The organism is Janthinobacterium sp. HH104, assembly GCF_001758715.1.
In the GTDB taxonomy this organism is placed as follows: Bacteria; Pseudomonadota; Gammaproteobacteria; order Burkholderiales; family Burkholderiaceae_D; genus Janthinobacterium; species Janthinobacterium aestuarii.
Genome location: NZ_LRIB01000048.1, coordinates 57,115 through 112,884, shown reverse-complemented (window position 1 = coordinate 112,884; position 55,770 = coordinate 57,115). Strand labels below are relative to the sequence as shown.

At 63.5% G+C, this 55,770-nt stretch carries 54 protein-coding genes and 1 tRNA gene (2 of these 55 cut by a window edge); 25 read left to right on the top strand and 30 right to left on the bottom strand.

Annotation, left to right across the window (positions count from 1 at the left end; translation table 11 throughout):
- Together JAB6_RS22890 and JAB6_RS22885 are read left to right on the top strand one after the other, a co-directional pair.
- Positions 1–430 carry the 3' portion of an MBL fold metallo-hydrolase gene (locus JAB6_RS22890; RefSeq protein ID WP_070304837.1) on the top strand. 428 nt of this gene lie to the left of the window's left edge, so 430 of the gene's 858 nt are visible here — the last part of the coding sequence; the start codon falls outside the window, past its left edge; it ends in the stop codon at positions 428–430.
- A gap of 121 nt (positions 431–551) precedes the next feature.
- Complete coding sequence (locus JAB6_RS22885) at positions 552–1,982, top strand: MFS transporter (RefSeq protein ID WP_070304751.1); 1,431 nt, start codon at positions 552–554, stop codon at positions 1,980–1,982.
- Between the two features lie 14 nt (positions 1,983–1,996).
- On the opposite strand, the gene JAB6_RS22880 is transcribed toward JAB6_RS22885, so the two are convergent.
- Positions 1,997–2,902, bottom strand: a complete 906-nt coding sequence (locus tag JAB6_RS22880; RefSeq protein WP_070304749.1) for a LysR family transcriptional regulator — start codon at positions 2,900–2,902, stop codon at positions 1,997–1,999.
- A 6-nt stretch (positions 2,903–2,908) separates the two neighbouring features.
- The gene (locus JAB6_RS22875; RefSeq protein WP_070304747.1) at positions 2,909–4,357 is read right to left on the bottom strand and encodes a M20/M25/M40 family metallo-hydrolase; all 1,449 of its coding nucleotides are present in this window, start codon (positions 4,355–4,357) and stop codon (positions 2,909–2,911) included.
- Positions 4,358–4,532: 175 nt separating this feature from the next.
- On the opposite strand from JAB6_RS22875, the gene JAB6_RS22870 reads away from it, so the two are divergent.
- From JAB6_RS22870 to JAB6_RS22860, 3 genes are all read left to right on the top strand, one after another.
- Positions 4,533–5,063 (top strand): GNAT family N-acetyltransferase, encoded by a 531-nt coding sequence (locus JAB6_RS22870; RefSeq protein WP_070304745.1) that lies wholly within the window; start codon positions 4,533–4,535, stop codon positions 5,061–5,063.
- Positions 5,064–5,183: 120 nt separating this feature from the next.
- The gene (locus JAB6_RS22865; RefSeq protein ID WP_046684114.1) at positions 5,184–5,636 is read left to right on the top strand and encodes a glycine zipper domain-containing protein; all 453 of its coding nucleotides are present in this window, start codon (positions 5,184–5,186) and stop codon (positions 5,634–5,636) included.
- 148 nt (positions 5,637–5,784) lie between these two features.
- The gene (locus tag JAB6_RS22860; RefSeq protein ID WP_070304743.1) at positions 5,785–6,735 is read left to right on the top strand and encodes a PP2C family serine/threonine-protein phosphatase; all 951 of its coding nucleotides are present in this window, start codon (positions 5,785–5,787) and stop codon (positions 6,733–6,735) included.
- Here JAB6_RS22860 and JAB6_RS22855 read toward each other — a convergent pair.
- Positions 6,716–7,135, bottom strand: a complete 420-nt coding sequence (locus tag JAB6_RS22855; protein ID WP_034751983.1) for a DUF2177 family protein — start codon at positions 7,133–7,135, stop codon at positions 6,716–6,718. The two genes, JAB6_RS22860 and JAB6_RS22855, sit on opposite strands and share 20 nt — an antisense overlap.
- Before the next feature lie 148 nt (positions 7,136–7,283).
- Here JAB6_RS22855 and JAB6_RS22850 point away from each other — a divergent pair, with 148 nt between their 5' ends.
- The 6 genes from JAB6_RS22850 to JAB6_RS22825 all read left to right on the top strand — a co-directional run bounded on the left by JAB6_RS22850 (position 7,284) and on the right by JAB6_RS22825 (position 15,141).
- Positions 7,284–8,132 carry a class I SAM-dependent methyltransferase gene (locus JAB6_RS22850; protein ID WP_070304742.1) on the top strand — a complete coding sequence of 283 codons (849 nt, stop codon included), beginning with the start codon at positions 7,284–7,286 and terminating at the stop codon, positions 8,130–8,132.
- Positions 8,133–8,349: 217 nt separating this feature from the next.
- Positions 8,350–9,951, top strand: a complete 1,602-nt coding sequence (locus JAB6_RS22845; protein WP_254671750.1) for an FHA domain-containing protein — start codon at positions 8,350–8,352, stop codon at positions 9,949–9,951.
- A gap of 389 nt (positions 9,952–10,340) precedes the next feature.
- A complete protein-coding gene (locus tag JAB6_RS22840) occupies positions 10,341–10,934 on the top strand; it encodes a metal-dependent hydrolase (protein WP_070304740.1) in 594 nt (197 codons plus the stop codon).
- Between the two features lie 115 nt (positions 10,935–11,049).
- A complete protein-coding gene (locus JAB6_RS22835; protein WP_070304738.1) occupies positions 11,050–11,568 on the top strand; it encodes a sigma-70 family RNA polymerase sigma factor in 519 nt (172 codons plus the stop codon).
- Positions 11,568–12,530, top strand: coding sequence for a FecR domain-containing protein (locus JAB6_RS22830; protein ID WP_070304736.1), 963 nt, complete (start codon positions 11,568–11,570; stop codon positions 12,528–12,530). The genes JAB6_RS22835 and JAB6_RS22830 overlap by 1 nt, the downstream gene beginning before the upstream one ends.
- 139 nt (positions 12,531–12,669) lie before the next feature.
- On the top strand, positions 12,670–15,141 hold the full coding sequence (locus JAB6_RS22825) for a TonB-dependent receptor (RefSeq protein WP_070304734.1): 2,472 nt from the start codon (positions 12,670–12,672) through the stop codon (positions 15,139–15,141).
- A gap of 9 nt (positions 15,142–15,150) precedes the next feature.
- Here the strand turns inward: JAB6_RS22825 and JAB6_RS22820 are convergent, their stop codons facing one another.
- The 5 genes from JAB6_RS22820 to JAB6_RS29435 form a co-directional block, all read right to left on the bottom strand.
- On the bottom strand, positions 15,151–16,038 hold the full coding sequence (locus JAB6_RS22820) for a pirin family protein (protein ID WP_070304732.1): 888 nt from the start codon (positions 16,036–16,038) through the stop codon (positions 15,151–15,153).
- Complete coding sequence (locus tag JAB6_RS22815; protein ID WP_046684109.1) at positions 16,035–16,433, bottom strand: OsmC family protein; 399 nt, start codon at positions 16,431–16,433, stop codon at positions 16,035–16,037. The genes JAB6_RS22820 and JAB6_RS22815 overlap by 4 nt, the downstream gene beginning before the upstream one ends.
- A 78-nt stretch (positions 16,434–16,511) precedes the next feature.
- Positions 16,512–17,258 (bottom strand): SIMPL domain-containing protein, encoded by a 747-nt coding sequence (locus tag JAB6_RS22810; RefSeq protein ID WP_070304730.1) that lies wholly within the window; start codon positions 17,256–17,258, stop codon positions 16,512–16,514.
- 35 nt (positions 17,259–17,293) lie between these two features.
- Positions 17,294–19,606, bottom strand: coding sequence for an SUMF1/EgtB/PvdO family nonheme iron enzyme (locus JAB6_RS22805; protein ID WP_070304728.1), 2,313 nt, complete (start codon positions 19,604–19,606; stop codon positions 17,294–17,296).
- A 19-nt stretch (positions 19,607–19,625) separates the two neighbouring features.
- Positions 19,626–21,944 (bottom strand): hypothetical protein, encoded by a 2,319-nt coding sequence (locus JAB6_RS29435; RefSeq protein WP_070304726.1) that lies wholly within the window; start codon positions 21,942–21,944, stop codon positions 19,626–19,628.
- A 332-nt stretch (positions 21,945–22,276) separates the two neighbouring features.
- On the opposite strand from JAB6_RS29435, the gene JAB6_RS22795 reads away from it, so the two are divergent.
- The 3 genes from JAB6_RS22795 (at position 22,277) to JAB6_RS22785 (ending at position 24,536) form a co-directional block, all read left to right on the top strand.
- A complete protein-coding gene (locus JAB6_RS22795; protein WP_034751908.1) occupies positions 22,277–22,513 on the top strand; it encodes a hypothetical protein in 237 nt (78 codons plus the stop codon).
- A 189-nt stretch (positions 22,514–22,702) separates the two neighbouring features.
- On the top strand, positions 22,703–23,398 hold the full coding sequence (locus tag JAB6_RS29955; RefSeq protein WP_083292923.1) for a YXWGXW repeat-containing protein: 696 nt from the start codon (positions 22,703–22,705) through the stop codon (positions 23,396–23,398).
- 109 nt (positions 23,399–23,507) lie between these two features.
- A complete protein-coding gene (locus JAB6_RS22785; protein WP_175444600.1) occupies positions 23,508–24,536 on the top strand; it encodes a transporter in 1,029 nt (342 codons plus the stop codon).
- A 51-nt stretch (positions 24,537–24,587) separates the two neighbouring features.
- Here the strand turns inward: JAB6_RS22785 and rnk are convergent, their stop codons facing one another.
- Positions 24,588–24,995 carry a nucleoside diphosphate kinase regulator gene (gene rnk / locus JAB6_RS22780; RefSeq protein ID WP_175444599.1) on the bottom strand — a complete coding sequence of 136 codons (408 nt, stop codon included), beginning with the start codon at positions 24,993–24,995 and terminating at the stop codon, positions 24,588–24,590.
- Between the two features lie 586 nt (positions 24,996–25,581).
- On the opposite strand from rnk, the gene JAB6_RS22775 reads away from it, so the two are divergent.
- Entirely contained in the window at positions 25,582–27,474 is a 1,893-nt protein-coding gene (locus JAB6_RS22775; protein WP_070304722.1) for a bifunctional diguanylate cyclase/phosphodiesterase, read from the top strand.
- 124 nt (positions 27,475–27,598) lie between these two features.
- On the opposite strand, the gene JAB6_RS22770 is transcribed toward JAB6_RS22775, so the two are convergent.
- Positions 27,599–29,275 carry a peptide chain release factor 3 gene (locus JAB6_RS22770; RefSeq protein WP_070304828.1) on the bottom strand — a complete coding sequence of 559 codons (1,677 nt, stop codon included), beginning with the start codon at positions 29,273–29,275 and terminating at the stop codon, positions 27,599–27,601.
- Between the two features lie 186 nt (positions 29,276–29,461).
- On the opposite strand from JAB6_RS22770, the gene JAB6_RS22765 reads away from it, so the two are divergent.
- Together JAB6_RS22765 and JAB6_RS22760 are read left to right on the top strand one after the other, a co-directional pair.
- Complete coding sequence (locus JAB6_RS22765) at positions 29,462–31,519, top strand: methyl-accepting chemotaxis protein (RefSeq protein ID WP_070304720.1); 2,058 nt, start codon at positions 29,462–29,464, stop codon at positions 31,517–31,519.
- A 282-nt stretch (positions 31,520–31,801) separates the two neighbouring features.
- The gene (locus tag JAB6_RS22760; protein WP_162995832.1) at positions 31,802–32,554 is read left to right on the top strand and encodes a Crp/Fnr family transcriptional regulator; all 753 of its coding nucleotides are present in this window, start codon (positions 31,802–31,804) and stop codon (positions 32,552–32,554) included.
- 65 nt (positions 32,555–32,619) lie between these two features.
- Here the strand turns inward: JAB6_RS22760 and JAB6_RS22755 are convergent, their stop codons facing one another.
- From JAB6_RS22755 to JAB6_RS22710, 11 genes are all read right to left on the bottom strand, one after another.
- On the bottom strand, positions 32,620–34,035 hold the full coding sequence (locus tag JAB6_RS22755) for a CHASE3 domain-containing protein (RefSeq protein ID WP_034751914.1): 1,416 nt from the start codon (positions 34,033–34,035) through the stop codon (positions 32,620–32,622).
- Positions 34,036–34,179: 144 nt separating this feature from the next.
- A complete protein-coding gene (locus JAB6_RS22750) occupies positions 34,180–34,812 on the bottom strand; it encodes a response regulator transcription factor (RefSeq protein WP_010399201.1) in 633 nt (210 codons plus the stop codon).
- A gap of 210 nt (positions 34,813–35,022) precedes the next feature.
- Positions 35,023–35,427 (bottom strand): MerR family transcriptional regulator, encoded by a 405-nt coding sequence (locus JAB6_RS22745; RefSeq protein ID WP_034751915.1) that lies wholly within the window; start codon positions 35,425–35,427, stop codon positions 35,023–35,025.
- 10 nt (positions 35,428–35,437) lie between these two features.
- Complete coding sequence (locus JAB6_RS22740; protein WP_010399205.1) at positions 35,438–35,785, bottom strand: integration host factor subunit alpha; 348 nt, start codon at positions 35,783–35,785, stop codon at positions 35,438–35,440.
- Positions 35,786–35,955: 170 nt separating this feature from the next.
- The gene (pheT, locus tag JAB6_RS22735; protein ID WP_070304718.1) at positions 35,956–38,382 is read right to left on the bottom strand and encodes a phenylalanine--tRNA ligase subunit beta; all 2,427 of its coding nucleotides are present in this window, start codon (positions 38,380–38,382) and stop codon (positions 35,956–35,958) included.
- Between the two features lie 78 nt (positions 38,383–38,460).
- Positions 38,461–39,477, bottom strand: a complete 1,017-nt coding sequence (pheS, locus tag JAB6_RS22730) for a phenylalanine--tRNA ligase subunit alpha (protein WP_034751917.1) — start codon at positions 39,475–39,477, stop codon at positions 38,461–38,463.
- 145 nt (positions 39,478–39,622) lie between these two features.
- Complete coding sequence (gene rplT, locus JAB6_RS22725; protein ID WP_010399214.1) at positions 39,623–39,982, bottom strand: 50S ribosomal protein L20; 360 nt, start codon at positions 39,980–39,982, stop codon at positions 39,623–39,625.
- Between the two features lie 26 nt (positions 39,983–40,008).
- Positions 40,009–40,206 carry a 50S ribosomal protein L35 gene (gene rpmI, locus JAB6_RS28595; protein ID WP_038493025.1) on the bottom strand — a complete coding sequence of 66 codons (198 nt, stop codon included), beginning with the start codon at positions 40,204–40,206 and terminating at the stop codon, positions 40,009–40,011.
- A gap of 227 nt (positions 40,207–40,433) precedes the next feature.
- Positions 40,434–40,955: a translation initiation factor IF-3 gene (gene infC / locus JAB6_RS22720; RefSeq protein WP_071650129.1), complete on the bottom strand. Its 522-nt coding sequence runs from the start codon at positions 40,953–40,955 to the stop codon at positions 40,434–40,436.
- A 51-nt stretch (positions 40,956–41,006) separates the two neighbouring features.
- Positions 41,007–42,914: a threonine--tRNA ligase gene (gene thrS / locus JAB6_RS22715; RefSeq protein ID WP_070304825.1), complete on the bottom strand. Its 1,908-nt coding sequence runs from the start codon at positions 42,912–42,914 to the stop codon at positions 41,007–41,009.
- 213 nt (positions 42,915–43,127) lie between these two features.
- Positions 43,128–43,204: transfer RNA gene (locus JAB6_RS22710), tRNA-Val, on the bottom strand.
- 136 nt (positions 43,205–43,340) lie between these two features.
- On the opposite strand from JAB6_RS22710, the gene JAB6_RS22705 reads away from it, so the two are divergent.
- Positions 43,341–43,805: a hypothetical protein gene (locus JAB6_RS22705; protein ID WP_070304716.1), complete on the top strand. Its 465-nt coding sequence runs from the start codon at positions 43,341–43,343 to the stop codon at positions 43,803–43,805.
- A gap of 1 nt (position 43,806) precedes the next feature.
- Here the strand turns inward: JAB6_RS22705 and JAB6_RS22700 are convergent, their stop codons facing one another.
- Positions 43,807–44,919, bottom strand: a complete 1,113-nt coding sequence (locus JAB6_RS22700; protein WP_070304714.1) for an acyltransferase — start codon at positions 44,917–44,919, stop codon at positions 43,807–43,809.
- 148 nt (positions 44,920–45,067) lie between these two features.
- On the opposite strand from JAB6_RS22700, the gene JAB6_RS22695 reads away from it, so the two are divergent.
- Positions 45,068–46,021: a succinylglutamate desuccinylase/aspartoacylase family protein gene (locus JAB6_RS22695; protein WP_070304713.1), complete on the top strand. Its 954-nt coding sequence runs from the start codon at positions 45,068–45,070 to the stop codon at positions 46,019–46,021.
- A gap of 161 nt (positions 46,022–46,182) precedes the next feature.
- Here the strand turns inward: JAB6_RS22695 and JAB6_RS22690 are convergent, their stop codons facing one another.
- The gene (locus JAB6_RS22690) at positions 46,183–46,512 is read right to left on the bottom strand and encodes an SMR family transporter (RefSeq protein ID WP_070217979.1); all 330 of its coding nucleotides are present in this window, start codon (positions 46,510–46,512) and stop codon (positions 46,183–46,185) included.
- Positions 46,513–46,534: 22 nt separating this feature from the next.
- Positions 46,535–46,855 (bottom strand): quaternary ammonium compound efflux SMR transporter SugE, encoded by a 321-nt coding sequence (gene sugE / locus JAB6_RS22685; protein ID WP_046684095.1) that lies wholly within the window; start codon positions 46,853–46,855, stop codon positions 46,535–46,537.
- 213 nt (positions 46,856–47,068) lie between these two features.
- On the opposite strand from sugE, the gene JAB6_RS22680 reads away from it, so the two are divergent.
- The 5 genes from JAB6_RS22680 to JAB6_RS22660 all read left to right on the top strand — a co-directional run bounded on the left by JAB6_RS22680 (position 47,069) and on the right by JAB6_RS22660 (position 50,976).
- Positions 47,069–47,428, top strand: a complete 360-nt coding sequence (locus JAB6_RS22680; RefSeq protein WP_034751924.1) for a DUF1304 domain-containing protein — start codon at positions 47,069–47,071, stop codon at positions 47,426–47,428.
- 164 nt (positions 47,429–47,592) lie between these two features.
- Positions 47,593–48,174, top strand: coding sequence for a hypothetical protein (locus tag JAB6_RS22675; RefSeq protein ID WP_139143482.1), 582 nt, complete (start codon positions 47,593–47,595; stop codon positions 48,172–48,174).
- Between the two features lie 72 nt (positions 48,175–48,246).
- Positions 48,247–49,419, top strand: coding sequence for a helix-turn-helix transcriptional regulator (locus JAB6_RS22670; protein WP_070304709.1), 1,173 nt, complete (start codon positions 48,247–48,249; stop codon positions 49,417–49,419).
- 139 nt (positions 49,420–49,558) lie between these two features.
- Positions 49,559–49,855, top strand: a complete 297-nt coding sequence (locus JAB6_RS22665) for a helix-turn-helix transcriptional regulator (RefSeq protein ID WP_034751927.1) — start codon at positions 49,559–49,561, stop codon at positions 49,853–49,855.
- A gap of 56 nt (positions 49,856–49,911) precedes the next feature.
- Positions 49,912–50,976 (top strand): alkene reductase, encoded by a 1,065-nt coding sequence (locus JAB6_RS22660; protein ID WP_070304702.1) that lies wholly within the window; start codon positions 49,912–49,914, stop codon positions 50,974–50,976.
- Positions 50,977–51,081: 105 nt separating this feature from the next.
- On the opposite strand, the gene JAB6_RS29430 is transcribed toward JAB6_RS22660, so the two are convergent.
- Complete coding sequence (locus JAB6_RS29430; RefSeq protein ID WP_166446719.1) at positions 51,082–51,249, bottom strand: hypothetical protein; 168 nt, start codon at positions 51,247–51,249, stop codon at positions 51,082–51,084.
- Positions 51,250–51,553: 304 nt separating this feature from the next.
- Here JAB6_RS29430 and JAB6_RS22650 point away from each other — a divergent pair, with 304 nt between their 5' ends.
- Positions 51,554–52,165 carry a 1-acyl-sn-glycerol-3-phosphate acyltransferase gene (locus JAB6_RS22650; RefSeq protein ID WP_070304693.1) on the top strand — a complete coding sequence of 204 codons (612 nt, stop codon included), beginning with the start codon at positions 51,554–51,556 and terminating at the stop codon, positions 52,163–52,165.
- Here the strand turns inward: JAB6_RS22650 and JAB6_RS22645 are convergent.
- The 5 genes in view from JAB6_RS22645 to ureC are tightly spaced (at most 23 nt apart) and all read right to left on the bottom strand, a layout consistent with a single transcriptional unit that may run on beyond the window.
- Positions 52,162–52,722 (bottom strand): HupE/UreJ family protein, encoded by a 561-nt coding sequence (locus tag JAB6_RS22645; RefSeq protein WP_254671748.1) that lies wholly within the window; start codon positions 52,720–52,722, stop codon positions 52,162–52,164. The genes JAB6_RS22650 and JAB6_RS22645 overlap by 4 nt on opposite strands.
- On the bottom strand, positions 52,719–53,357 hold the full coding sequence (gene ureG, locus JAB6_RS22640; RefSeq protein WP_070304690.1) for an urease accessory protein UreG: 639 nt from the start codon (positions 53,355–53,357) through the stop codon (positions 52,719–52,721). Before ureG ends, JAB6_RS22645 begins: the two co-directional genes overlap by 4 nt.
- A 23-nt stretch (positions 53,358–53,380) precedes the next feature.
- Entirely contained in the window at positions 53,381–54,061 is a 681-nt protein-coding gene (locus JAB6_RS22635; protein WP_070304689.1) for an urease accessory protein UreF, read from the bottom strand.
- A complete protein-coding gene (gene ureE, locus JAB6_RS22630; protein WP_070304679.1) occupies positions 54,061–54,585 on the bottom strand; it encodes an urease accessory protein UreE in 525 nt (174 codons plus the stop codon). The genes JAB6_RS22635 and ureE overlap by 1 nt, the downstream gene beginning before the upstream one ends.
- Before the next feature lie 13 nt (positions 54,586–54,598).
- Positions 54,599–55,770 carry the 3' portion of an urease subunit alpha gene (gene ureC, locus JAB6_RS22625; RefSeq protein WP_034751934.1) on the bottom strand. The gene runs 529 nt beyond the window's last position, so 1,172 of the gene's 1,701 nt are visible here — the last part of the coding sequence; its start codon lies off the right edge, out of view; its stop codon occupies positions 54,599–54,601.

Sequence of the window (55,770 nt, the reverse complement as noted above, 5' to 3'; positions counted from 1 at the left end):
CCACACGCCGGCCGACCTGGCCTACCAGATCGGCGACGCCGTGTTTGTCGGCGACACCCTGTTCATGCCGGACGTGGGCTCGGCCCGCTGCGATTTTCCCGGCGGCTCCGCTTCCCTGCTGTACCGCTCCGCGCAGCGCTTGCTGGCGCTGCCGCCGCAAACGCGGCTGTTCATGTGCCACGACTACCCGCCCAACGGCCGCGAGGCGCGCTGGGAAGTGACGGTGGCCGAACAGCGCGCCAGCAATATCCACTTGCGCGACGGCATCACGGAAGAACAGTTCGTGGCCATGCGCACCAGCCGCGACGCCACCCTCGACATGCCGACCCTGATCCTGCCCGCCATCCAGGTCAACATCAACGCGGGCAAGCTGCCCGAACCGGAAGACAACGGCGTGCGCTACCTGAAGATACCGCTCAATGCGATCTAGCCTGGTGATGTAGTTCCCTCACATGGCGTCAGACGCAACAACACAATGCACATGCTGCGTCTTCCGCCATGCCAGATCCCTCAGTACCATGTGGTGACCCTATCCGAGGATCCGCCACGCCATGCATACACCGTCAAAATCCGCACCACCCGAGCAGCAGGCCATCACGCTACCCGTGCGCGGCGCGCTTGCCAGCCTGTCGCTGGCCATGCTGCTGCCCGCGCTGGGCACCAGCATCGCCAACGTGGGCTTGCCCGACATGGCCACGGCCCTGCATGCGCCGTTCCAGGATGTGCAATGGATCGTGCTGTCCTACCTGCTGGCCATCACGGCCCTGATCGTCAGCGTGGGCCGCCTGGGCGACATGGTCGGCAGGCGCCGCCTGCTGCTGGCCGGCATCGCCCTGTTTGCCGCCGCCTCCATCCTGTGCGCGCTGGCACCCACCTTGTGGCTGCTGGTCGCCGCGCGCGCCCTGCAGGGACTGGGCGCCTCCGTCATGATGGCACTGACCATGACCTTTGTCGGCAGCACCGTGCCGAAGGCCAAAACGGGCAGCGCCATGGGCCTGCTCGGCACCATGTCGGCCGTCGGCACCACGCTTGGCCCCGCGCTGGGCGGGCTGCTGATCGCCCGCTTCGGCTGGCAAGCCATTTTCCTCGTCAACGTGCCGCTGGCCGGCGTGGCGCTATTGCTGGCCTGGCGCTACCTGCCGGCCGACCAGCGCGGCGCCAACGCCAAACGTCCCGTGTTCGACCACCGCGGCACCATGCTGCTGGCGCTGACCCTGGCCGCCTATGCGCTGGCGATGACCCTGGGGCGCGGCCATTTCGGCATGCGCAACGTGGCGCTGCTGCTGGCCGCCTGCGTGGGCGCCATCGTGTTCGTCCGCGTTGAACTGAAAGCGCCGGCGCCGCTGATACGCCTGGCCATGCTGCGCGCGCCCGTGCTCAGCGCCGGCCTGGCGACCAGCATGCTGGTGTCGACGGTCATGATGTCCACCCTGGTGGTCGGGCCCTTCTACCTGGCGCGCGGCCTGGGCCTGGATGCGGCCGTCACCGGCATGGTGCTGGCGGCCGGACCGCTGGTGGCGGCGTTCTGCGGCGTGCCGTCCGGCTGGCTGGTGGACCGCTACGGCGCACAGCGCATGGGCGGCGCGGGCCTGTGCGGCGCGGCCGGCGCCTGCCTGGCGCTGGCCTTCTTGCCCGCCAGCCTGGGCATTCCCGGCTACGTCGCACCGATCATGCTGCTGACGGCCAGCTACGCGCTGTTCCAGGCAGCCAACAATACGGCCGTGATGGTCGATATCGCTCCCGAGCAGCGCGGCGTCATTTCCGGCATGCTCAACCTGTCGCGCAACCTGGGGCTTGTCACGGGCGCCTCCGTGATGGGCGCCGTTTTCGCTGCCGGCGCCAGCGATATCGCCAGCGCCAGGCCGGCCGCCATGATAGCCGGCATGCACGCCACCTTTGGCGTGGCCAGCGCGCTCATTCTGGCGGCGCTGGCGATTTTCGTGCTCGGCCGCGCCATGAGCAAGGCTGGAAAGCCCGCATGATGCGCGCGGCGGCATCAGCCCGCGTTGATCCGGGCCGCGCAGGCGTCGACCACGCAGCCGCGCAGCCAGCGGTGGGCCGGGTCCGCATCCATGCGCGGATGCCACATCAATGACACGGTCAGCTCCGGCATGCGCAGCGGCAGCGCAAAGGTAAACATGCCGGCGCGCAGATTGCCCGTATGCCGCTCCGGCACGGTGGCGATCAGGTCGGAGCCGGCCGCCAGCGCCAGCGCCGCCGTAAAGCCGCCGACGATGCTGGCGATCGTGCGCTGCAATCCCAGGGCGGCCAGCGCGTCGTCCATCGGTCCCGTATCCTGGTCGCGCCGCGCCACCAGCACGTGCTGGCCGGCCGCATAGCGTTCGGCGCTGATCTCGCCCTGCGCCAGCGGATGGCCGCTGCGCACCACCCCCACGAAACGGTCGCCGAACAGCCTGCGCGTGCGCACTTCCGGGCTGGTGAGACTGCCGATCACGCCCGTTTCCAGGTCGATGCTGCCCTCGCGCAGCTGCGCGCTTTCGCGGTCGAGCTTTTGCACGAAGCGCAGGCGCACGCCAGGCGCCTGCGCGCCGATATGCGCGAGCAGCGCCGGGCCGAAATTTTCCACGAAACCGTCGCTCGAACGCAGCGTGAATGTTTGCGCCAGCTGGCGTGGGTCCAGCTGCTCCGCCGGTCCCAGCACGGCCAGCACCTCGCCCAATAAGGGGCGCACTCTTTCGCGCAGCTCCAGCGCGCGCGGCGTGGGCACCAGTTCACGGCCGGCGCGCACCAGCAGCGGATCGCCCGTCGTCTCGCGCAGGCGCGCCAGGGCGCGGCTCATGGCCGATGGACTCAGGCGCAAGCGCCGCGCCGCGCGCGTGACACTACCCTCGGCCAGCAGGACATCGAGGGTAATCAACAGGTTCAGGTCGGGTAGCGACATTGGCGCTTACTCGCCCTGCTCCGGCGCGCGGCCCATCTCGCCGTCGATATTGGCCAGGAACCAGGCCAGCGACGACATCAGCGCCACGTTGCGCTTGAGGTTATCCGGGTCGACCTTGTCCAGGGTGTCGGCCGGCGTGTGGTGGTAATGGAAGTAGCTGTGGCTGTCGACCAGCGGCTCGAAACTGGGCACGCCGCCCGTTTCCAGGCGGTGCAGGTCGCCCGTGCCCAGCGCGTCGCGGCGCGTGAACGCGTGCGCGCCCATCGGCTGCAGGGCCGCCAGCAAAGGCGTAAACAGTTTTTCCGCTTTCGGTCCCACGCTGGCCTTGATGCCGAACGGGCGGCCGGCCCCGCTGTCCATCTCGATGGCCGCATATTGTTTGCCGAGCGCCTGCTTGTGGGCCTCGAAGTAGGCCTGGCCGCCGCGCCCGCCGTTCTCCTCGTTCATCCAGGCGATCACGCGGATGGTGCGGCGCGGGCGGTAGTCGAGCTTTTTCAGGGTTTCCACCACGCCCATGGCCGCCACGACGCCGGCGCCGTCGTCATGCGCGCCCGTCGCCAGGTCCCAGGAATCGAGGTGGCCCGAGACCACCACCACTTCGTCGGCCTTGTCCGTGCCCGGCCAGTCGGCGATGACGTTGTAGCTGTCCGCTTCCGGCAGGTTTTGCGGCGTCAGGGTCAGGTGCATTTTCATGGGACCGCGCGCGGCCAGGCGGCCGATCAGCAAGGCGTCTTCCACGGTGACGGCGGCGGCCGGGATGCGCTTGTTGCCGTCCAGTCCCGTGGCGCCCGCGTGCGGGATGCGGAAGTTCGCGCCGCCGACCGAGCGCACGAGCGCAGCCGCCGCGCCCAGGTCGGCCGCCGCCTTCGGTCCGAGGAAGCGCGAGCGCGAACCCTGGCCATAGGTGACGCCGGCCAGGCCCCGCTCGGCCATCTCCTGGTCGAACGGCGTGTCGATCAGCACGATGGCGCCCTTCACTTCCGGCGCGCGTGCCTTGAGTTCTTCCAGGCTCTTGACGATGATGAGGGGAGCCGTCAGGCCGGCGGCCGGCGTCGCGCCCGAGCCGCCCAGGGCCGTGAGCACCACACGCTGCGACACGCCCTGCGGACGGCCCGCATAGTCGACGATTTCCGCCGTTTCCACGCCGCGCACCCAGTGCGGCACTTTCACGGGCTGCAGGGTGACGGTGGCACCCAGCTGGCGCATGGTGTTCGCCACTTGCTGCACGGCGGCGGCCGCGCCGGCGGAACCGGACAGGCGCGGGCCGATCAGATCCGTCATGTCGGCCAGGCGGGCATACGCCCAGTCGCTTTGCAGCGCCGTGTCGCGCACTTGCGCCAGCGCTTGCGGCGTATTGCCTGGCGCTGCGGCAATGGCCCCGGCGCTGACGATGCAGCCAAGGGCGATGGATAAAACGGAACGGCGCAGTGGCGCGCCAGTCAGGATGGTAGGCATGTGATGTCAGTTCCAGTCAACGAGGTCGAAGCGGGTACGCCTTGGTCATGGGCAAGGCACGGCTTTCTACGATAGCGTATTTGTTCTGTCATTGCAGCAACTTTTACGGGATCGATTGCCTGTTTCCCCCAGAGTCGATTACCATCAGGATTCGTGATCGCTACCGGAAACCGACATGCTCAAGGGAACCCTCTGCACCATCCGGCATTTGCAGGCCGCCGACCTGAATACCTATATTTCCCTCGTCAACGACCTGCCCTCGCGCGGCGAGTTTTTCTCCATGCAATTCAAGTCGCCCGAGGCCATGCGGCGCGACTTCCTGCAATCGGGCTTTGTCACCGAGGACAGCGAATTGTTCCTCATCGAAGATCACTCACAGCACATCATCGGCACGATCACGCACTTCAAGAGCCGGACACCGTCATCGCGCGAGATCGGCTACCGCCTGTTCGACCGGCAGCGCGACGGACAAGGCTACATGAGCGAAGCGACGCGCCTGGTGGTCGATTACCTGTTCAGCGCCTATCCGTATCACCGGCTGGAGCTGCTGATGGACCCGCTGAACATCGGCTCCGAGCGCATCGCGCAAAAGAACGGCTTTACCCAGGAAGGCTTGCTACGCCAGGCCTTCTTTATCAATGGCGTGATGCGCGATGTCAAAATGTACAGCCTGCTGCGTCCCGAATGGCAGGCGCGCCGGCGCTGACTTGTTACGGCCGTGGCAGGATTGTAATAAGTTGTATTAGACGTGGAACAAGCTTGCGGCAGCAGATATAGTCCACTTCATGCAGATCATTGTGATCTCGCCGGAATGGAAGGAAATGCCATGTTGAACAAGAAACTCCTGGGTGCGGTAATGGTAGCGGCAGTGGCTGTGTCTTCGGCCGCAGTCGCCGGTGACCGCGACTTCAATACCGTTGCAGGCGCCGTTGTCGGAGCGGCCATTGGCAACAGCACCGGCGGGCGCAATGGCGCGATCGTCGGTGGCGTGCTGGGCGCCGCCGTCGGCAACAGCATCAGCACGAATGACCGCTATTACGACCGTGGCGGCTATCGCGGCGGCTACCGCGAAACCTATTACGCGCCTGCGCCGCAACCGGTGTACTACGCCCCGGCGCCGCAGCCCGTGTACTACGCGCCGCCACCGCGCTACTACGGCCCGCCAGCTGTCGTCTACGTGCAACCGGGCCGCGGCTACTACCGTGATTATGACCGCCGCGACTACTATGACCGTGGCCACGGTCACGGCCACGGTCACGGCTGGGGCCATCGCCGTTAAGCACCGCCCTGCACTGCACCATGAAAAACCTGCGCCAGCCTGCTGCCGCAGGTTTTTTTGCGAAATAGGCAAGGTATCGCTCCCGCATGATTTCGGCTAAGCTGTGTCCTATGATCAACATTGCTGGCCGCGTGGACCGCAACAACCGATGCATTTAATCAAAGACGGGCTCGACTTCGGCCCCTGGCTCGACGCCGCCGCCGGCACCAGCGTGGGCGCCGGCCCCATGCCGCGCCGCGAGAACCAGGACAATTTCCTGCTGATCGATGCCAGCGGCCACGCCGTCTGCCTGTCGCAGCAGGCGCCATTCCACTGCCAGGTGCCGGGCTGGCCGCGCGGCCATGTGCGCGCCGCCGTGCTCGATGGCATGGGCGGCCATGGCCATGGGCGCGAAGCGGCGGAAGCGGCCGTGCAAGGCTTGCTGGCCATGCCCGCCTGCCTCGACACGGCCAGTCTGGCGGCCTGGCTCGACCAGCTGCACACGCGCTTGCAAGACACCTTCGCCAGGACCGAGCCAGCCCAGGCGCGTCCGCCCGGCACCACCCTGACCTTGCTGGAAGTGCCGCCCGGCGAAGCGCCGCTGCTGTATCACGTGGGCGATTCGCGCCTGTATGAAATTGCCGACGGGGTTGCCAGCATCCTCACCGTCGACCACGTGCCGGCCACCGTGTACGCCATGCGCGGCGCGCTCGACGAGACGCGCTGGCGGGCCGCCGTGCATGGCGAGCACCATCCGCAAATCTCGCAGGCCTTTATTTTAGGCAACGCCATCAGCGACAGCTTGCAGCTCGACAAGCCTTTAATGGGCCTCGACGCGGCCACCTTGCCGCCCTTCCTCGCGCACCTGGGCGACCGCCGCGTGCTGCGCGTGCGCCCCGGCGCCCACTATCTGCTGGCCAGCGACGGTTTCTGGGCCTGCGAGGATCCGCTCGCCCTCACGGCACGCTGGCCCGCCCTGTGCGCCGGCAAGACTGCGGCGCAGGCGGTCAGCGCCGTGTTCGACGACTTCCTCTTGCATCCGCCAAAAGGCTTGCATAGCGACAACATTACCATGCTGGCGCTGCGCTTCGAGGCGGAGTTCACCGTCCCGATCGGCTAGCTGCAAGGTAACCGGCCGTTGCCGATACGGCCGACAGCACACTGCCCCACACCATATCGATCGCCGTCAAGGCCAGCGGCCAATCGCGCAAGGTCGCATAGTTGCTCAAATCATAGGTGCCATAGGCAAGCAGCCCGAGCAGCGCACCCAGCGCCGCCGCCGTGCGTCCGCGGCGCGCCCGCAAGCCGGGCAAGATGGCAAACACCACCAGCCCCGCCACATACAGCAGGTAAAACAGCACGGCCGGCGCCCAGCGCGGCGTGTCCGCCAGCAGCGGCCCCAGCGCCGCTGCGTACACGGGCTTCATCAGCACCGCCAGCCACAGGGCGTCGATGGCGAGAAATACGCACAGGGTGGCGCCATAGGCAATGGCAAGCTGGAGCGGGCGTTGGGCAGGCATGGTCATCTCTCGGCGTCAGGCAGCGTGGGGGAATGGTTGCGCCAGCATAATGCAAAACGCCGCTACGCTCACGACCGCCTGTATGAATTGAACCATGCCCATGGCGCGCGGTCTGAAGGATAGACCTCTCCAACGTCAGGAGCACGCCATGAGCAACACTATCCCGACACCGCAGGCCGCCGCAGGCGCGCCCGACTACGCCGCCATCAAGCAGCGCCAGCAAGCGAGCTGGGCCAGCGGCGACTTCGCCATCATCGGCGTGACCCTGCAGCCGGTTGGCGAATTGCTGGCCGAGGCCGCCGATATCCGCGCCCACGAAGACGTCATCGACATCGCCGCCGGCAATGGCAACGCCACCCTGGCGGCCGCGCGCCGCTTTGCCCGTGTCGTGTCCACCGATTATGTGCCGGCGCTGCTGGACAAGGGCCGCGCACGCGCCGAGGCGGAAGGGCTGGCCGTGACTTTCCGCGTGGCCGACGCCGAAGCCCTACCCTTCGCCGATGCCAGTTTCGACGCGGCCCTGTCGACTTTTGGCGTGATGTTCGCGCCCGACCACCAGCGCGCGGCCAGCGAAATGCTGCGCGTGCTGCGGCCCGGCGGACGCATCGGCATGGCCAACTGGACGCCGGATGGCTTTGTCGGGCAACTGTTCAAAACCATAGGCAAATATGTGCCGCCCCCGGCAGGCATGGTGTCGCCGGCCCGCTGGGGCGAAGAGGCGTATGTGCGCGCCCTGTTCGGCCAGGGGGCGGAGCAGGTGCACGGCCAAAGCAAGGTCTTCAATTTCCGCTACGCTTCCGCCCAACACTGGCTGCAAATCTTCCGCGACTATTACGGCCCCGTCCACAAGGCGTTTGCCGCGCTCGACGCGACTGGCGCCGGAGCGCTGGAACAGGAACTGCTCGCCATGCTTGAACGCCTGAATACGGCCGGCGCCCACTCGCTGGTGGTGCCGGGCGAGTATCTGGAAGTCATCGTCAGCAAACGGCGCGGCTAAGACACTGTTGGCAAAATAACATATCCAGAAAGATATAAAATGTGTTTTTAGGCAATAGTTTCCATGACATGTATGGCAAGGTGTGACCAGGGGCATGAATTTGGGCAAAAAGAGCGCATTCCGGTGTCGCGAAAGTTGCCAAGCAGGCGCAAAAGCGCGTAAGCTCTCATGTATAACAGAGGGCAGAATGTCCCAGCTCGATTCGAGTCAGAATGTCATGAAAAAATGCAGCAACCCGGAGCACCCGCACTGTACGTTCTGGGTCTTGCCTGGGGAAACAGTCTGCGCGGGCAACCACCCGCAAGCAACGACTGCCTCCAGCAGCTACGACCTGTTGACCGCACTGCGCAGCGCCCGTTCCGAGCCATCGGCAACGGCGCTTCCGCACGCCCCTGCACATGATTCTGTTATTCGCGATGCCGTTATCCGCGATGCCGCCATTCAAACGGTGGCCCGCTCCGTGGAGGCCTCTGCCGCCACCCCGACGTTCACGCCAGCGCCCGTTGCGCCATCAACGGTCCCTCCAGCTTACCAGCCAGTGCAAGCCCACCTGCACATCAGCGGCTTCGATCCGCGCGCGGCAGGCGGACGGCAAACATTAAAAATGGAATTGCGCGGCATGAGCGCCGCCTGCGCGCCGCAGCTGACCTTGCGCCTGCGCTCGGACCTGATCCCACGCGGCCACGTGCAGCATGATTTCGTGCGCACCACGCGCGGCGACTGGCGTCCCGTGTTTGTCGAGTTTTCCTCACGCAACAAGGAACACGGGCAATACCAGATCGAAGTGGAAGTCCACAGCCATGTCGATGGCGCCGTGGCGCAAAAATGGGTGTGTACGTTTGTCATCCTCGTGCCGCGCCGCGACGCCACCCTGACGGAAATCCACCAGATCTTCCTCAGCACGCACAAGAACGTGCGCGTGATGGCCGACGACGCCTCGATCGCCCGCGTGACGGGCGGCGACGGCTGCAATCTCGACGTGACGGCGCGCAATGCCGGCATCGCCCACGTGGATCTGTCCGCGCCGCAAGGCAAGATCGACATGGGCTTTACCACGATTGCCTGGGACGAGGAGTTAATCGAAGTTGACCTGCCCGCCGCCAGCCACTGCCATCCGCACCCGAGCCAGGCCGCTTGCCTCGTCAATGCGGCGCCGGAAGCGGGCGAACAGCGCCAGATCCGCCTGTTCGCGCTGGAAGAATGCATGCTGGGGCGTTTCGAGCTGGTGGACCCGGAAGCCGATGTACTTCTCAGCCATTTCAGCCCCGACGGCCAGGACAATAATGGCTTGACGCGCCGCCTGTCGGGCCGCCACGCCATCATCCGGCGCAGCCAGCAAGGCTTTGAAATCGAGGACGTGTCGCGCTACGGCCTGCTGCTCGACGGTGTGTGGCCCGGCAAGCACAAGCCCGTGCCCCTGCGCCTGGGCATGCGCATCGAATTGTCTGCCAGCATCAAGGGCATCGTCGTGCTCAGCGTCACAGCCCTGCTCGCGCACGGCGTGATCCTGCACCGCATCGACCACGGCGCCCGCGCCGAGTGTTTTTACCTGCTGCTGCCCGACACCCAGCCCACGCCGGCAAGCCACCTTGCCACGCCGCAAGCAAGCTGCCTTCCCGTGCTCTTCCACCGCAACGGCGGTTTCTGGCACCTGGACACGGCCAGTGGCAAGGAAACGGCGCTGGCCCCCGCCACCGCGCTCGACAAGCTCAGCGGCTTCGCGCGCCACAACCGCTTCGCCAGCGAACCGTATCCGGAATGCTGGATCATCCGCACCGAAGGCGCGGCGCTGTGCGACAGCACCATGCAAACGGCCTGATACACCACCTCCTGACACCTGACCGCTAGCGCGGTACCAGCACCAGGAAAATCAGCGACAAGCCAATAATGAACACCGCTTCCAGCGAAAACACGAGGACGGGAATCTGCAATTCGCGCGGGATTTTCATGGCGACACCTCTTCAAAACGTCAAACTGCTTTCAGCATAGCGCGCCCTGCGCCAATTACATTATCAGCCGCACAACACAATTAACCGGACGGCATGCGTTGCAGAGTCCGCTGGCCCGCCCTCCCGACACAAAATTTAACAAATTATCAGCAGATATTCTGCAAATAGCGCCCCTCCACGCCCTTGCATACTGTATATTCATCCAGTTAATATCCCCCTGCATTTCACACAACGCCTCGCATGGCGTTTTACATTTTCTATGGCTTCCAACAAAGCGCATCATGCGACCGGTTGGGCTGCTGGCGTGATCGCCGCGGCCCTGGTCGCGCACGCTGGCGCCGGTGGTCCCTATCAAGTGCTGAGCGTGCTCGCCTTTGTCATGGGAGCGCTGGGCGGCACGGCGCCGGACTGGCTGGAAGTGGCCTGGTGGGCGCGCACGCACAAGCTGTGGATCACGCACCGCACATGGACGCACTGGGGCCTGGCCTGGATCGCCCTGCTTGTCTACACGTATCTGCAATTGCCGCACCACCTGTGGGCGCCGCCCCTGTTCGGCTTTGCCGCCGGCGGCATCATGCATCTGCTGGCGGACTGGCCCAATCCGCTGGGCGTGCCGTGGATTTTCCGCCGCCACTCGCTGCGCTGGTGGAAAAGCGGGCGCCACGACATTATCGTCATCATCGCCGCCTGGCTGGCCGCCACCATCGTGGCCGACCACGTGTTTTTTGACGGCATCCACTGGCAGCGCAGCGTGCTGGCGCTGGACAGCCTGCTGCACTGGTCCGGCGCTGCCCTGCAGCAAGCCTGGGCGGATCTGCAACAGTGGCAGGAGCGCTGGCGTCTCGGTGGCTGACGCCGATTGACGGGGGCCGCATGGCAATGTGATAATGAGTATCATTCTCAAACAGCCCAGCCAGCCGGCACCCCGCGTTCCGTCAGCCCAGCTCTTCCCTTGCCTGGAGAACGCAGTGAGCACCGTCAGTCCCATCCACGCCAATCACCTGAACACCCTGTACAGCGAGCATCACGGCTGGCTGTATGGCTGGCTGCGCGGCAAGCTGGGCAACCGCGCCGAGGCGGCTGACCTGGCGCAGGACACTTTCGTGCGCCTGCTGGGCAAGCGCGAGGTGACACCGCTGGCGCCCCTGCGCGAGCCGCGCGGCTACCTGGCCACCATCGCGCGCGGCTTGCTGATCGACCGCTACCGGCGCCAGGCGCTGGAACACGCCTACCTGGAAGCGCTGGCGCAGCAAACCGAGCCGATATCGATCAGCGCCGAAACGCATGCCATCATCATCGAAACCCTGCTCGCCATCGACCGCCTGCTCGAGCGCCTGGGTGCGCGCACGCGGGACATCTTCCTGCTGGCGCAAATCGAGGAGCTCAGCTATGTCGACATCAGCCGGCGGCTCGGCGTGTCCCTGCCCACCGTGAAAAAGCACCTGGTGCGCGCCTACACGGAATGCCTGATGCTGGCGGCTAACTGATGTTCGGCGCATCCTCGTCCACTCCCATCGCCCGCAAGGTGCTGGCCGCCGCCGCCCACTGGCATGTGGAACTCCAGTGCGGCGGCGCCGACCCGGCCGCGCTGCAGGCATGGCGCGATGCCAGCGCCGAGCATGAACGGGCCTGGGAACTGCTGCAGCGCATGGACGGCCAGCTGGGCGCAATACCGGCAGCGCTGGCGATGCCTGCCCTGCAGGCGGCGCAGCAGCGCCGGCGCACCGCCGCGAAAGTGCTGGCCATGCTGGTGGCGGCCGGCGGCGGCATCGCGCTGGGCCAGGCGGGCCTGCAGTCGGCCCCATGGCAAGCGTGGACGGCGTCCTTGCGCACGGCGCCGGGCCAGCGCCGCCACGTGACCCTGGCCGATGGCGGGCGCATGGAAATGAATACGGATAGCGCGCTCGATATCGCTTACGGCGCCACGCACCGCCGCATCCGCCTGCATCATGGCGAAATCATGATCACGACGGCATCCGATGCCCGCCCCTTCCTCGTCGACACGCCGCACGGCGTGATCCGCGCGCTCGGTACGCGCTTTGGCGTGCGCTGCGATGCCGACGACAGCACGGTCAGCGTCTACGAACACGCAGTGGAAGTGCGCTGCGCGGCGCGCCCGGACGCCGTGCGCCGCCTCGAAGCGGGACAGCAGCTGCGCTTCAGCGCAAGCGGCTCGGAGCACGTACAGGCCATGTCCGCGCACCAGGACAGCTGGCTGCGCGGCATGCTGGTGGCCGCCGACTGGCCCCTGCAGCAACTGGTGCAGGAGCTGGCGCGCTACCGGCGCGGGCGCCTCGCGTGCGACGCGTCCGTGGCGCGGCGCCCCGTCACGGGCACTTACCGGCTCGACGATATCGACGCCGTGCTGGAAAGCCTGTGCGCCTCGCACGGGCTGCAAGTGACGTACTTCACGCGCTACTGGGCCACGGTGGCGGCCCGGCCGGTGTAATTATTTTCAGTTTTTTTGCGCCAGGGGTTGGTGTTTCGCTGCGCTGCTTCGGCTTCCTAGTTAAGTAGCCAATTAGGTAGCCAATTCACGTAGCCGATTCACACGCCAATTCTTATCCCTTAGAGCAGAAAGACCGAGCATGCAGCTGACCACCCCCGTCCTCCATCCCGCCGCGCACGCCATCCGCCTGGCCGTCCTCGCCATGGCTTGCGCCGCCCCCGCCGCCTTTATCGCCGCGCCCGCGCTGGCGCAAGGCCAGGCCGCCACCGCCCAAGCGTTTGCCGTACCAGCCGGCCCGCTGGCCACCGCCTTGAATGACTTTGCCGTGGCCGCCGGCGTCAGCCTGTCGACCGACCCGGCGCAGACGCGCGGCCTGCGCTCGCCCGGCGTACGCGGCAGCTTTGGCGTAGCCCAGGGCTTTGCCCAGGTGCTGGCCGGCAGCGGCCTGGAAGCCGTGCAGCTGCCGAACGGCGCCTACGTGCTGCGCCAGGCGGCGCCATCGTCCGCAGCGGCGGCCGGCGTGGAAAAGACCATGGCGCCCGTGACGGTCAGCGCCAGCATGGAGCGCGACCCCGTCAGTGAGCACAGCAACTCGTATGCGGCGCGCGCCGTCACCGTCGGCAAGGGCGTGCAAACACTGCGCGAAATTCCGCAATCCGTCAGCGTCGTCACGCGCCAGAAAATGGACGACCAGAACCTCAACACCATCGACGCCGTGCTGGCGAACACCACCGGCATCACCATGTACGACAGCCCCATGGGCGGGCGCTATGTGTATTCGCGCGGTTTCATGGTCGACACTTACCAGTTCGACGGCGTCAACCGCGCCATGTACTATCCGCAGGCGAACAGCTTTACCAGCAACACGGCCGTGCTGGACCGGGTGGAAATCGTGCGCGGTGCCACCGGCCTGCTGCAGGGCACGGGCTCGCCGGGCGCCGCCATCAACATGGTGCGCAAGCGCCCGCTGGCGGAAAAGCAGGTGCAGCTGGCGCTGAGCGCAGGCCGCTGGAACGACGTGCGCGGCGAAGTCGACGTCACCGGTCCGCTGAACGCATCGGGCAGCATCCGCGGCCGCGCCGTGGCCGCGCACGACCAGCGCGATTATTTCTATGACGTGGCCGACAGCCGCACCGACGTACTGTACGGCGTGCTGGAATTCGACCTGGCGCCGGGCAGCAAGCTGACGACGGGCGCCAGCTACGAAAAACTGCATTCGACGCCGTTCTTTTCCGGCATGGCCCGCTACCGCGATGGCAGCGACCCGAAACTGCCGCGCGAAACCTTCCTCGGCGCCGACTGGAACCGCTGGGCGAGCCGCCAGACGGCCGTCTTCGCCGAATTCGAGCACCGCTTCGACGCCGACTGGTCGCTCAAGGCCAGCGCCAACTACACGCGCGAGCGGCATGACGTGAAATACATGTTCAGCCAGGGCGCGCTCGATCCCGCCACCATGGCTGGCATGATGATGTATGGCGGCGTGTTCGACTACGGCAGCACCAACAAGGGACTCGACCTGTCGCTCGACGGCAAATTCAACGCTTTCGGCCGCCGCCACGGCTTCAGCGCCGGCATCAACACGAACCGCCTGGAAAGCGACAGCGATTTCAGCCTGGCCTTGCTGCAGCAGCCGAACAATCCGCTGCGGCCGAATCACGGCGTGGCCGAACCGAGCGACGCCTGGTTCCGCGAAAACAGCTACCGCGGCGATCCCAGCTTGACGAAAATGACGCAGACGGGCGCCTATGGCGTGGCCCGCTTCAGCGTCAGCGATCCGCTCACCGTGGTGGCGGGCGCGCGCGTGTCGAACTACAAATGGAGCAGCGTGTACCGCGACACGGGCGAGGTATACATCGACCCGTACCGCGAAAACGGCGTCGTCACGCCGTATGGCGGCGTGATCTACGCGTTCGACAAGCGCTGGTCCGGCTACGCCAGCGTGTCCGACATCTTCCAGCCGCAAAACCAGCGCACGGCCGAAGGCGCCCTGCTCGACCCGCTCAAGGGGCGCAACCTGGAAGTGGGCGTCAAGGGTGAACTGTTCGACGGCAAGGTCAATACCTCGCTGGCGCTGTTCCGCATCGAGCAGCGCAACCGCGCCGAACTGGACCTGGTCAATACCTGCTCCAGCGGCACGGAATGCTATTTCTCGGCGGGCAAGGTGCGCAGCGAAGGCCTCGACGCGGAAATCAGCGGCGAAGTGGCGCCTGGCTGGCAGCTGTTTGCCGGCTACACCCTGAACAACTTCAAGTACCTGGAACAGACGTCGAATGCGGGCGTGATGTTCGCCAGCACCTACTCGCCGCGCCACATGCTGCGCGCGTGGAGCGACTACCGCCTGCCCGGCGCCTTGCAGAAGTGGAGCGTGGGCGGTGGCGTGAACTTCCAGACGGAGAGCTCGCGCGTGACGCAGAACGTCACGGTGGCGCAAGGCGCGTATGCCTTGTTCAGCGCGCGCGGCGCCTACCAGATCGACCGTAACTGGACGGCGTCGCTGTCCGTGACGAACTTGCTCGACAAGCGCTACTACCAGACGGTGGGCGCGCCTGCGTGGGGCAATTTCTATGGCGAACCGCGCAAGGCGCAACTAACCTTGCGCGCGCGGTTCTAGACGAAACGCTTATGCCGGAGGACGCAACGGCGCCTTCGGCAGCGGAATGAATTCCGTCTCGCCCGGCACTTGTCCCATGCGCTGGGCGGTCCAGTCGTCGGCCGCCTGCGACAATCGCTCCTTGCTCGACGAGACGAAGTTCCAGAACAGGAAACGGTGGCCGTCCAGCGGCTCGCCGCCGATGACGACAAACTGCACCGGGCCGCCCCCTGCCGTTACGACAGGCACCGTGCCCGCTTCCAGCAAGGCCATGGTGTGCGGCACCAGTGCCACGCCATCGACCAGCATGTCCCCGCTGACCGGATAAATCGCCGCCTCCGGCGGCAAGCCTTCCAGGCGCAACTCGCGCCCCGCCTGCAGCGCCACGTCCAGGTACACCGTCTGCATATAGGTGCGCACGGGCGAGGTCTGGCCAAAGGCCGTGCCGATCAACACCTTCACCACGGCGCCATCGAGCGGCACGACGGGAATGTCGGCTTGCGGCGTGTGCGTGAAACTCGGTTCGTCCTCTTCGTGCGCCTTGGGCAGCGCGGCCCACAGCTGCAAGCCGTGCGTGCGGTGCGGTTGTCCCGCCAGGTCGTGCGGCGTGCGTTCCGAATGCACGATGCCGCGCCCGGCCGTCATCCAGTTGATGGCACCCGGCTCGATGCGCTGGTACGAGCCGATGCTGTCGCGGTGGTCGATCGCGCCTTCGAACAGATAGGTGACGGTGGCCAGGCCGATATGCGGATGGGGGCGCACGTCGTGGTTGGCGTCGGGGGCCACGTCGATGGGGCCGAAGTGGTCAAAGAAAATGAAAGGGCCGACGGCCTGCTTGGCCGCGGACGGCAACAGACGCCGCACGACGAAGCCGCCGCCCAGATCCTTTTCGTGGCTTTTCAGGATGGCCGCGCTCATGCCAGCACCGTCGTGATTTCCGTGGTGACGGCCGTCATCAGCTTGTGGATCGGGCATTTGCCGGCCACGGCCAGCAATTCCTGGCGCTGCGCATCCGTCAGCTCGCCCGTCAGGTGCAGGGTGGCCGCCAGGCGGTACACGCCCTTGCGCTCTTCGCTGGCATCGCGCTCGGTCGACACTTCCACGTGTTCGAGCGGGATGCCCTTGTGCCGGGCGTACCAGACGACGGTGAGCGCCTTGCAGGCCGACAGGGCCGCGTCGTACAGGTCGTGCGGCGAAGGGCCGGCGTCGCCGCCGCCCTCCTCCACCGAGGCGTCGGCGGAAATGATGTGGTCGCGTACGTGCACGATGTGGCGCATGGGTTGCGACTGGTCGCGGATGGCTTTGATGGTCATGGCGTTCCTTGGTGCGTTTGGAAAGCCACAATTTACACCGTTTGGCCGCTTGGCGCAGCCCGCCGCCCTGCTACCTGGTCATTTGATACGGAATACGGCATCGACCGTCTGTCCCATCTTGAGGACGGTGACCATCAGCATGTCGTCGGGATTTTGCCGCTGGCGGCTGTTGGCGCGCTGGTAGCGGTCGGACGGCACCAGGCCGACCGCATTGCCCAGGTTTTTCAGCTGGTCCGACGAGATGCCGGCCACGGCGCCCACGCGCTTGCCGAAGCCGCGCGCCATGGCGTCGGCCTTGCGCTGCGCATCCTTGACGGCCTCGCCCACCAGTTCCTCTTCCAGGCGGATGCGCTGCGTGGCGCCGAAGGTGACGGCAAACGCATCGAGGTTGGGCATGGCCAGCAGCGGCCCTATGACGGCGGGCCATTTCGACAAATCGGCCACGTTGATATGCACGCTGGCCTTGATCTGGTACTGCGGATTGGCCGGGTCCTGTTCCGCGCCCTTGCGGATTTCCTTGCGCACGTCGCGCACCTCGATGCCGGCCGCCGCTTCCGGCAAACCCTGCTCCACCAGCAGCGCCTTGATTTCCGTGATGCGCGTCTGCACGAGGGCGGTGGCTACCTCCGGCGCCGGGTCGAAAACGCTGACGTCGAAATCGATCTCGCCCAGGTCCGGCGTGACGAAGCTGTAGGCCGTGCCCGTCGCGTGGATGAAGGGGTAGGAAGGCAAATCGCCGGCCAGGGCGGAGATGGGCAGGCAGGCGAACACGATGGACAGCAGGCGGCGTTTGAACACGGACACTCCAGCACGGTTAAGGTGCATGAAGTATCCGTCAAGATAGCCGATATAACAACAACTCAATCGAGCGTGCGCGCCACCCTGAAGCCCACGATATCGTTCGACAGCACGGTGGAAAAGCCGTTGCGCAGGGCAGAACGCAAATAGCGCGGGTGGTACAGCCACGAACCGCCGCGCAGGATGCGCCGGCTGCTGTCGCTGCCCTCTTCCCACGCGCTGCCATCGACTGGCGCGCCTTCGTAATTGTCGTGCACGACGTCCTGCACCCATTCCCATACATTGCCATGCATGTCGAACAGGCCCCAGGAATTCGGCGCGAAAGTGCCCAGCGGCGTCGTGCCGCCCCGGTACACGCCGCGCGGGCCGCCGTTGTAGACGTACAGGCCGTCGTAGTTGGCTTGCTCGGTGCTGATCGTGTCGCCCACATTGAAGGCCGTGCGCGTGCCGGCGCGGCATGCGTATTCCCATTCCGCTTCGCTGGGCAGGCGGTAGTGGCGGCCCGTGCGCTCGCTCATCCACGCCAGGTACAGCTGCGCGTCATTCCAGCTCACGCCCACCACCGGGTGCTGGTCGTTCTGCACGAAGCCGGGATTGTCCCAGTCCGTCTCGGAACCGCCCGCCCAGCCGGTCGCCTTGACGAAGGCGCGCCATTCGCCCACGCTGACGGGGTGGCGCGCCAGCGCGAACGGGCGCTCGATGCCGACCCAGTGCTGCGGCATTTCGCGCTCAAGCCACGTCTGCTGCGAGCCAGCCTGGATGGCGGCCTTGTGTTCCGTCTCGTGCGCCCCCATCTGGAAGCGGCCGCTGGGAATCAGCACCAGTTCCGGCCCCTGTCCCGAACCATCGAGAAAATCGTCGCGCAAGACGCCTTCCGCATTGGGCACCGGTTCCACGTGCTCGGCTTCCGGCGCCGGCGCGGATGCCGGCGCAGGGACAGCTGCTGCTGCGGCGCGGCTGGCCTGCTCCTTGCGCGCGCGTTCCTGCTCGGCGCGGTAGGCAGCTTCCGCCTTGGCGACGATGGCCTTGCGCTGCAATTCCTGGTGTTCCTGCAAGGCGGTGGCCGCATCGGCTTCGCGGCGCGCGCGCAGCTGGCCGCGCAGCGCTTCCTTGCGCAGCTTGCGCGCCTCTTCCGCTTCGAAATGGCGCTGCGCCTCCTGTTCCCGGCGCAGTTTGTCTTGCCGCTGCTTTTCCAGCGCGGCGGCCTGGATCTCGGCCTTGCGGCGCTGGTCCAGTTCTTCCTGTCGCACACGCGCTTCCTTGAGCGCCGCCTCGCGGGCCTGTTCGGCGGCCAGCGCCGCCGCCTTTTGCTGCTGCGCCGCGCGCGCCTGCTGCTGGCGCGCCTGTTCCGCCAGTTCTTCGGGCGACGGCCCGGCCGCGCGCTCCAGGTTTTCCAGCAAGGCTTGCACCGATTGGGGCCGCAGTTCCGGCGTCAGCGAAAAACCGTTCTGCAGCACTTGCCACTGCTGCGCGTTGAGCGCTTGCGGCGCCGACGGCAAATGGCTGGCGCTGCGCGCGTCGTCGAACGGCATACGCCCTTCGAGCATCTGATAGATCATCACGGCCACCGCATACACGTCGAGGCGCGGGCTGGGCTGGCGCTGGTTGGCGCCGGCCTCGGGCGCCCGGTAGCCGTGCGTGCCCGCATTCGGCATGTCCAGCGCCAGGCTGCTGTCCGCATTGCGCACGCGCGTAGCGATGCCGTAGTCGAGCAGCTTGACGTCGCCTTTCGCCGTCAGGAAGACATTGCCCGGCTTGATGTCGCGGTGCACGAGCTTGTGCTTTTCCCACGCATACGACAGGGCGTCGGCCACCGGCTGCAGCAATTCCTGCACGGTGGACAGGGGCAGCGCGCCCTCGCGCGCCAGATAGTGCTCGAGGTCTTCGCCATCGAGGCATTCCATGATGATGAAATAGCTGGCCGTGGCCGGGTCCTGCGCCCACTCGTAGACGCGCACGATGTTTTCATGCGCGAGTTTGCGCGCCTGGGTCGCTTCCTCGATCAGCAGCTTGGCGTGTGTGGCGCTTTGCGTCAGCTGCGGCGGCAAGATCTTCAGCGCCACCATTTCGCTGCTGCCCAGCTCCGCGTGCGTGGCCAGGTCGGTCGCTTGCCACACCTGTCCCATACCGCCCGTGCCGATCAGCCGCTCGAGCCGGTAGCGGCGGTTTTGCGGGCCGATTTCCTGGCCCGTCATGAAGCCCAGCTCCGTGCCCTGGCGTACGGGCAGCGGCGCCGGCACAGGCGCGGCGCCGGGCGGCGCGTACTCGGCGTCGAGGATGGCGTTCTTGCGGCGTTCAAATTCCTGCTCGCTGAGCAACCCGTCGTCGTGGAGGGCGCGCAGTTCCCGCAGTTTGTCTCGTGCTTTTTGCATCATCTGGGGTGAAACGCTTCCATCAAGGCTGCAAGGCGACGCCGCAGGCGGCGCAGAATTTATCTTCCGGATGGCCCGCGCGCTGCGCGTGGCCGTTCTTGCAGCGGACCGGCGCTGCTGCGGTGGCGGCGCCCGGCTGCAGCGCCTGCGCCACGGCCACGCCCAGCTGCGCCTGCGCCGACAGGCCATGCGCGTGCGCCGCGTTCTGCAGGTTGATCAGGTCGAGCTGCTGGCGCCGTTCGCGTTCCGCCTGGCCTTCCAGATAGCTGCGCTCCTGCGCCACGCTGTCCTGCGCCATGCGCATGGCGTCCAGCGGCGCGACGCTGTTCTCGGCCGCCGCCAGCGCCGCCAGCGCGTGGATCTGCTCGGCGCTCATGCCCGCTTGCAGCTGCGTTTTCAGCACTTGCGCCAGCACGGCCGCGTTCTGCCCGGCGGCCATGGCCACCTTGCCCGTGTCGCTCAGCGAACCGATTTTCTCGATGCGGTCGATGTCGATGCGCGCCAGTTCGGCCGCATGCGCCTGTTGCGCCAGCAGGGCTTCATATTCGCCTTTCCAGCGCGCGTAATCGCTTTCGCGCTGCTGCGCCATGGCCAGCAAGTCGCGCTGCCATTGTGCTTCCTGTTCCAGCTGGCGCAGCTGCTGGCGCTGTTCCTCGATGGCCAGCGCGTCGAGCTGCGCCAGCTGCGTTTGCTGCTGCAACTGGCGCGCGTGCACGCCGTCGGCCTCGATGGTGCGCAGCAGCTTTTCCTGCTGCGCGATGGCGTCTTCGCGCGCGCCGCCGCGCCGCAGCGCCGCCACTTTTTCCGCGATTTCCGCCGCCTGCACCTGGGCCGCTTCATCCTTGTGCGCTTCGGCGCGCAGCAATTCGCGCTGGCGCGCCAGCTGCATCTGGTCTTCCCACTCCTGCACCCGCTCCGCTTCGCGCTTGCGCGCCGCATTCGCCAGCATCAGCCCCTGCCACGCGGCCTGGTGCTGCTCCGCCTCCAGCTGCGCCTCGCGCTGGGCCGCATCCGCTTCCGCCTGGCGCAGGCGCGCCAGCTGCGTGCGGCGGCCCGTCTCATCGTCGATCAGCAGCGCGCTTTCCACTTGCTGCGCGATCGACTGCAAATGGACTTGATGCGTAAAGCGCTGCTGCGCCAGCTGGATCTGCTCGCGCCCGTGCAGCTGCGACAGTTCCAACTCGCTGCGCATCTTGATGGCGGCCAGCGCCCGCACGTGTTCCCAGTTGGCCGCTTCATCGGCCCGCTGCGCACCCTTCTGCGCCAGTTCCTGTTCCAGCTCGCCCAGCGCCAGCGCGGCGCCATGGTCGAGCGCCTGGCGCCGCGATTTCGCTTCCAGGATGCGGCCATACAGGTCGATCTGGCGCCCGCGCAACGCTTGCAGGCGCTCCGCTTCCTGATGGTTCAGCTCCGCCTTTTCCACCGCCGCATCCTGCCGCAGTTCGGCGCGGCGGTGCGTATGGCGCGCCGCCAGTTCCTCGCGGCGGATGCGCTGCCACTCTTCCTCGTCATACAACTGGTCGAGCTGTTTCATGCGCTCCAGGCTATGCTGCTCCAGTTCCTGCGCCGGCACGCCGCCCAGCCACAAGGTGCCGATGGCCGCATCGCCGCCGCCCTCGCGCTTGTCGTGCCGCAGGCTCAGCGTTTCCACGCGCGCCACGGCCAGGCCGCTGGGCGCCAGGCGCTGCGTCAGCGCCGATTGCAGGCGCTCGTTCAATTCGGGCCGCAAGTCGGCGTTCGCGTCCATCTCGCGCAGCGCGCGGCTACCGATGAATTCCAGCGCGATCTGGCGCACGGACGGCAGCAGCAAGGCGTGCAAATGGGCGCGCGTGACGGCGCCCGGTGCGCGCATGAACTGGCGCGCGAAAGCATCGGGCTGGCCCAGCGCGATGTCGACACGCAAGGACGCGGCGACGTTCAGCAGTTCCGTGCTGGCCAGGGCCGGCAAGTCGAATTCCAGGCTGACGGCGTCGGCGCGCGCGATCAGCACTTCTGCCGGGCGCGCCGGCAGCAGCGCGGGCAGGCGCGCAAAGAAGGCGGCGCTGTCGTAATCGCCAGCCGGTATCAAGGTGAAAGCGTCCGATTGCACGATCCAGGCGCGCGACTCGGCCGGCACCTGCAGGCGGCGCGCGGCGCTGCCGAACAGCGAGGACAGTTCGCGCACGCCAAAGAACAGGGCCAGTTGCCCATCAGCAAGATGCCATTGATTGGCATGCAGCACCGCGTCGCTGTCGGGGGCGCCCAGCGACAAGCCGCATTGCGCGCAATAGCCGGCGGCGGCGCCGTTCTTGTGCTCGCAGCGCGGGCAACGGGCGCCGCCAAAACCAAACAATTGGAACATGTGTGACTCCTGATGAGAATAATGGTGTGCGCAACACGGCTGCCATGCCGATTCTAGCAGGATAGCCGGGCCTCACTTGCCGCGCACGGCATGGGCACGGCAGTGCGCAGCATCAGATAATGCCATAGGGCAATTGCATTCATATGCGCGGATACAGGGCTAATTAGGCCTCAATTCAAGCCGTCGCCTGTCCGCGCCGCGCGCAGGCATTTCAGCGCCGTTTTTTTGCAGGCCATCCCGCCAAAACCACGGCTGGTCGCATGCGCATGGCGCGCCGGCCCGCGCATGGCTACAGTGCATGCATACCCACCCGCCACCCGAAAGGAACGATCATGAAAACCCTGAAAAACATGGAAGCCATCTTTACCGTCGCCGTCGCCATCGCCTGCGGCGCCAGCTATGCCAGCTTCAACCAGCCACAGGCCGCGCAAACCGCCGCTGCTGCGCAAGCGAACGCCATCCCCGTCGTGGTGGTCAGCGCCAAGCGCCTGACGGAACAGGAAAAGAAAATCTCGCTGATCGAGGAACGGCAAGCCTTGCTGGGCAACGCCACCGCCAGCACCCTGTGAGCCAACTATGCTGACACCACGCCGCCTGGCGCCAGTTTGAATACCGCCGCGCCAGGCCGCCATTTGTATCTGCCACGGATACACGGACACCCAGCATTGTGTCAATTGTAATAAGTTGAATCAAAGGCGATCTGCCCGCCTGCAAGCGCCTATAGTCCATTTCAAGCAATCACCGAAATGGAGCACATCATGAAACCCATCACACTCTACGCAGCAGCCATGCTTGCCATCAGCACCGCGGCCTTCCTGCCTGCGCAAGCGATGGCACAGAATCAGCTCGGCGTCAGCATTGTCATCGGCGACGCCCCGCCTCCGCCAAGGTTTGAAAGCGCGCCAGCGCCGCGCGCCGGCTATGTCTGGGCGCCAGGCTACTGGAACTGGGATGGCCAGCGCCACGTCTGGACCGGCGGCGAATGGCTGCGCGAACGGGGCGGCAACCAGTACCGCCGCGCCGCCTGGATACAGGAGAACAACCGCTGGCGCCTGGACCGTGGCGGCTGGGTCGCCGCGCAAGTGCAGCCCGTGCGCTATGACGACATCCGCATCGCCCCGCCGCCACCGCGCCGCGAAGCCATCCCGCGCGCCCGCCACGGCTACGTATGGGCGCCCGGCCACTGGGAATGGCGCGGCCAGCGCTACGCCTGGACGCCAGGTGTATGGATCGCCGAACGCCGCGGCTACGTGTATGCGCCGCCCGCCTGGAACCAGCGCGACGGCCGCTGGCAGATGGAGCAAGGCCGCTGGTCGCGCGGTCCGAACGGCGACCGCGACCGCGATGGCATCCCCAACCGCTATGACCGCGACAATGGCAACCGCCACGACCGCGATGGCGACGGGGTCCCAAACCGCGACGACCGCCGCCCGGATAATCCCCGCCGCGATTAAGCAGCATTAACACCAAGGCCACCCATCGCGGTGGCCTTGTCATTTTCCCGACACATCCGTGTATTAACATCGCGCGACGATCAATCACACTGCACGAGAAAGATTCACGATGGCGATGGAAACTGCCGGTTTTACCTACGGCTCGGACACCTCGGGCCTGGTCTGGGGCTTCCTGTTTGGCCGCGGCGGGCAGCCGCTGGCGCTCGACTCGACGGCGGCGCTGGCCTGGCTGGCCGATGGCGCGGCGCGCCCGGCGCAGGAATTCGTCTGGCTGCATTTCAATTTGTCGCATGCGGCCAGCGAAAAATGGCTGATGACGCATACGCAGCTGGCCGACGAATTCTATGAAACCCTGCACCAGGGTTCCCGTTCCACGCGCATCGAACAGGCGGAAAACACCCTGATCGCCGTGGTCAACGATGTGGTGCACAACTTCTCGTTCGAGGCGTCCGACATTTCCACCATGTGGGCCAGCGTGGCGCAAAACCTCGTCATCACGGCGCGCCGCGCACCGCTGCAGTCGATCGAGCGCCTGCGCCAGGCCGTCATCAAGAATCACGAGCCGATACGCTCGTCGGTGGAATTGCTGATCCATCTGCTGCGCGACCAGGCGGACGTACTGGTCAACATCGTGCGCGACGCCGTGGCGCGGGTCGACGATATCGAGGATCACTTGCTGGCGGGGCGCCTGGTGCCGAAACGCGAAGACCTTGGCGCCATGCGGCGCGTGCTGGTGCGGCTGCAGCGGCTGCTGGCGCCGGAACCGGCAGCCCTGTTCCGCCTGCTGCAACGCCCGCCATCGTGGGTGTCGGAGCTCGACAGCCTGGAACTGCGCCAGTCGACGGAGGAGTTTTCGGTGGTGCTCAGCGATATGTCTTCGCTCCAGGAACGCATCAAGCTGCTGCAGGAAGAGATCGCCGCCAGCGTCAACGAGGAAAACAGCCGCAGCCTGTTCGTGCTGACCATCGTCACCGTGCTGGCCTTGCCGATCAATATCATCGCCGGCATGCTGGGCATGAATGTGGGGGGTATTCCGCTGGCCCAGCACCCGCAGGGCTTCTGGATCATCGTCGCCATCATCGTCACGTTCACGGTCGTGGCGGGATGGCTGCTGGTGCGCGTGCAGCGAAACAGTTAAGTCCCGGCACGGCCTGGCAGGCGAACGGCAGGCGCCGTCCGCCGTCGCTGCTTATCGGTGGTATTCGCCGGCCCGTTCAGGCTGGTAAACGATTTCCTCGATTTTCACCTTCACGACGCCGCCCGGCATGGGCCAGGCGATGCTGTCGCCCACGGACAGGCCCAGCAGCGCGCTGCCGACGGGCGCCAGTACGGAAATACGGTCGGCCTGGCCTTCCACGTCCTTCGGATACACGAGCGTCAGGCAGAATTCCTCCTTGTTTTCCACCGTGAAGCGCACGGTGGAATTCATCGTCACGACGGTCGGGGGAATTTCTTGCGGCTCGAGCACCTCGGCGCGGCCCAGCTCATCGAGCAAGGCGGCCTTGTCCGGCGATAAGTTATTACCCAAGGAATACAACAACGCTTCCAGTCGTTCCAGGTCTTGTGACGACAAAATAATTTTTGGTTTTTTTTCCAAGATATCCTCACTATTGATCATCAGGGCGACGTCCGGCTTTACTGGCGGCTGCTGACTTGGCCGCGGCAGACAAAACAAACAGCATCAGGACGTCCATCATCAGCGGATTATGGACGAACTCGCGGAGCAAGGCCATAGCGTTCTCGCATTCTTCATTAAAATTTATAAAAATCAATGACTTGCAATGGCTGATATAGTCAAAAAATTTATCCGTGCCGCGATGGCCGGGTGCATTGAAGTTCTTGCTGGTATTTTGTTTACTATCAGCATTGTTTTAAGAGAAAAAAAACGGCGGGCAAAAAAAGGATTAAAATTCAGCATGAATTATTATTAGAAAGACACGTCCGCCTTTTCCGCCTGTCTTGTCGCCTTGCCTGCTGCCACCGGTGTGCCGCATGGATATAAATTGCCGCACGCCCTGTACTTTCACGCTGCAAAATGACAATATGTCGGCCTTAGCAACACTTGGCAACACGTTGAGAGTTCCGGCTCACTTCGGTTTTCATCAGACTGGAACGTAAAGTATGGCAGGGCGAGGCGCGATCACACGGGGCGGCGGCAAGCGGGGCCGGCAGGAGGAAGCGTCATGATGACGCCATTGATACTGCCGTCCGTGCAATTGCGCGGCGACCGGATAGCCCGGCTGAACTTGCTGGCCGCGGCGGCCATGCTGGCCACGGCCAGCCTGCTGTTGACCCTCTTTCAATTGTTTTCCCTTCAGGCATCCTTCCAGCGCAACCTGCACATCCAGGCCGACATGCTGGCACCCGCCGCCGCCCAGGCCATGCGCGAAGACAATCGTCTTGCAGCGCAACAACTGCTCGCTCCCCTCGCCGCCGCCCCGCATGTCCGGCAAGCCCTGCTCTACAGCCCCTATGGCACGCCGTTTGCCCGCTATGCGCGCAGCGGCAACGATGTCGTGCCGGCGGCGCCGCGCAACGGCCTGCACCTCGATTACCTGGACGGCAGCGCCGCGATATTAAAGACCCTGCCCGGCGGCGGCGCGCTCTACCTGCGCGCCAGCCTGGCGCCGCTGTATGCCAGCCTGGCGCAATTTGCCGCCTTCACCCTGCTCGTCTGCCTGTGCGCATTCGGCCTGACGTTCCTGATGGTGCGCCGCACGCGCACCGCCGCCCAGCATGCGGAAAGCCATCTGCACTACCTGGCCCACGTCGACTCCGTCACGCAGTTGCCGAACCGCCATGAATTCAACGACGCCCTGGCCTACGCGCTGGCGCGCGCCGACCGCCAGGACAGCAGCGTGGGCCTGCTGCTGCTGGACCTGGACAACTTCAAGGTAGTCAACGATACGCTGGGCCACCACTGCGGCGACCAGCTGCTCAAGCTCGTCGCCGAGCGCCTGGTGGCCATCCTGCGCGGCACCGACATCATCTGCCGCATCGGCGGCGATGAATTCGTCGTCATCGTCGAACCGGCCGACGACGCCTCGGAAATGGCCAGCGTGGCGCGCAAGATCCTCGCCGTGCTGGCCGCGCCGTTCGACCTCGAAGGCCACCAGCTGTATGTCAGCGCCAGCATCGGCGTGAGCCTGTATCCGTTCGACGCGCAGGATGTGGCCACCCTGACGCGCAATGCCGATACGGCCATGTACCACGCCAAGCACCAGGGCAAGAACCGCTACGCCGTGTTCAAGGCCGAAATGGAAATGCGCGCCCAGCGCCGCCTGCGCATGGAAGCGAACCTGCGCCGCGCGCTGCAAAACGAGGAACTGTATCTGCATTACCAGCCGCAGATCGACTTGCGCAGCGGGCGCATCGTCGGCGTGGAAGCGCTGATACGCTGGAATTGCCGCGAGATGGGCCAGCTGAGCCCCGCAGAATTCATCCCCGTGGCCGAGGAAAGCGGCATCATCGTCGACCTGGGACGCTGGGTGCTGCAAAGCGCCTGCCGCCAGGCGGCCCTCTGGTGCAAGGCGGGCCTGCTCGATTCGCTCGAGCACGTGGCCGTCAACCTGTCGGCGTGCCAGGCGCGCGATCCGGGACTGATGGACGACATCCGCGCCATCCTGCACGAAACGCAGCTGCCGCATGGCTTGCTGGAGCTGGAAATCACGGAAGGGGTCTTGATGGACAATATCCACGCCAACGTGGAATTGATGCGGCGCCTGCAGGAGACGGGTATCCACCTGTCGATCGACGATTTCGGCACCGGCTATTCATCGATGTCCTACCTGAAGCGCCTGCCGATCGACCAATTGAAGATCGACCGCAGCTTCGTGCACGACCTGCCCGGCGAGGGCGAAGCCATCGTCACGGCCATCATCGCCATGGCGCACAGCCTGCATCTGAAAGTGGTGGCCGAAGGGGTGGAAACCTTGCGGCAGGTGGAGTTTTTGCGGACAGCGGGCTGCGACAACGTGCAGGGCTTTTTCTTCGCGCGCCCGATGACGGCGGCGCAGCTGACGGCATTGCTGCTGGAGCGGCGCGACTGGAGTACGCGGACGATCTTGCCGGCTTGAGTTGGTGCCAACGATGGTGTCGGATTACGGCCGTTGGCCTAATCCGACCTACAGCAGCACACCATGAACAGGCAGGTCGGCGTAGGTCGGGTTAGCGCAAAGCGCGTAACCCGACACCACTAAATCAAGCCAATTTGGCCGAATGCTCGCGCGTCGCGTGGAATTTCAGCTTCGGCCAGCGCTCTTCCGTCAAACGCAGGTTGACGCCCGACGTGGCCAGGTAGGCCATGTTGCCGGCCGCATCGTAGGCCACGTTGTGGCCCAGCGCGTTTTCAAAGTCCTGCAGGATGCGCTTGTCGTCGCAGCTGACCCAGCGCGCGCTGCTGATGCTCGTGCCTTCGAACACGGCATCGACGCCATACTCGTTGAGCAAGCGGCTGGCCACCACTTCAAACTGCAGCACGCCGACGGCGCCCAGTACCAGTTCGCCGCCCTGCACCGGCTTGAAGACTTGCACCGCGCCCTCTTCGCCCAGCTGCTGCAAGCCCTTGTGCAGTTGCTTGATCTTCAGCGGATTACGGATGCGCACGGAGCGGAAGAAGTCCGGCGCAAAGTACGGGATGCCCGTAAAGGTCAGCATCTCGCCTTCGGAAAAACTGTCGCCGATCTGCATGTTGCCGTGGTTCGGCAAGCCGATGATGTCGCCCGCGTACGCTTCTTCCACCTGTTCGCGCGAGGAAGCCATGAAGGTCACCACGTTCGACACCTTGATCTCGCGCCCCAGGCGCAAATGCTTGACCTTCATGCCGCGCTCGAAACGTCCCGAGCACACGCGCAAGAAGGCGATGCGGTCGCGGTGGGCCGGGTCCATGTTCGCCTGGATCTTGAAGACGAAACCGGTAAATGGCTGCTCGGACGGGGCCACCGAACGCACGGTCGCATCGCGCTCGCGCGGCGCCGGCGCCCAGTCGACCAGCGCGGACAGGATCTCGCGCACGCCGAAGTTGTTGATGGCCGAACCGAAGAACACGGGCGTCTGCACGCCGGAGAGGAATTCCTCCAGGTTGAACGGGTTCGATGCGCCATGCACCAGTTCCACTTCCATGCGCAGCTGGTCCATCTCGAGCGGGAACATCTCCTGCAGGCGCGGGTTGTCGATGCCCTTGATGATTTCAAAGGCGCCATCGGCCTTTTCTTCGCCGGCCTTGAACAGCATGATCTCGTCGTTCAGCAGGTGATACACGCCGCGGAAGTTCTTGCCCATGCCGATAGGCCAGGTGACGGGCGCGCACTGGATCTTCAGCACCGATTCGAGTTCGTCGAGCAGGTCCAGCGGATCGCGCGTCTCGCGGTCCATCTTGTTCATGAAGGTGACGATCGGCGTATTGCGCATGCGGCACACGGCCAGCAGCTTGATCGTCTGCGCTTCCACGCCCTTGGCCGCATCGATCACCATCAGCGCCGAGTCGACCGCCGTCAGCACGCGGTAGGTATCTTCCGAGAAGTCCTGGTGGCCGGGGGTGTCGAGCAGATTGACGACGTGGTCGCGGAATTCGAACTGCATCACCGAGGAAGCGACGGAAATGCCGCGCTGCTTCTCGATCTCCATCCAGTCCGACGTCGCGTGGCGGCCCGATTTGCGCGCCTTGACGGTACCGGCCATCTGGATCGCGCCCGAGAACAGCAGCAGTTTTTCCGTCAGGGTGGTCTTACCGGCATCCGGGTGGGAAATGATGCCGAAGGTGCGGCGGCGCTGCACTTCGCGCGCGATCACGGCCGGCGCCTTGCTGCTCGCTGGCGCTGCGGCGATGTCCGCGTTGTCGCTGGAATCGGGGGTAGTGATGTCGTTCTCGTTGGCCATATTGGTGACCATAATATGGCCCTCGCAAAAAACCCTCGATTTTACAGAAGGATCGGCCTTCCGTGTGAACTGCTTCACTCTGGAGAACGGCAAAAATGACCGCATCAGGGCGCACTTCATCAAGGGGTCACAATCCGCAGGCAACATTGCACTGCAGAAATGTTGTCACCCTACCCTGGAAACCCGATGAAAATCCTCCTCACCCCCGCCATCCGACTCATGCAGCGCTTGCGCCTGCTGCCCAAATTCATGCTTGTCTGCCTGGTCTTCCTGCTGCCTTTGGCGCTGGCGACCACCCTGCTGATCTCGGAGCTGGGCAAATCGCTGGCCCAGGCGCAGGATGCGCAGCGGGGCGTGGCCTATGTGCGCCAGCTGCAGGAAGGCACACGACTGCTGCAGCAGCGGCGCGGCCTCGAACACTTGCGTCTGAGCGGCAAGGCGGGCATGGACAACACGGCCCTGAACACACGCATCACGGCCGCGCTGGCGGCCCTGGCGCGTCTGCCTGCCGGCGCCGGCTTGCCGCAGGCGGCCGAGCTGACGAAACAGTGGCAAGCCCTGCTGGGCCGCCAGGCCGGTCTCGCGGCGCGCGACAGCTACGCGGCGCATACGGCGCTGCTGCGCCAGGTGGCGAAACTGGGCCAGCTGGTGGCCGACCGTTCGCACCTGAGCCTGGACCCGGACGCGGGCGCCAACCACCTGAGCGCCGTCTTCACCGCCACCCTGCCCGACCTGGCCGAAAGCCTGTCGGACATCGCCGGGCGCGGCGCCGCCTACATCGACACGGGCCTGTTCGAAGCGAATGAAGATCAGCTCGTCAACGCCAACGCGCTGATCGCGCGCCACGAACTGGAACGCCTGCCGGCCCGCTTCGACGAAATCCTCGCCACCCGGCCGGAACTGCGCGCCAGCGTGCAGCCGGCCCTGAAAGCCGTGCCAGCCGCGCTGGCTTTCCTCGAACGCACGAAAAACGAAGTGACGAATTCCTACGACCAGACGTCGGGCGTGCAATTCCATGCGGCCGGCATGCAGGCGATCGACGCCCTGCAGGCGCTGTCCGGCACTTCCGCCGGCGCCCTGGACGATTTGCTGGCGCAACGCATCGCCCGCGACGAGGCGCGCCGCGCCCTGATCCTGGCGGCCATGCTGCTGGTGCTGCTGGCCGCCGCCTACCTGTGCGCGGGCTTTTATGCCGCGTTCGCGCGCGACGTGACGCTATTGCGCGTGGCCGTCGGCGCGGCGGCGGCGGGCGACCTGTCGCAGCGCATCACTTCGCAGGCGCACGACGAGATCGGCGACCTGGTGCGCGACTTCGGTGCCATGACGCACGGCCTGGCCACCCTGGTGCAGGAAATCCGCAGCGGCGCGGCCGTCATCGCGGCGGCCGGCGCCGATATCGCCCAGGGCAACGCCGCCCTGTCCGGCCACACGGCCACGCAGGCCGATGCACTGGGCGCCACCGTGGACTCGATGCGCGAGCTGACGGCCACCGTGGGCCGCAACGAGGCGCACGTAGGACAGGGGCGCACCCTGGTGGCGACGGCGGCCGACGTGGCCCTTCGCGGCGGCCAGACCGTGGGCGCCGTGGTCGACACCATGGCCTCGATCAAGGCCAGCTCGCACAAGATCGTCGATATCATCGGCGTCATCAACGGCATCGCCTTCCAGACGAATATCCTGGCCCTGAACGCGGCCGTCGAAGCGGCTAGAGCCGGCGAGCAAGGGCGCGGCTTTGCCGTCGTCGCCTCCGAAGTGCGCAGCCTGGCCCAGCGCTCGAACGAGGCGGCGCTGGAAATCAAGCGCCTGATCGGCGATTCCGTCGCCACCGTGGATGCGGGCGGCGACCTCGTCAATGCGGCCGGCAACACCATGCGGCAAGTGGTCGATGCCGTGCAGCAGGTGGCTGTGGTGATCGGACGCATCAGCAGCGCCGGCGCCGAGCAGAATGGCGAGATCGCCCGCATCAACCAGGCGCTGGCGCAAATCGACGACATGACGCGCCAGAACGCGGGCCTGGTCGACGAGGCGCGTGCCGGTTCGCAGCGCCTGCACCAGGAAGGCGAAGCGCTGACGCAGGCCGTCAGCCGCTTCCGCCTGGGCGAGCACGAGGCGCCAAACCCGCGCCAGGCGCCGGCCGCAGCCGTGCGCGACGGCTTGCCCAGCGTGCGTCCGGCCGGCCTGTGGAGCGCCAATAAACCGCGCGTCATATCACAAAATCGCGCAGAACGGCGCAAGGCTAGCTAGTCAAAAGTGTGCACGTAGGACAAGGACTACAATTCCGCCTCAAATGAGACTACAAAGTGGCGACTGCTAATCTTATGTTCGCCACTTACATAAGCTTTTAAAGTAGCTACATCGCGATCTGCACCGCGCGGTCGAACAAAACGCCGTTATCACATGAGCACGGCAGCTTCTTTGACCAGCAACGCGGCAGTCGCACTCCGATGTAAAAAGCCTGTGAGGAATACTATGAACCAAACTCAACTTAGCACCCCGGTCCAGAAGAACCAGTTGCTGCCGCGCGCCATGCCGGCGGCCGGACGGGAAATCAAGCTTGCGTCGCGGGTTAGCCTCAGCAGTGCCCAACAGAATGAATTGCTGGCCGCCCTGCCGCGCGCCGCGCTTGAATCGCTGTTCGAAGACCTGGAACTGGTGGAGCTGCCTTTCGGCAAGGAACTGTATGCTTACGGTAACAACCTGGAATACAGCTACTTCCCTACCACCGCCATCATTTCGCTGCTGTACGTGATGGAAGATGGCGCCACGACGGAAATCGCCGTCGTCGGCCATGAAGGCGTGGCCGGTGCCTCGCTGCTGGCAGGCGAGCGCGCCATGTGCACGGCCGTCGTGCAAAGCGCCGGCTACGGCTACCGCCTGAAAACGCAAAGCCTGCGCGACGCCTTCAATCAAGGCGGCGCCCTGCCCCAGCTGCTGATGCGCTACACCAACGCCCTGTTTGCGCAAATGGCGCAGAACGCCGTCGGCGGCCGCCACAGCTCGATCGAACAAAAGCTGTGCCGCTGGCTGCTGGACCGCCTGGACCGTTCGCCATCGAATGAATTGAAAGTCACGCAAGAGCTGATCTCGATCATGCTGGGCGTGCGCCGCGAAAGCATCACGGCCGCCGCCGGCAAGCTGCAGGAAGAAGGCTTGATCCACTATCGCCGCGGCAATATCACGGTGCTGGACCGCGCCGGCCTGGAATGCTATGCGGGCGAGTGCTACAAAGTGGCCAAGACGGAATACGACCGCTTGCTGCGCGACGTTTCCCGCTGCTGATGATGCAAGATAGTTAAAAAAATGGCCGGGCTGCATGCCCGGCCATTTTTTTATCTCAAAGAAAATTATGCTTCGATATCCGCGTCGATGTCTTCCGGCTCCGGCGTCAGCGGCAGCGGAATCACGGCTTCCACGCATGTCCCCTTGCCTTCCGGTCCCTGGCGCACGGTGAGAGTACCGCCCAGCAGCAAAGCCCGTTCGCGCATACCGAGCAAGCCGTGCGACATCGGTTTTTGCAGCGCAGCTTCCGTGATGCCGATGCCGTCGTCGATCACGCGCAGCACCAGGCCGTGTTCGTTGCGTTTCAAAGTCACGCTGACCATGCCGGCACGCGCATATTTCATGATATTTGTCAGCGATTCCTGCACGATACGGAACAGGGCAATCGTCAGGGTAGCTTCGCGGTTGTCGATATTGATGGCCACGTCCGTTTCGCAACGAACCGAGCTCATGCGCGCAAAATCCTCGCAATAGCTTTCGATGGCGGCGCACAGGCCCAGGTTGTCCAGCAGGCTGGGGCGTAAATCCTCGACGATGCGGCGCTTGAGTTCCACCGTTTCCAGCAAGGTCGCCTTGGCGCGCCGCAATTGCGTCGCCAGTTCCGGCTGCGTGTGGGCCAGTTGCTGCGTGACGGCGCCCAGGTCCATGCTGATCGACGTCAAGTTGGCGCCCAGCTCATCGTGCAGCTCACGCGCCAGCCGCGCTTTTTCCACTTCATTGACGCTGATCAAATGACGCGACAGCACGGATAACTGCTCGGTACGCTTGCTGACCGTCGATTCCAGAGTATCGTTAGCATTTTGCAATGCATACTCGACGGCCGCGCGGTTCTGGAAGCTGCGCCGCACCAGCTGGTAAAACATGATCAACACGAGAATGGCCAGGGCATTGATGCCGATGCCGAGCAGCACGGCTTTCTGATACTCATGATAAAAGGCGGCGCTGCCGGTCGACAGCGCTTCATTCTGCTCGCGCGTCATGATCACCACCTGCAGGCGGATCTCGTCCATGGTGGCGCGGTCATCGGTGACTCGGGAAATGTTCACGATCTCGGCCAGCCCGCCCTGCTTGTAGACGTCGATTGACTGTTGCAACATCGACATCTTGCGACGGATCAAGCTTTTCAGCTGGCCCAGATTTTTCAGCTGGGTAGGACTGCCCGCGAGCAAGGTTTGCAGCTCGTTGAATTCGTTTTCGATTTCGGTGGTGGCGGTCTTCGACGGCCCCAGATAGGTTTCGGAGCCGGAAATGAAATAGCCGCGCAAGCTGCTTTCCGCATCGAGCACGAGCACATTCAAATACTGCAGGCGGTCGGCCACACGGGCGCTCTGGCTGAGCAAGGCGTTCGTGCCCTTCAACGACTGCAGGTTGTGATAAAGACTGAAGCCATTAAGTACAAGCAACAAGGCGCACGTCACGCACAGGATCGTCTTGTACAGGGGCAGGCGGTGATTCGGGGCCGGTTCAGCGGTGAAATACATCCTGATGTGCATCCTTAGCAAGGTTCGGCGCGGGAGAGAGCGCCGGCGCCGGCCAATTATAGTCCTCGCCACAAACTGCTGCACTGCACAAGTCGTGCTGGCTAGCTGGCTGAGCGATCATGTTTCAATGATCGCACCGCAGCGCTAGTCAAGCAAATTGTTTTTCATTGCGTAATAGGTCAAGTCGCTGTTAGATTGCAAGCCCATTTTTTCCATGATGCGCGTACGGTAGGTACTGACCGTCTTGATGCTCAGCGATAAGGCCACGCCGATATCGGACACGGTGGCGCCGCGCGCCAGGCGCAGGAAGACCTGGAACTCGCGGTCCGACAATTCCGTATGCAGGGCGGCATTCGTGTCGCGGTCGAACGACTGCGCCAGCAACTCGCCCACGGTGGAGCTGACATAGCGGCGCCCCTGGAATACGGTGCGCACGGCCGTCATCAGCTCGTCGGCTTCGCATTCCTTGTTCAGATAGCCGTTCGCGCCCATCTTGAACAGGTTCAGCGCGTACTGCTGCGCGGGATAGCCGCTGAGTATCAGCACGGGCAATTCCGGCTGGCCCTGGCGGATCGTGCGCAAGGTATCGATGCCGCTTTGATCGGGCATGGCTATATCGAGCAGCAATACATCGCAAATTTCGCGGCGGGCGATATCGAGCGCTTCGCGCCCCGTACCGGCTTCCGCCACCACACTGAAATCGTCAGAAGACGAAAAAATCTGTTTGAATCCAGCTCGTACTATTTGGTGATCATCACAAATGGCAACGCGTATCATTGTTTCCCCTTAAATTTTCCTGGCCTGGGAAAGACTACCGGAACCTGAACGCTGCTCCGGTTCAGCGTCACTAACAAAAACGCAACATTAACATTATATTCAAAATATGGCGCGCCGTACGCTAGCGTCAACGCCAAGGCGGAGCATCCATGCAGTATAGTCAACTTGGCCAACCGCTACCGGACAACCCCACCTATATTGGTACAAATCTTATTTTAGCAAGTTTAAAATCGCCATTAATTCATTGCGTATCCACACGCGGTCCAGCGGCGCTTCCTGCGGCACGGCGGGCATGGCCGGCAGCACTGGCAGCTCGTCGGCGATGCCATGCGAGGCGCCGCGGCTGTCGAGCTTGTTGCGCGCGCCGCTGATGGTAAAGCCCTGCTCGTACAGCAATTCGCGGATGCGGCGTATCAGCAGCACCTCATGGTGCTGATAATAACGGCGGTTACCACGTCGTTTGACCGGCTTGAGCTGGGAAAACTCCTGCTCCCAGTAGCGCAGTACGTGCGGTTTGACGCCGCACAACTCGCTCACCTCGCCGATCGTGAAATAGCGTTTCGCCGGAATGGGCGGCAAGGCGATCAACTCGGTTTTACTGATGCGCTCGTTCATCGCCACTCACTCAGGCAGCACGTGCCAGCGGACTGGTCTCTTCGACCATGCTTTTCAGCTTCTGGCTCGCATGGAAGGTCACGACACGGCGCGCCGTGATGGGGATCTCTTCGCCCGTCTTCGGATTGCGGCCCGGCCGTTGCGGCTTGTCGCGCAACTGGAAATTGCCGAAACCGGACAACTTGACGGCCTCGCCACGCTCGAGCGCGTTGCGGATTTCGTCGAAAAAGGTCTCGACCATATCCTTCGCTTCGCGCTTGTTCAGGCCCACTTGCTCGAACAACAGTTCGGCCAGTTCCGCCTTGGTCAATGTCGGTAAATCTTTTTCCGCTTCCTGGCGCACTTTGGCAACCAGCATGGCCCGATGCAAATCGGCGGCCAGTGCGGATTGCAGTACGGCGGAATCAACGTCGCTGTTATTAATTTTCCTGCCCTGCCTTTTCTGTGCGCCCGAGCTCGCCACATGGCAAGCTCGTCTACGATTGACGACGGAAAGGCCGTCACGCAAGGCGACGGCCAGTCCGGTAATTACGAACGCAGTTTCGCGTCGTGGCCCTGCTTGGCCGCATCGATCAGGACAGCCATCAGGCCATCGACGACATCGTCTTGCAGGGTGTTTTGAGTATCTTGCAAGCTAATCCGGAAAGCAAGGCTTTTTTCATCCGCTTCCAGACCTTTTCCACGATATTCATCAAATAAAACAATGGCTTGCACGATACGCGCTGCCGGGCTCGACTTGGCGGCGGCGTGGAAGCTGTCGAGCAGATCCTGCACGGCCACCGATTGCTTGACGACCACGGCCAAGTCGCGGCTGGCGCCAGGGAATTTCGAGATTTCCTGGTACGCGGGCACGACTCTTTGCGTCAAGGCAGCGGCGTCGACTTCGAACAGCACGGGCGCCAGCGGCAAGTCATACTTTTGCATCCAGCGCGGGTGCAATTCGCCGATGAAACCGATGACCTTGCCATCGAGCTCCACGTTGGCCGAACGGCCCGGATGCAGTGCCGGATGTTCCGCCTTGGTGAAACGCAAGACCAGCGGCGCGAACAGCGCTTCCAGGTCCGCCTTCACGTCGAAGAAATCGACCGTGCGTGCGGCCTGGCCCCACTGCTCGTCGGCAACCGCGCCGTAGGCCATGGCCGCGACGCGCTTCGGCTGGGCGTAGCCGGCCACCGACAACGGGCCGTTTTCCACGCTGTCGTCGCGCTGGTAGATGGCGCCCACTTCGAAGATGCGCACGCGGTTCGTCTTGCGGTTCAGGTTGTAGCGCACATTGGCGATCAGGCTGCCGATCAGCGATGAGCGCATCACGCTCATCTGGCTGGCGATCGGGTTCTGCAATTTGATCGGGTTTGTGTTGCCCGAGAAATCGCGCTCCCATGCCGTATCAACAAAGCTCATGTTAACCACTTCCTGGAAGCCCAGGTCGGCCAGTTCATGACGTACCGCAAACAAGGAGCGGGTATTTTCCGGTGCAATCTGCATCACGTTCGCGGCCACGGGCGGCAAGGTCGGGATGTTTTCAAAGCCGTACACGCGCGCCACTTCCTCGATCAGGTCTTCCTCGATCTCGATGTCGAAACGGTAGCTGGGCGAGGTCACGGAAAACACGCCGTCCGCCAGCGTAAATGGCAGGGCCAGGCGCGTAAAGATATCGGCGATCAGCTCATCGTTGAGCGGCACGCCGATGACTTTTTGCGCGCGCGCCGTGCGCATCGATACGGGCTGGCGCTGCGGCAAGTTCACCACGTGGTCGTCGACGGGGCCGACGGTGGTCGCCGGCGTGCCGCAGATTTCCACAATCAGTGCCGTGATGCGCTCGATGTGCTCGACGGTGGTGGCGAAATCGACGCCGCGCTCGAAGCGGTGCGCCGCATCGGTCGAGAAATTCAAACGGCGCGCGCGGCCTTGAATGGCGTTCGGCCACCAGAATGCCGCTTCCAGATAGATGCTATCCGTATCATCCGACACGGAACTGGCGTCGCCGCCCATGATGCCGGCCAAGGATTCGATTTCTTTATCGTCAGCAATGACGCCGATCCACTCGTCGATGGCGATGGTGTTGCCATTCAACAGCTTGACGGATTCGCCCGCCTTACCCCAACGCACGTCGAGGCTGCCGTGGATCTTGGCCAGGTCAAACACGTGGCTAGGACGACCCAGTTCCAGCATGACATAGTTCGAGATATCGACCAGGGCCGACAGCGGACGCTGGCCGCTGCGCTCGAGGCGCTGCTTCATCCAGTCCGGCGTGGCTGCCTTGGCGTTCAAGCCGCGGATGACGCGGCCCGTGAAACGGCCGCACAGGTCCGGCGCGCTGACTTTCACGGGCAGGATTTCGTCGCTGGAAACAGGCACGGTGCGGAACTGCGGCGCATTCAGGGGCACGCCCGTGAGTGCCGACACTTCGCGCGCCACGCCCAGCACGGACAGGCAGTCCGCCTTGTTCGGCGTCAACTTGATGGTGAATTTCAAGTCGTTGAGCGCAAAGTAATCGCGGAAGTTCTGGCCGATCGGCGCGTCGTCCGGCAATTCCATCAAGCCAGCGTTTTCTTCCGACAATTTCAATTCGCGTGCGGAACACAGCATGCCTTGCGACTCGACGCCGCGCAGCTGGCCCACCTTGATTTCAAACGGCTTGCCATCGGCGCCAGGCGGCAGCACGGCGCCGGCCATCGCGCAGACGACTTTCAAGCCCGGGCGCACGTTCGGCGCGCCGCAGACGATGTTGAGCATGGTGCCCGTGCCGACGTCGACCTGGCATACATTCAGGCGGTCCGCGTTCGGATGTTTTTCCATCTCCAGGACCAGGCCCACCACCACGTTCGAGAACGGGGGCGCGACAGGATCGACGTCTTCGACTTCGAGACCGGACATGGTCAGCAGATGGGCCAGTTCGTCCGAAGTCATCTTCGGATCGACCATGGTACGGAGCCAGTTTTCGGAAAATTGCATAATCAAGCCTTCAAAGGGTCAAAGCTCACAGCGCGAGCGCACAGGCGCTCAAGCGCCATGAATCAAACGGAACAACGCTTAGTTGAATTGCTTCAAGAAACGCAAGTCGCCTTCATAGAACAGGCGCAGGTCGTTGATGCCGTAACGCAGCATCGTCAAGCGTTCCAGGCCGGAGCCGAAAGCGAAACCGATGAATTTCTCGGGATCGAGGCCGAAGTTCTTCACCACGGTCGGATGCACCTGGCCCGCGCCCGACACTTCCAGCCAGCGGCCTTTCAACGGGCCGGAGCCAAAGGCGATGTCGATCTCGGCCGACGGTTCCGTGAACGGGAAGTACGACGGACGGAAGCGCACCTGCAGGTCATCTGTCTCGAAGAAGGCCTTGACGAAATTCAGGTACACGCCCTTCAGGTCGGCAAAGCTGATGTCTTCGGCGATCCACAGGCCTTCGACCTGGTGGAACATGGGCGAATGGGTGGCGTCGCTGTCGACGCGGTAGGTGCGGCCCGGCGCGATGACCTTGATCGGCGGCGTATGCGTGCGCGCATAGCGCACCTGCATCGGGCTCGTGTGGGTGCGCAGCAGCAAGGGCTTGCCATCGGTGTCGTTGCCATCGATGTAGAACGTGTCTTGCATGGAACGGGCTGGGTGGTTTTCCGGGCTGTTGAGCGCCGTGAAGTTGGTCCAGTCGTTTTCGATTTCAGGGCCGTCGGCCACGTCGAAACCGATGGAGCGGAAGATTTCCTCGACACGCTCCCACGTGCGCATCACGGGATGGATGCCGCCTGGCATGCGGCCACGGCCTGGCAGGGTCACGTCGATCGCCTCGGCGTTCAGGCGGCCTTGCATCTGGGCATCGGCCAGCGCATCACGGCGCGCCGTCAGCGCGTCTTCGATCTGCACTTTGACGGCGTTGATCAGGGCGCCCTGCGCCTTGCGCGCGTCCGGGTCCAGCTTGCCCAGGCCCTTCATCATTTCGGTAATCTGGCCAGTCTTGCCCAGGTAGCGGGCTTTGGCGTTTTCAAGTGCGGCAGCGTCTGCGGCGGCGATAAAGTCAGCCTGGGCCGAGACGACGAGTTCTTCTAGGGAGTTCATGCGGCATTTCCTGTTTTGGACATCAATTCTGGACTCGATTATCAAAAGTCCAACAATCAAAAACGGAAACGGGGCATAAGGTTCACACCCCTGCCCCGCTCTTTATGACGTCACCCTACGGATGACGTTGTGCAATGACCGATGCTTACGCAGCGATTTTTGCTTTAACTGCGTTGACAATCGCAGCGAATGCTGGCTTGTCCATCACAGCCATATCGGCCAGGACTTTACGGTCCAGTTCGATATTTGCTTTTTTCAAGCCGTTCATGAATACGCTGTACGTTACGCCATGCTCACGGGAAGCGGCGTTGATACGGGCGATCCACAGGCGGCGGAAAACGCGCTTCTTGTTGCGGCGATCGCGGTAAGCGTATTGGCCAGCGCGCATAACTGCTTGCTTGGCAACACGGTATACACGGCTGCGGCGACCACGGTAGCCTTTAGCTTGAACAAGAATCTTCTTATGACGGGCACGAGCTGTAACCCCACGTTTTACTCTAGGCATAGTAACTCCTTAAATTGAGTGTGAGATTAAGCAGTCGGCATCATGCGCATGACGGATGTGACATCCGATGCGTTGATGTTACGGGTACCGCGCAACTGACGTTTGTTTTTGGTGGTTTTCTTGGTCAGGATGTGGCGTTTGAACGCGTGACCCGACTTGACTGTTCCACCTGGACGCACGCGAAAACGTTTTTTCGCGGAGCTTTTGGTCTTCATTTTAGGCATAGCAATCTGTCCTCTTACGGACAGCTCCATTTATAACAGGATTGCAGGTGGCAACACGACGCTGCGCTTAGATGCCTGCTTTCACATGTTGTGCAGCGGATGCGAGTCCACTACAGTTCACGCGGCCCGAGCATTGCTGACCGGGCCGCGCAAATTCTGCCTGGAATCTGGTGTCGCGCCCATGCAGGCACAAACCACGTCGATCCACAGTAAAACGCTATTGTATCTTACTTCTTCTTCTTAGGCGAAAGAACCATGATCATTTGGCGGCCTTCCATCTTCGGGAACTGCTCGACCTGGCCGTACGGCTCCAGATCGGCTTTCAGACGTTCCAGCATGCGGAAGCCAATATCCTGATGCGCCATCTCACGACCGCGGAAACGCAAGGTGATCTTGGTTTTATCGCCATCTTCGAGGAACTTGATGAGATTACGCAACTTGATATTGTAGTCACCATCATCAGTCCCCGGACGGAATTTGACTTCCTTCACGAGGATGATCTTTTGCTTCAATTTGGCTTCGTGAGCTTTCTTTTGCTCCGAATACTTAAATTTGCCGTAGTCCATCAAACGGCACACCGGTGGCTGCGCGGTAGGCGCAATTTCCACCAGATCGACGTTTGCCTCTTCCGCCAGGCGGAAGGCTTCAGCCAAACTTACGATACCGAGTGGCTCGTTATCGACCCCGCTTAAACGCATTTCAGGGGCAGTGATTTCGCCATTGATGCGATGTGACTTGTCAGTAGCTATTGTAATTTCCTTTAAAAATCTTGTAAGACGGTCGTGCAGCGAGTTTCCTCGTCAGGCCTTGGTGTCGACTTCATGTTTGAGTCGCTCTATCAGGGCATCGACGGACATCACGCCCAGATCGACATTGCCCCGCGCCCGCACGGCCACTGTATTCGCATCCCGCTCTTTGTCGCCAATCACTAAGATGTAAGGCAATTTTTGTACGGAATGTTCACGTATTTTATAGGTAATCTTCTCGTTACGCAAATCAGCCTGTACACGCAGCCCCGCTTTGCGCAGTTTTGTTGTAACTTCCTGTACATAGTCGGCTTGAGCGTCGGAAATATTCAACACCGACACTTGCACCGGCGACAGCCACAACGGCATGGCGCCCGCATAGTGTTCGATCAGGATGCCGATGAAACGTTCCAGCGAACCGACGATCGCGCGGTGCAGCATGATCGGCACCTGGCGCGTGTTGTCCACGGCCACGTATTCAGCACCCAGGCGGCCCGGCATCGACGGATCGATCTGCACGGTGCCCACTTGCCATGCGCGGCCCAGGCTATCCTTCAGGTGGTATTCGATCTTCGGACCGTAGAACGCGCCCTCGCCCGGCAATTCCGTCCATTCCACGCCGCAGGCGCGCAAGGCCGAACGCAGGGATTCCTCGGCGAAATCCCACGACTCTTCCGTGCCGATGCGGTTATCAGGGCGCAAAGCCAGTTTCACATCGATATTCGTGAAGCCGAAAGCCGTGTACACATCCATCGCCTGCTGGTGGAACGCCGTCACTTCGCCGGCGATCTGCTCTTCCAGGCAGAAGATGTGGCCGTCATCCTGCGTAAAGCCGCGCACGCGCATCATGCCGTGCAAGGCGCCCGACGGCTCGTTGCGGTGGCATTGGCCGAATTCGCCGTAACGCAATGGCAGGTCGCGGTAGCTGCGCATGCCATTGTTGAAAATCTGGATATGGCCAGGGCAATTCATCGGCTTCAGCGCATAGGCGCGGTTTTCCGATTCCGTGATGAACATGTTTTCACGGTAATTGTCCCAGTGGCCGGTTTTTTCCCACAGGCCACGGTCGAGAATTTGCGGCGCCTTGACTTCCTGATAGCCATTGACCTGGTACACATTGCGCATGTATTGCTCGACTTGCTGCCAGATCGACCAGCCTTTCGGGTGCCAGAAGATCAGGCCCGGCGCTTCTTCCTGGAAATGGAAGAAATCGAGCTGCTTGCCCAGCTTGCGGTGGTCGCGCTTTTCCGCCTCCTCCAGGTTGTGCAAATACAGTTCCTGATCTTCCTTCTTGGCCCAGGCCGTGCCATAGATACGCTGCAGCATCTCGTTTTTCGAGTCGCCGCGCCAGTAGGCGCCGGCCAGCTTCATCAGCTTGAACACTTTCAGCTTGCCCGTCGATGGCACGTGCGGGCCGCGGCACAAGTCCGTAAACTTGCCTTCGGAATACAGCGACACTTCCTGGTCGGCCGGGATCGAACCGATCAGTTCAGCCTTGTACGCTTCGCCGATGCCTTTGAAGTACTCGATAGCTTCGTCGCGCGCGACAACCTTGCGCGTGACTTGCTCATCCTTCTTGGCCAGTTCCGCCATTTTCTTTTCGATCGCACTCAGATCTTCGGGCGTGAACGGACGCTTGTAGGCGAAGTCATAGTAGAAACCGTTGTCGATCACGGGACCGATGGTCACTTGCGCGTCGGGGAACAATTCCTTGACGGCATACGCCAGCAAGTGGGCCGTCGAGTGGCGGATCACTTCCAGGCCATCGGCGTCCTTGTCCGTCACGATCGCCAGTTCCGCGTCTTGCTCGATCAGATAGGAAGTATCGACCAGCTTGCCATCGACCTTGCCGGCCAGGGCAGCCTTGGCCAGGCCGGTACCAATATTGGCCGCAACCTGGGCCACGGTGACCGGACCGTCGAATTGACGGGCGGAACCATCGGGAAGTCGGATTGTAAGCATATTGATCTCCATATCGGCGCTGGCGCCAGGTAAAACTGCAATGTGGTGTGGACTGAAAAACTGAAAGGAAAACGCGGACGCAAAAAAACGCGGACTAGCCGCGTTTTTCACTTTCTTGAGACAAAGGAAACCCGTTCGACTAGCGTCACTCCCAAAGCTTGGTAGTAGTTCGCGGTGTCATAACCGGTTTACCCTTTCTCTCTAACTGCATTCTGGTGGGCGGTGAGGAATTCGAATCCCCGACCCCTTGGATGTCGACCAAGTATTCTAACCAGCTGAACTAACCGCCCCGAAGACCAGCATTATAGAGAGGCTTTCCCAGAATGACAAGGGCTGTTTTACAGGAAACTTTAATCATTCTCCGGGCGTCAGCCTCCTTTATATGGAGAGGGCCCGGCGCATGCGGAATGCCGCTAGAATCGGGGCATGAATTCCACCATACTAACTTGGCTGAAAACCCTGAGCCGCATTTGCGGTTTTGAAACGGCCGACTCCTTCCCGCCCCATCATCCGTATGCGCGCACGCGCTGGGACGCCGCGTATTTCGATATTGCCTCCGACGTGAAGCCCGACGAGATCGAGCGGCGCATCTGCGCGGCCATCGCCAACACGCCGAGCGTCTTCGCCTACATCACCAACCCCACGCCGCGCATGCAGCGTGCGCTGCTGAACGTGATCCACGACCGGCTGCGGCGCCAGCCCGGCGCGGGCGCCACGGACCTGGTCTTGTTATTGATCAACGCCTACGCCAGCGACCACATCACGGAAGCCGTGCCCGGCCTGCGCACCCTGATCTTCAACACGGAACACGAAGACACGAACCTGCGCGTGCATGCGATCCTGGAATTGCTGGTCGGCACGCCGCGCGGACTTGACGTCATCGATATGTAAATCAGACGTGATTGGCAGGAACATAGCGCGCCCGCAAACGCATGAACGGCGTTTCCACCAAAGCATATAAAAGCCAGCCCGTGGCGATGCTGGCAGCAATACTGGCCAGTATCGCTGTGAGGCTATCGGCGCCATGGCCAACGTCTTGCAAATAGGGTCGCAATAAAATGCACAGCTGCTTGTGCAGCAAGTAAATCGCATACGACCACAGGGCCAGGCTGGCCGCGCCCGGCACGCGCAGTCGATAGAGTGCGCTCGCGGGACTGAGCGCCGCGATCAGCAGCAGGGTAAAACTGGCGGCCAGGGCCGGATAACCAAACACCGTCACCCAGTAGCCATAGTGATCGTTGAGGAACACATAAAACATCAGCGCCGTGCCGACAATTCCGACCAGCAAGCTGCGGTTGCCATGTGATGTCAGGCGCGTCCAGGCGGCCGGATGGTAATTCTTCAGCAGCGCCAGCGCCACGCCCGCCACCAGCTCGTCGAAGCGGCACCACGACGCGTAATAGATATACTTGTAATAGCCAAGGCCGCCGCGCGGCACTTGCACATACTCATCCCACAAATAGGCGCGCACCAGCATGCCGACGATAAAGCTGGCGGCCACGGCCAGCCAGGCCCACAGCAGGGACTTGCGACACGCGGCGATCAACAGCGCCACGGCCGGCAGCAGCACGTAGAACTGCTCTTCCACGCACAGTGACCACGCATGGGAAAACGCCGTGCCCGGCGTCAGATTGATATTCTGCGTAAAGGTCAGAAATTTCCACAGCGGCAATAACGCGCTATCGCCGCGAAACGCGGGCCATAAATAATACAAGGCCAGCACGGCATAGAAACTGGGCAAGGTACGCAGAAAGCGCCGCGCATAGAAACGCGTCAAGGAAAAACCGTGCTCGCTGCGCAAGGCCGCAAAGATCTGATTGCCGATCAGGTAGCCACTGAGGGCAAAGAACAGGTCCACGCCCACCCAGCCGATTTCACCCCAGAAACCGAACGCCCCGCCCTCGCTGACGAACAGCAAATAATGATTCATGAAGACGAGCACGATGGCCAGCGCGCGCAAGGTATCGAGGCCAGACAGGCGCGAAGAAGATGAAGAAGAAGACATGGATCTCGGCAAGGAAAAACAACGGTGGCGCCGATCATGCCATGCCGGGGCCGACGATGCGCACATTTTTACGGGAGCCTGTGGCGAATCCCGCTAAAATATGCCGACCCCGCTTTCCCTTCCCGCAACAGCATAGGATATGTCCAGCATGAGCAGCGCACTCCACTTCAAGTCCATCAACTACACGGGCCAGGGCAGCGGCCCGCGCCTGATCGTCACCGGCGCCGTACACGGCAATGAAACCTGCGGCACCAAGGGCATCCACCGCGTGATGGCTGAACTCGACAGCGGCGCCCTCTCCATCGTGGCCGGCAGCGTCACGTTCGTGCCCATCACCAACCCGCTCGCTTACGCCAAGGGCGTGCGCAGCGGCGACCGCAACCTGAACCGCAACCTGTTCCCCAACGACAATCCACAGGATTTCGAAGACCGCATCGCCAACTGGCTGTGCCCGCTGCTGGGCCAGCACGACGTGCTGCTGGACTTGCACTCGTTTAATGCCGACAGCCAGCCCTTCGTCATGGTGGGTCCGCGCAACAACGATGGCCCGCTGCAACCGTTCAAGCACGAAGACAAGGAACGCGCGCTGGCACGCCGCCTGGGCGTACGCCGCTTCGTCGATGGCTGGCTGCAAACGTATGGCGCCGGCGTGCAGCGCCGCCTGGGCAGCAGCGACCAGGTGGGCATGGTCTTGCGCTACGGCGTGGGCACGACGGAATACATGCGCTCGACGGGCGGCTATGCGCTGACCCTGGAATGCGGCCAGCACGCGGACCCGGCCGCGCCGGACGTTGCCTACCGCGCCATCATGAACACGCTCGCCTTCCTCGGCTTCATCGACGCGCCGCAGCCGGAAGCCATCGCCGATGCCGACATGGAAGCGCTGAACATGGTCGTCGTGCACGACAAGCTGCACGCGGGTGACCGCTTCATCAAAACCTGGTCCAGCTTTGACAAGGTGAAACAGGGCGAGCAGATCGGCGTGCGCGCGGACGGCACGCCCGTGACGGCCGAGTTCGACGCCTATATCCTGTTCCCGGACGTCAACGCGCAAGCCAATGCCGAGTGGTATTACCTGGCGCGGGTTGCCAGCAGTTTTTGATTAGAGCCTATTCCAGTAGGGAGCGTCATCTGCTGGTAGTTCATCAGGAGCGCGGACAAGGCGTGAGGAGGACGCGTGGCGAGCCACGCGACGACGATCAACGCAGTCCCCGCTTCTGAGGGGCGCCAGCAGGGGATGTATTCATCTACTGGGATAGGCTCCTAGTGCCCGACGGACTTGGAAAACAAGTTAATCACGAGCACGCCGGCAATGATCAGCCCCAGGCCGATCAAGGCTGGCGTGTCGAGGCTCTGCTTGAACCAGAACCAGCCGACGGCGGAAATGAGCACGATGCCCACGCCCGACCAGATCGCATACACGATACCGGTAGGAATGACCTTCAGGGTCAGGGACAAGCACCAGAAGGCGATGCTGTAGCCAACCACGGTGATGACACTGGGCCACAAGCGGCTGAAGCCCTCGGAGGCCTTCAAGGCGCTGGTGGCGATCACTTCGGCGATGATGGCGATGGCCAGGTAGAAATAGGTCATGGCGAGACTCATGCTGGCCTCCTTATTGTGGGCTGAGCAGTTTCAAGCCCAGGATGCCGGACACGATCAGGGCGATGCAGGCGATGCGCGCGGCGCTGGCCGGCTCGCCCAGCACCATGATGCCGAAGATGGCCGTGCCGACGGTGCCGATGCCCGTCCAGATGGCGTAGGCCGTGCCCAGCGGCAACGTGCGCAAGGCCAGGCCCAGCATCACCACGCTGCCCACCATGGAAACAGCTGTCAGCACGGAAGGCACGAGGCGCGTAAAGCCGGCGCTGTATTTGAGGCCGATGGCCCAGCCGATTTCCAGCAAACCCGCCAATACCAGAATGATCCATGCCATACTTTTCTCCCGAGGCGGCAGGGTCGTCCCCGCCATACAGCCCCTACATCGAGCGGGGTCGTCCCCACAGGAGCAAAGGGAAAAGTATACCATTGGGTGAAAAATCTTGCCCCAAGCACACTTTGCGCTAGTACCATCGCTCTAATCGAAAGTTGCCAAAAAACATGCACTTGGCAGCATAATTGCCGCATCCATTCACTTTCGGGAACAACAATGTTGCTACTGGCCCAAATCCTTACCGCCCTCATCCTGTTGCTGCACGTGTATATCGTGCTGCTGGAAACCGTGCTGTTCGATGCGCGCGGACGCAAGGTGTTTGGCCTGTCCAAGGAAAAGGCGGAGATCGTGCGTCCCGCCATGTCGAACCAGGGTTGCTACAACGGCTTTCTTGTCGCCGCGCTGGCGCTGGGCTTTTTTCACCCGGACGCGGCCATCGCTTATGCATTCACCGTGTTCGGCCTGGCGTGCATCGCCGTGGCCGGCGTGTGGGGCGCGGCCACCGTCATGACGCGCATCCTCTACCTGCAAACGGTGCCTGCCGTCATCGCCTTGCTGCTGTTCCACTTCGCCTGATGGCTGCCGGGGCGGCCAGCCGGCCGCCCTCCCCCACTCCGTGCTGCCCGCGCATACCCCATATGGGTGATGTTTCCAAAAAACATGCCCGATACAATTCCTTGTAGCAATAAAAAAGATACCACCAGATACATGGTGGCACGTCACAGTCCACAGGGGAAATCATGCAAGCACATCCAACCACCTTTGCCGTCACTTTACTCGGCTGCCTCATGCTGTCCGCCTGCGGTGGCGGCGGCAGCGACGACACCAGCTCGGGCAGCGGTTCCACCAGCGCCGGCGGCACCAGCGGCACCTCGGCAAACTGCCAGTACAGCAATCTGATCAGCGACGCGGAACGCAAGCAGGCCAGCGCCTGCGGCATCCAGGTATCGGGCAACTATGCGCAGGCCGATTCCGGCTACGACAGCGTGATCGCCGCCTGCAAGCTGGGAGAAAAAGCCAAGGCCGATGCCTACTACAGCGGCACGTACCAGAAAATGGTCGACTACGCGCGCAGCGTGAGCAAGGAACTCGGCTGCGGGCAAAACAATGGCACCACCTTGCCCAACAACACCACGGCAAGCAACTACAATTTCTGTGTCAAAAGCACCACCGTCAATGGTAAGCTCAGCTATGAAGGCGCTTGCTACGGCCCCGTCAAATCGGGCGAAGGCGGCTGCGGCAGCGGCTATAACTATGTGAGCCAGTACGCCAGCCTCAGCACGTGCACGTCCGGCGGCAAAAGCTGGCTGGAATCGCGTTAAGAAAGCCGGGCGGCCGAAGCAAAGGCCGCCCTTGTCTGTCTTGCCCACCGCTTGCCGCCATGAGGGTCGCCAATGACGCCATCGCTCGCCGTCGCCAGCCAGGCACTGATTACCCTGATCTACGAAGCGGCCACACAACATGGTGCCTGGTCGCAATTCCTGGCCACCCTGGCGCAACAGTTGCAGTCGCACGCAGGCTTGATCTGGGCCAATGATTTCAGCAACCGCTCAGTCGATGTCCAGCTGCCGGGCAGCGGTCTGGCCGCCACGTATGGCTTCGAATCGGACGCCATGGCCAGCTTTGCCAGCTATTACGGTGCGCGCAACGTCTGGCTGGAAGACGCCTCCCTGCACCGTGAAGGCGCCGTCGTCACCGGCTCCATGCTGTTTCCCGACCATTGCCTGAAGAAAACCGAATACTGGACGGACTGGCTGCGCCCGCAAGACATCTTTTATACGGCGGCGGCCATCGTCGAATTGCGCGCCGAACGCTCCACCAACGTCACCGTGGTGCGCCGCGAACGGGCGGGCGCCTACGATGCGGGCGAGCTGGCGCTGATGCGCAACCTGATGCCGCATCTGCAAACGGCGTTTGCCCTGCAGCGCAAGCTGCGCCGGCTGGAAGTGCTGTCCCAGAGTTCCACCCAAGTACTGGAATTGCTGCCGTTTGGCGTGCTGCTGCTCGACGCCACGTCGCAATTGCTGTACGCCAATGAGCGGGCGCTGGCCATGACGGCTTCGACGCGGCTGCTGCAGCTGCGCGAAGGCGCGCCCCTGTATTGCCCGCGCGAAGCGGACAACGGCGCGCTGCGGCGCCTGCTGCACGAGGCCGCACAAACGGGCACGACGGCGGCAGGCGGCCCCGGCGGCGTGCTCAATCTGAACGGACTGACGGGCGAACAGTTGCGCCTGCGCGTCACGCCCCTGCCCTCCTGGCACAGCCCATTCGGTTCGGCCAGCGCCATCGCCGTTTTCCTCAGCGACAGCAGCGACCTGATCACCTCGCTGGCCGCCACCTTGCGCAATTTCTATGGCATGACGGTGGCCGAGGCGCGCCTGACGGAAGCGCTCGTCAACGGCTATTCTCTGCAGGAATACGCCGAACGCCAGCGCATTTCCATCCACACGGCGCGCACGCAGATCAAGAGCGCCACCGCCAAGGCCGGCGCCCAGCGCCAGGTGGACCTGGTGCGCATCGTGCTGACAGGTCCGGCCGTGCTGCAACGCAATCCCCTTCCCGCCTGAATCCGTCAAAAATGCGTGCCGCCAGCACGCTTTTCATTTATATCGTAAGATAGTCATATCGTAAAACAGCGATATTAGGATTGAACAAACACGATATATACATCGCTGAAAAGCGAATTGTATGTTCAGGAGAAACAATATGGATATCGACGCCATCCACAAGGCGCTGGCCAATCCCGTGCGGCGGCAGATCCTGCAATGGCTGAAGGAGCCGGAACAGTATTTCCAGGAGCAGGATCACCCGCTGCACCTGGGCGTGTGCGCCGGCCTGATCGACCGGCGCCTGAACCTGTCGCAATCGACGGTGTCGGCGCACCTGGCCAGCTTGCAGAAGGCGGGCCTGATTTCGGCCACCAAGGTGGGCCAATGGAGTTTCTTCAGCCGCAATGAAGCGACTATCCAGGCCTTTCTCGATCACATGCAGCAAGGTTTGTAACAGCAACCCCATCCACATCGCCGCACGCGGCATTCTCGACAGGAAAGACAACCACCATGGCAACTTTATTCGATCCCATCACCATTGGCAGCCTGCAACTGAAAAACCGCATCATCATGGCGCCGCTGACGCGTTCGCGCGCCGGCAATCCGGGCCGCGTGCCCAACGCCCTGATGGCCGAGTACTACACGCAACGCGCTTCAGCCGGCATGATCATCTCGGAAGCGACGGCCGTCACGCCGCAGGGCGTGGGCTACGCCGACACGCCGGGTATCTGGTCCGAGGAACAGGTGGAAGGCTGGAAACACATCACCGAGGCCGTGCATGACGCGGGTGGCCTGATCGTGCTGCAACTGTGGCACGTGGGCCGCATTTCCGCACCACTCTTCCTCGACGGCGACCTGCCCGTGGCGCCCAGCGCCGTCAAGCCGGCCGGCCATGTAAGCCTGGTGCGCCCGCAACAGGAATTCGTCACGCCGCGCGCGCTCGATGTGGAAGAGATTCCCGGCATCGTCGCGGCCTACCGCCTGGGCGCGGAAAATGCGAAAAAAGCGGGCTTCGACGGCGTGGAAATCCATGGCGCCAATGGTTATTTGCTCGACCAGTTCCTGCAAGACAGCACCAACCTGCGCACCGACAACTATGGCGGCTCAATTGAAAACCGTGCCCGTTTGATGCTGGAAGTGACGGACGCGTGTATCGAGGTATGGGGCGCGGACAAGGTCGGCATGCACCTGGCGCCGCGCCGCGATGCGCACGACATGGGCGACTCCGACCCGCGCGCCACCTTCGGCTACGTGGCACGCGAACTGGGCAAGCGCGGCATCGCCTTCATCTGCGCGCGCGAAGCGCTCGGCGACGACCGCCTGGGTCCGTACCTGAAACAGGAATTCGGCGGCGTGTACATTGCCAACGAAAAAATGGACAAGGCGGCGGCCGAAGCCCTGCTGGCCAAGGGTGAAGCCGATGCCGTCGCCTTTGGCCTGTGGTTCATCGCCAACCCCGACCTGCCCATCCGCCTGCACAGCGACGCACCGTTGAACCCGCTGAACCCGGCCACCCTGTACGCGCCGGACGCAGCCGGCTACACGGACTACCCGGCGCTGGCGGCCCACGGCTGAACGGCACCCTGAGCAGCAACTAGCGGCTCCCCCCGGCGGCGGGCGCAACGATACGAACGCAAAGGACTGCGTGACGATCGCGGCGCCCGCCGTTTTTTCTGCCCTTCAGCGCCATCGGCGCCGGGCCGGCCGGGCCGGACGGCGCGCCTGCACGCTGCTGAAGACACGGCGTATCACCTCGGCCGGCACCGCGTGCTCGCGCAGGTAGGCCGTCGCCACCGTTCGCCCCAGCGCATGATGAAACGCCACGCCACGCTCTACGAGCTCGGCCATCACTTTGTCCGTTCGGACTTGCCGCCCATGTCCATCATCGATATTGTTTTTCATGCCATGGCTCCCTATCGGGTGGATCAACCTTGCATCAAGTTTTGACCACATTGTCCGCATTTAGTGCCCGACACCGTGGCAAAGCATCGTTAAAATAGCAGCGGTAACAGCCGCGGCACCGCATGAATAGCGGCCTCGGCTGCTTGTCGCCACCGCCAGCCCCGTATAGAATGCCTGCGCAGAATTTTTGCTTCAAGGAAAATGGCCACCAGCGCCATCCCATTAAGAACAGTGTCACTGAAGGGTATCAATGGACGATTTATTTGTACAAGCGGGCGACTTGCCGACCTGGCACCAGCGCTGCGCGCTGCGCGTACTTCACCTGTTTGGCTGGCGCATGCGCTTTCGCCCCTTGCCAGGGCCGCGCGGCATCGCCGTCGTCTACCCGCACACGTCCAACTGGGATTTCATCGTCGGCCTGTTCGGCAAATGGGCGCTGTCGCTGCCGTTCCGCTGGCTGGCCAAGGATTCGCTGTTCCGCGGCCCCATGGGCAAGGTGCTGCGCTACCTGGGCGGCGAACCCGTCGACCGCAGCACCACCAGCGGCACGATACAGCGCCAGGCCGAACGCATGCTGGCCGCCGACTGGTACTGGCTGGCCATCACGCCGGAAGCGACGCGCAGCTACCGCCCGAACTGGAAAAGCGGCTTTTATCACCTGGCCGTCGCAGCCAAGGTGCCCTTGCTGCTGGTCTACATCGACTACCCGAACAAGGTGCTGGGCGTCGTCGACCATTTATATCTGACGGGCGACAAGGATGCCGACATGGCGGCGATTGCCGCCGTGTATGCGGACCACCAGGGCTTGCATCCTGAAAAGGCGGCGCCCATCGTACTGTCGGAACGCCGCCCCGGCGCCTAAGCAACTCCCATCAGCACCACGCCGGCGGCCGTCAAGGCCACGCCGGCCACCCGCAGCATGCGCTCGGCCAGCACCTGGCCGGTGAAACGTCCGGCCCACAGCAGGATGGCCGAGGCCAGCATGAAGCCGCAGGCGGCCGAGGCGGCCGGCAATTCCTGACCGTGGGCATTGCCATGCGCCAGCGCAAACAGGCCCACCAGTCCCATGCCCAGCCAGTTCGGCAAGGCCAGCGCCAGTGCGATGGCCAGGCCTACCAGCGCCACCGTGGCGGCGATGCCCGTTTCCAGCCCGGGTACCGTCAAGCCCGCCATGCCGGCCAGCGCGCCAAGCAGCATCATGCCGAGAAACGTGGCGGGCTGGGCCAGGCCGCGGCGCTGCTGGCCGCCCCAGATGCCCACGCCCAGCATGGCCAGCAAATGGTCGATGCCCGTGAACGGATGGGCGAAACCGGCCAGGAAGCCCACGCTCTCGCCGTGGCCGGGATGCGCCATGGCGGGCATGGCCAGCAGGCACAGGGCAGCCACGGCGGCCGTTTTCTTCATCAGTGTTGCGCTCATTGCAGCTCCTTGCCTGGTTGATCGAGCAAACCTTGCTCGCGGATAAAATCGATGACCACCTGCACGCCGTCGCCGCTGCGCAGGTTGGTAAATACGAAGGGGCGCGCGCCGCGCATGCGCTTGGCATCCTGCGCCATGATGTCCAGATTGGCGCCCACATACGGCGCCAGGTCCGTCTTGTTGATGATCAGCAAATCGGAGCGCGTGATGCCGGGCCCGCCCTTGCGCGGGATTTTTTCGCCGCCCGCCACGTCGATGACGTAAATCGTCAGGTCCGACAATTCCGGGCTGAAGGTGGCGGCCAGGTTATCCCCGCCCGATTCGACGAGGATCAAGTCAAGCTCGGGAAAATCCGCCTGCATGCGCGCGATCGCTTCCAGGTTGATGGAAGCGTCTTCGCGGATGGCCGTGTGCGGGCAGCCGCCCGTCTCCACGCCCATCAGGCGCTCGGCCGGCAAGGCGTCCGCGCGCAGCAGGATTTCCATGTCTTCCTTGGTGTAGATGTCGTTCGTGATGACGGCCATGTCGTAGCGCTCGCGCATGCCCTTGCACAGCATTTCGCACAGGGCCGTCTTGCCCGAGCCGACGGGCCCGCCGATGCCCACGCGCAGCGGATTGGAGGTGATAGAAGTCATAGTATGGTCTCTCGTTGTAGTGTTCAGGAACGGTACAGGCGGCTGTACTGCACTTCGTGGCGCATCGACAGCAGCGACAGGCCGGGCGCCCAGTTGCCCATCTCGTCGTCTTGCAAGGTTTGCGCCGTCAGCGCCGCCGCTTCCAGGTCCGGCCGCAGCGACAGCAGCAGGCGCTGACCGGCCACCTGCCCCAGCGGCACGGATTTCACGCAGACGAGTACCTGGTTTTCCGCCCACGCGAACAGCATGGCCAGCAGCGCCTCTTCGCGGGGAATCGCCAGTGCCGCCACGGCGCAGGCATACGCGGTAGGCAAGGCCACTTCCGGCTGGCCCTGCAGCATGTCGATCAGGACGCCGTCGGCCACGCCCAGTTCGGCCAGCAATTTGGTCAAGGAATAGCCCATCTGGATCGTCTCGGCGCGAAATTCCGCCGTGTCGCGCGACGCGATGAAACGCTCGCTCCAGCGCTGCACGGCGCGCAAATCCTGCGCCTCGAACGCCTGCATCAAGCGCCAGCACAAAGGCGCTTCCCAGCGCGCCACCACCTGCGCCAGATGCTCGGCGATCCATTCGCGCGCCGTGGCCGCGTCGTGCACCAGGCCGGATTCGAGCGCCGCTTCCAGCCCCTGCGAATAGCTGTAGGCGCCGATCGGCAAGGCCGGACTGGCGAACTGCAGCAAATGCAGCAGGGCCGAGGCCTGCATCACGCAGCGCCTGGCACATCGCCGGGACGGTGGATCTTCTGCCGCAGCGGCACGGGCGCCAGCAAGTGCTGGCCGTGGCCGTCGTGGTGGCCATGGCCGCCGCCGTACGCACCCGCCTCGGGCTCGAACGGCGCGCTTTCTTCCGTCACCATCGCCTGCAAGCCTTCGAGCATCTCCTTCAGCACGACGTCCTTGCGGATGCGCAAAAAGCCGTCCCCCACCTGCGCCTGCGTGTGGCGGTTGCCCAGGTGGAAAGCGCAGCGCAGCAGGGTGTGCGCATCGGCGCACCGCACCAGATAGGTCGGCTCGCGCGCGGCAACGATCTGCACCACCTGCCCTTCCGGCCCCGTCATGCGCTCGCCGTCGCGCAGCACCGTGCCGCGCACGGTGAACACGGCCACGTCGTCGCCATTCGACAGTACGGCGCGCAGCCGGCATTTTTCGCGCTGATCGTAGGGCAGCACAAGTTGGGCAAACGGCGTACGTTCATCGCCAGGTCCCAGTTTGGTATGCAAAGTCAGCATGCTTGTCTCCTGCTTAAAATAGAAAATAGCGCTGCGCCATCGGCAGCACGGCGGCCGCTTCGCACACGAGCAGCTGGCCGTCGGCGCGCACGGCGTAGGTTTCGGGGTCCACTTCCATGTGCGGCGTGGCGCTGTTGTGGATCATGTCGTGCTTGCGCAAGCCGCGCATGTTCTTCACGGCGATGACGGATTTGTTCAGTTTCAGCTGGTGCCCGATATCGAGGTCGTAGGCCGCCTGCGAGACAAACGTAAACGACTTTTTCAGGCCGCCGCCGAAAGCGCCGAACATCATGCGGTAGTGCACGGGTTGCGGCGTGGGAATCGACGCGTTCGGGTCGCCCATCTGCGCGGCCGCGATCATGCCTCCTTTTAAAATCATCGACGGCTTGACGCCGAAAAACGCCGGTTTCCACAGCACGATGTCGGCGATCTTGCCCGCCTCGATGGAGCCCACCACGTGCGCAATCCCGTGCGTGATGGCTGGATTGATCGTGTACTTGGCGATGTAGCGCTTGGCGCGGAAGTTGTCGCTGCGCGCCGTGTCGGGCGCCAAGGCGCCCCGCTGCACCTTCATCTTGTGCGCCGTCTGCCAGGTGCGCATGATCACCTCGCCCACGCGCCCCATCGCTTGCGAGTCGGACGACATCATCGAGATGGCGCCGATGTCGTGCAGGATGTCTTCCGCGGCGATGGTTTCGCGGCGGATGCGCGACTCGGCAAACGCCACGTCTTCGGCAATGGCCGGGTCCAGGTGGTGGCACACCATCAGCATGTCCAGGTGCTCGTCGAGCGTGTTGACGGTAAACGGGCGCGTGGGATTCGTCGACGAAGGCAGCACGTTGGACTGGCCCACGGCGGCGATGATGTCGGGCGCATGGCCGCCGCCCGCCCCTTCCGTGTGGAACGTGTGGATGGTGCGGTCCTTGAAGGCGGCCAGCGTGTGCTCGAGAAAACCGCCCTCGTTGAGGGTGTCGCTGTGCAGCGCCACCTGGATATCCATGCGGTCCGCGACGGACAGGCAGTTGTCGATGGCGGCCGGCGTACTGCCCCAGTCTTCGTGCAGTTTCAGGCCGATGGCGCCCGCGCGCACCTGTTCTTCCAGCGGCAGCGGCAAGCTGACGTTACCTTTGCCCATGAAGCCCAGGTTCATGGGGAAGGCGTCGGCGGCCGCCAGCATGGCGTGCA

What these genes read in the sequence shown, in the direction of transcription:
- JAB6_RS22885 (WP_070304751.1), top strand. Translation starts at nt 552, where the DNA reads ATGCATACACCGTCAAAATCCGCACCACCCGAGCAGCAGGCCATCACG.
- JAB6_RS22880 (WP_070304749.1), bottom strand. Translation starts at nt 2,902, where the DNA reads ATGTCGCTACCCGACCTGAACCTGTTGATTACCCTCGATGTCCTGCTG.
- JAB6_RS22875 (WP_070304747.1), bottom strand. Translation starts at nt 4,357, where the DNA reads ATGCCTACCATCCTGACTGGCGCGCCACTGCGCCGTTCCGTTTTATCC.
- JAB6_RS22870 (WP_070304745.1), top strand. Translation starts at nt 4,533, where the DNA reads ATGCTCAAGGGAACCCTCTGCACCATCCGGCATTTGCAGGCCGCCGAC.
- JAB6_RS22865 (WP_046684114.1), top strand. Translation starts at nt 5,184, where the DNA reads ATGTTGAACAAGAAACTCCTGGGTGCGGTAATGGTAGCGGCAGTGGCT.
- JAB6_RS22860 (WP_070304743.1), top strand. Translation starts at nt 5,785, where the DNA reads ATGCATTTAATCAAAGACGGGCTCGACTTCGGCCCCTGGCTCGACGCC.
- JAB6_RS22855 (WP_034751983.1), bottom strand. Translation starts at nt 7,135, where the DNA reads ATGCCTGCCCAACGCCCGCTCCAGCTTGCCATTGCCTATGGCGCCACC.
- JAB6_RS22850 (WP_070304742.1), top strand. Translation starts at nt 7,284, where the DNA reads ATGAGCAACACTATCCCGACACCGCAGGCCGCCGCAGGCGCGCCCGAC.
- JAB6_RS22845 (WP_254671750.1), top strand. Translation starts at nt 8,350, where the DNA reads ATGAAAAAATGCAGCAACCCGGAGCACCCGCACTGTACGTTCTGGGTC.
- JAB6_RS22840 (WP_070304740.1), top strand. Translation starts at nt 10,341, where the DNA reads ATGGCTTCCAACAAAGCGCATCATGCGACCGGTTGGGCTGCTGGCGTG.
- JAB6_RS22830 (WP_070304736.1), top strand. Translation starts at nt 11,568, where the DNA reads ATGTTCGGCGCATCCTCGTCCACTCCCATCGCCCGCAAGGTGCTGGCC.
- JAB6_RS22825 (WP_070304734.1), top strand. Translation starts at nt 12,670, where the DNA reads ATGCAGCTGACCACCCCCGTCCTCCATCCCGCCGCGCACGCCATCCGC.
- JAB6_RS22820 (WP_070304732.1), bottom strand. Translation starts at nt 16,038, where the DNA reads ATGAGCGCGGCCATCCTGAAAAGCCACGAAAAGGATCTGGGCGGCGGC.
- JAB6_RS22815 (WP_046684109.1), bottom strand. Translation starts at nt 16,433, where the DNA reads ATGACCATCAAAGCCATCCGCGACCAGTCGCAACCCATGCGCCACATC.
- JAB6_RS22810 (WP_070304730.1), bottom strand. Translation starts at nt 17,258, where the DNA reads ATGCACCTTAACCGTGCTGGAGTGTCCGTGTTCAAACGCCGCCTGCTG.
- JAB6_RS22805 (WP_070304728.1), bottom strand. Translation starts at nt 19,606, where the DNA reads ATGATGCAAAAAGCACGAGACAAACTGCGGGAACTGCGCGCCCTCCAC.
- JAB6_RS29435 (WP_070304726.1), bottom strand. Translation starts at nt 21,944, where the DNA reads ATGTTCCAATTGTTTGGTTTTGGCGGCGCCCGTTGCCCGCGCTGCGAG.
- JAB6_RS22795 (WP_034751908.1), top strand. Translation starts at nt 22,277, where the DNA reads ATGAAAACCCTGAAAAACATGGAAGCCATCTTTACCGTCGCCGTCGCC.
- JAB6_RS29955 (WP_083292923.1), top strand. Translation starts at nt 22,703, where the DNA reads ATGAAACCCATCACACTCTACGCAGCAGCCATGCTTGCCATCAGCACC.
- JAB6_RS22785 (WP_175444600.1), top strand. Translation starts at nt 23,508, where the DNA reads ATGGCGATGGAAACTGCCGGTTTTACCTACGGCTCGGACACCTCGGGC.
- JAB6_RS22775 (WP_070304722.1), top strand. Translation starts at nt 25,582, where the DNA reads ATGATGACGCCATTGATACTGCCGTCCGTGCAATTGCGCGGCGACCGG.
- JAB6_RS22770 (WP_070304828.1), bottom strand. Translation starts at nt 29,275, where the DNA reads ATGGCCAACGAGAACGACATCACTACCCCCGATTCCAGCGACAACGCG.
- JAB6_RS22765 (WP_070304720.1), top strand. Translation starts at nt 29,462, where the DNA reads ATGAAAATCCTCCTCACCCCCGCCATCCGACTCATGCAGCGCTTGCGC.
- JAB6_RS22760 (WP_162995832.1), top strand. Translation starts at nt 31,802, where the DNA reads ATGCCGGCGGCCGGACGGGAAATCAAGCTTGCGTCGCGGGTTAGCCTC.
- JAB6_RS22755 (WP_034751914.1), bottom strand. Translation starts at nt 34,035, where the DNA reads ATGTATTTCACCGCTGAACCGGCCCCGAATCACCGCCTGCCCCTGTAC.
- JAB6_RS22750 (WP_010399201.1), bottom strand. Translation starts at nt 34,812, where the DNA reads ATGATACGCGTTGCCATTTGTGATGATCACCAAATAGTACGAGCTGGA.
- JAB6_RS22745 (WP_034751915.1), bottom strand. Translation starts at nt 35,427, where the DNA reads ATGAACGAGCGCATCAGTAAAACCGAGTTGATCGCCTTGCCGCCCATT.
- JAB6_RS22740 (WP_010399205.1), bottom strand. Translation starts at nt 35,785, where the DNA reads ATGCTGGTTGCCAAAGTGCGCCAGGAAGCGGAAAAAGATTTACCGACA.
- pheT (WP_070304718.1), bottom strand. Translation starts at nt 38,382, where the DNA reads ATGCAATTTTCCGAAAACTGGCTCCGTACCATGGTCGATCCGAAGATG.
- pheS (WP_034751917.1), bottom strand. Translation starts at nt 39,477, where the DNA reads ATGAACTCCCTAGAAGAACTCGTCGTCTCGGCCCAGGCTGACTTTATC.
- rplT (WP_010399214.1), bottom strand. Translation starts at nt 39,982, where the DNA reads ATGCCTAGAGTAAAACGTGGGGTTACAGCTCGTGCCCGTCATAAGAAG.
- rpmI (WP_038493025.1), bottom strand. Translation starts at nt 40,206, where the DNA reads ATGCCTAAAATGAAGACCAAAAGCTCCGCGAAAAAACGTTTTCGCGTG.
- thrS (WP_070304825.1), bottom strand. Translation starts at nt 42,914, where the DNA reads ATGCTTACAATCCGACTTCCCGATGGTTCCGCCCGTCAATTCGACGGT.
- JAB6_RS22705 (WP_070304716.1), top strand. Translation starts at nt 43,341, where the DNA reads ATGAATTCCACCATACTAACTTGGCTGAAAACCCTGAGCCGCATTTGC.
- JAB6_RS22700 (WP_070304714.1), bottom strand. Translation starts at nt 44,919, where the DNA reads ATGTCTTCTTCTTCATCTTCTTCGCGCCTGTCTGGCCTCGATACCTTG.
- JAB6_RS22695 (WP_070304713.1), top strand. Translation starts at nt 45,068, where the DNA reads ATGAGCAGCGCACTCCACTTCAAGTCCATCAACTACACGGGCCAGGGC.
- JAB6_RS22690 (WP_070217979.1), bottom strand. Translation starts at nt 46,512, where the DNA reads ATGACCTATTTCTACCTGGCCATCGCCATCATCGCCGAAGTGATCGCC.
- sugE (WP_046684095.1), bottom strand. Translation starts at nt 46,855, where the DNA reads ATGGCATGGATCATTCTGGTATTGGCGGGTTTGCTGGAAATCGGCTGG.
- JAB6_RS22680 (WP_034751924.1), top strand. Translation starts at nt 47,069, where the DNA reads ATGTTGCTACTGGCCCAAATCCTTACCGCCCTCATCCTGTTGCTGCAC.
- JAB6_RS22675 (WP_139143482.1), top strand. Translation starts at nt 47,593, where the DNA reads ATGCAAGCACATCCAACCACCTTTGCCGTCACTTTACTCGGCTGCCTC.
- JAB6_RS22670 (WP_070304709.1), top strand. Translation starts at nt 48,247, where the DNA reads ATGACGCCATCGCTCGCCGTCGCCAGCCAGGCACTGATTACCCTGATC.
- JAB6_RS22665 (WP_034751927.1), top strand. Translation starts at nt 49,559, where the DNA reads ATGGATATCGACGCCATCCACAAGGCGCTGGCCAATCCCGTGCGGCGG.
- JAB6_RS22660 (WP_070304702.1), top strand. Translation starts at nt 49,912, where the DNA reads ATGGCAACTTTATTCGATCCCATCACCATTGGCAGCCTGCAACTGAAA.
- JAB6_RS29430 (WP_166446719.1), bottom strand. Translation starts at nt 51,249, where the DNA reads ATGGCCGAGCTCGTAGAGCGTGGCGTGGCGTTTCATCATGCGCTGGGG.
- JAB6_RS22650 (WP_070304693.1), top strand. Translation starts at nt 51,554, where the DNA reads ATGGACGATTTATTTGTACAAGCGGGCGACTTGCCGACCTGGCACCAG.
- JAB6_RS22645 (WP_254671748.1), bottom strand. Translation starts at nt 52,722, where the DNA reads ATGAGCGCAACACTGATGAAGAAAACGGCCGCCGTGGCTGCCCTGTGC.
- ureG (WP_070304690.1), bottom strand. Translation starts at nt 53,357, where the DNA reads ATGACTTCTATCACCTCCAATCCGCTGCGCGTGGGCATCGGCGGGCCC.
- JAB6_RS22635 (WP_070304689.1), bottom strand. Translation starts at nt 54,061, where the DNA reads ATGCAGGCCTCGGCCCTGCTGCATTTGCTGCAGTTCGCCAGTCCGGCC.
- ureE (WP_070304679.1), bottom strand. Translation starts at nt 54,585, where the DNA reads ATGCTGACTTTGCATACCAAACTGGGACCTGGCGATGAACGTACGCCG.